Source organism: Micromonospora fulviviridis, from assembly GCF_014648395.1.
Classification (GTDB): Bacteria; Actinomycetota; Actinomycetes; order Mycobacteriales; family Micromonosporaceae; genus Micromonospora; species Micromonospora fulviviridis.
In genome coordinates, this window is record NZ_BMRA01000006.1 from 97,100 (window position 1) to 154,770 (window position 57,671).

45 protein-coding genes and 2 pseudogenes (1 of these 47 cut by a window edge) are annotated in these 57,671 nt (G+C 69.5%); 30 read left to right on the forward strand and 17 right to left on the reverse strand.

Annotated features, from left to right (window positions below):
• Positions 1-387: 387 nt before the first annotated feature.
• Together IEY96_RS17335 and IEY96_RS17340 are read right to left on the reverse strand one after the other, a co-directional pair.
• Positions 388-1,659 carry an MFS transporter gene (locus IEY96_RS17335; protein WP_189195844.1) on the reverse strand — a complete coding sequence of 424 codons (1,272 nt, stop codon included), beginning with the start codon at positions 1,657-1,659 and terminating at the stop codon, positions 388-390.
• A 35-nt stretch (positions 1,660-1,694) separates the two neighbouring features.
• Complete coding sequence (locus IEY96_RS17340) at positions 1,695-1,856, reverse strand: hypothetical protein (RefSeq protein WP_189195845.1); 162 nt, start codon at positions 1,854-1,856, stop codon at positions 1,695-1,697.
• A 317-nt stretch (positions 1,857-2,173) separates the two neighbouring features.
• On the opposite strand from IEY96_RS17340, the gene IEY96_RS17345 reads away from it, so the two are divergent.
• A complete protein-coding gene (locus IEY96_RS17345) occupies positions 2,174-3,325 on the forward strand; it encodes a low temperature requirement protein A (RefSeq protein ID WP_229791638.1) in 1,152 nt (383 codons plus the stop codon).
• A 54-nt stretch (positions 3,326-3,379) separates the two neighbouring features.
• Here IEY96_RS17345 and IEY96_RS33365 read toward each other — a convergent pair whose 3' ends face one another.
• The 4 genes from IEY96_RS33365 to IEY96_RS17365 all read right to left on the reverse strand — a co-directional run bounded on the left by IEY96_RS33365 (position 3,380) and on the right by IEY96_RS17365 (position 7,986).
• On the reverse strand, positions 3,380-3,889 hold the full coding sequence (locus IEY96_RS33365) for an IS3 family transposase (RefSeq protein WP_373293589.1): 510 nt from the start codon (positions 3,887-3,889) through the stop codon (positions 3,380-3,382).
• A 5-nt stretch (positions 3,890-3,894) separates the two neighbouring features.
• Entirely contained in the window at positions 3,895-4,242 is a 348-nt protein-coding gene (locus tag IEY96_RS33370; RefSeq protein ID WP_189195848.1) for a transposase, read from the reverse strand.
• Positions 4,243-4,508: 266 nt separating this feature from the next.
• Positions 4,509-6,737, reverse strand: a complete 2,229-nt coding sequence (locus IEY96_RS17360) for a hypothetical protein (RefSeq protein ID WP_189195849.1) — start codon at positions 6,735-6,737, stop codon at positions 4,509-4,511.
• Between the two features lie 544 nt (positions 6,738-7,281).
• Positions 7,282-7,986 (reverse strand): TetR/AcrR family transcriptional regulator, encoded by a 705-nt coding sequence (locus IEY96_RS17365; RefSeq protein ID WP_229791709.1) that lies wholly within the window; start codon positions 7,984-7,986, stop codon positions 7,282-7,284.
• Positions 7,987-8,096: 110 nt separating this feature from the next.
• On the opposite strand from IEY96_RS17365, the gene IEY96_RS17370 reads away from it, so the two are divergent.
• The 3 genes from IEY96_RS17370 (at position 8,097) to IEY96_RS17380 (ending at position 10,091) form a co-directional block, all read left to right on the forward strand.
• On the forward strand, positions 8,097-8,714 hold the full coding sequence (locus tag IEY96_RS17370; RefSeq protein ID WP_229791639.1) for an NADPH-dependent FMN reductase: 618 nt from the start codon (positions 8,097-8,099) through the stop codon (positions 8,712-8,714).
• 70 nt (positions 8,715-8,784) lie between these two features.
• Entirely contained in the window at positions 8,785-9,048 is a 264-nt protein-coding gene (locus tag IEY96_RS17375; RefSeq protein WP_189195851.1) for an MFS transporter, read from the forward strand.
• A 44-nt stretch (positions 9,049-9,092) separates the two neighbouring features.
• The gene (locus tag IEY96_RS17380; RefSeq protein ID WP_189195852.1) at positions 9,093-10,091 is read left to right on the forward strand and encodes an LLM class flavin-dependent oxidoreductase; all 999 of its coding nucleotides are present in this window, start codon (positions 9,093-9,095) and stop codon (positions 10,089-10,091) included.
• A gap of 170 nt (positions 10,092-10,261) precedes the next feature.
• On the opposite strand, the gene IEY96_RS17385 is transcribed toward IEY96_RS17380, so the two are convergent.
• On the reverse strand, positions 10,262-11,440 hold the full coding sequence (locus IEY96_RS17385) for a low temperature requirement protein A (RefSeq protein ID WP_229791640.1): 1,179 nt from the start codon (positions 11,438-11,440) through the stop codon (positions 10,262-10,264).
• A gap of 519 nt (positions 11,441-11,959) precedes the next feature.
• Positions 11,960-13,354: a carboxypeptidase regulatory-like domain-containing protein gene (locus IEY96_RS17390; protein WP_189195854.1), complete on the reverse strand. Its 1,395-nt coding sequence runs from the start codon at positions 13,352-13,354 to the stop codon at positions 11,960-11,962.
• A gap of 103 nt (positions 13,355-13,457) precedes the next feature.
• On the opposite strand from IEY96_RS17390, the gene IEY96_RS17395 reads away from it, so the two are divergent.
• On the forward strand, positions 13,458-14,198 hold the full coding sequence (locus IEY96_RS17395; RefSeq protein WP_189195855.1) for a TetR/AcrR family transcriptional regulator: 741 nt from the start codon (positions 13,458-13,460) through the stop codon (positions 14,196-14,198).
• A 158-nt stretch (positions 14,199-14,356) separates the two neighbouring features.
• Here the strand turns inward: IEY96_RS17395 and IEY96_RS17400 are convergent, their stop codons facing one another.
• Complete coding sequence (locus IEY96_RS17400; RefSeq protein WP_189195856.1) at positions 14,357-14,803, reverse strand: hypothetical protein; 447 nt, start codon at positions 14,801-14,803, stop codon at positions 14,357-14,359.
• A 500-nt stretch (positions 14,804-15,303) separates the two neighbouring features.
• Here IEY96_RS17400 and IEY96_RS17405 point away from each other — a divergent pair, with 500 nt between their 5' ends.
• Positions 15,304-15,912, forward strand: coding sequence for a hypothetical protein (locus tag IEY96_RS17405; RefSeq protein ID WP_189195857.1), 609 nt, complete (start codon positions 15,304-15,306; stop codon positions 15,910-15,912).
• A gap of 237 nt (positions 15,913-16,149) precedes the next feature.
• A complete protein-coding gene (locus IEY96_RS17410) occupies positions 16,150-16,872 on the forward strand; it encodes an alpha/beta fold hydrolase (protein WP_189195858.1) in 723 nt (240 codons plus the stop codon).
• Between the two features lie 12 nt (positions 16,873-16,884).
• On the opposite strand, the gene IEY96_RS32705 is transcribed toward IEY96_RS17410, so the two are convergent.
• On the reverse strand, positions 16,885-17,493 hold the full coding sequence (locus IEY96_RS32705) for a transposase (protein ID WP_373293590.1): 609 nt from the start codon (positions 17,491-17,493) through the stop codon (positions 16,885-16,887).
• 214 nt (positions 17,494-17,707) lie between these two features.
• Between IEY96_RS32705 and IEY96_RS17420 the strand changes: the two genes are divergently transcribed.
• From IEY96_RS17420 to IEY96_RS17455, 8 genes and pseudogenes are all read left to right on the forward strand, one after another.
• Positions 17,708-19,972, forward strand: coding sequence for an XRE family transcriptional regulator (locus tag IEY96_RS17420; RefSeq protein WP_189195859.1), 2,265 nt, complete (start codon positions 17,708-17,710; stop codon positions 19,970-19,972).
• A 120-nt stretch (positions 19,973-20,092) separates the two neighbouring features.
• Complete coding sequence (locus tag IEY96_RS17425; RefSeq protein WP_229791641.1) at positions 20,093-20,764, forward strand: alpha/beta fold hydrolase; 672 nt, start codon at positions 20,093-20,095, stop codon at positions 20,762-20,764.
• A gap of 28 nt (positions 20,765-20,792) precedes the next feature.
• Complete coding sequence (locus tag IEY96_RS17430) at positions 20,793-21,623, forward strand: alpha/beta fold hydrolase (protein WP_189195861.1); 831 nt, start codon at positions 20,793-20,795, stop codon at positions 21,621-21,623.
• 190 nt (positions 21,624-21,813) lie between these two features.
• Positions 21,814-22,822, forward strand: a pseudogene (locus IEY96_RS17435) (sensor histidine kinase); the annotation flags it as partial.
• A pseudogene (locus IEY96_RS17440) lies at positions 22,819-23,518 on the forward strand (response regulator). The pseudogenes IEY96_RS17435 and IEY96_RS17440, both read left to right, overlap by 4 nt.
• An 86-nt stretch (positions 23,519-23,604) precedes the next feature.
• On the forward strand, positions 23,605-24,399 hold the full coding sequence (locus tag IEY96_RS17445; RefSeq protein WP_229791642.1) for an ABC transporter ATP-binding protein: 795 nt from the start codon (positions 23,605-23,607) through the stop codon (positions 24,397-24,399).
• Positions 24,396-25,157 (forward strand): ABC transporter permease, encoded by a 762-nt coding sequence (locus tag IEY96_RS17450; RefSeq protein ID WP_189195863.1) that lies wholly within the window; start codon positions 24,396-24,398, stop codon positions 25,155-25,157. The genes IEY96_RS17445 and IEY96_RS17450 overlap by 4 nt, the downstream gene beginning before the upstream one ends.
• Positions 25,158-25,202: 45 nt before the next feature.
• Positions 25,203-25,982 carry a MerR family transcriptional regulator gene (locus tag IEY96_RS17455; RefSeq protein WP_189195864.1) on the forward strand — a complete coding sequence of 260 codons (780 nt, stop codon included), beginning with the start codon at positions 25,203-25,205 and terminating at the stop codon, positions 25,980-25,982.
• Between the two features lie 142 nt (positions 25,983-26,124).
• On the opposite strand, the gene IEY96_RS17460 is transcribed toward IEY96_RS17455, so the two are convergent.
• Complete coding sequence (locus tag IEY96_RS17460; protein ID WP_229791643.1) at positions 26,125-26,499, reverse strand: hypothetical protein; 375 nt, start codon at positions 26,497-26,499, stop codon at positions 26,125-26,127.
• A gap of 435 nt (positions 26,500-26,934) precedes the next feature.
• On the opposite strand from IEY96_RS17460, the gene IEY96_RS17465 reads away from it, so the two are divergent.
• From IEY96_RS17465 to IEY96_RS17480, 4 genes are all read left to right on the forward strand, one after another.
• Entirely contained in the window at positions 26,935-28,896 is a 1,962-nt protein-coding gene (locus IEY96_RS17465; protein ID WP_189195866.1) for an APC family permease, read from the forward strand.
• 92 nt (positions 28,897-28,988) lie between these two features.
• Entirely contained in the window at positions 28,989-29,429 is a 441-nt protein-coding gene (locus IEY96_RS17470; RefSeq protein WP_189195867.1) for a hypothetical protein, read from the forward strand.
• Between the two features lie 471 nt (positions 29,430-29,900).
• Positions 29,901-31,877 (forward strand): potassium transporter Kup, encoded by a 1,977-nt coding sequence (locus IEY96_RS17475; RefSeq protein WP_229791644.1) that lies wholly within the window; start codon positions 29,901-29,903, stop codon positions 31,875-31,877.
• A 337-nt stretch (positions 31,878-32,214) separates the two neighbouring features.
• Positions 32,215-32,526 carry an NIPSNAP family protein gene (locus IEY96_RS17480; protein ID WP_189195868.1) on the forward strand — a complete coding sequence of 104 codons (312 nt, stop codon included), beginning with the start codon at positions 32,215-32,217 and terminating at the stop codon, positions 32,524-32,526.
• Positions 32,527-32,570: 44 nt separating this feature from the next.
• Here IEY96_RS17480 and IEY96_RS17485 read toward each other — a convergent pair whose 3' ends face one another.
• Together IEY96_RS17485 and IEY96_RS17490 are read right to left on the reverse strand one after the other, a co-directional pair.
• On the reverse strand, positions 32,571-33,131 hold the full coding sequence (locus IEY96_RS17485) for a hypothetical protein (protein WP_229791645.1): 561 nt from the start codon (positions 33,129-33,131) through the stop codon (positions 32,571-32,573).
• A 464-nt stretch (positions 33,132-33,595) separates the two neighbouring features.
• A complete protein-coding gene (locus tag IEY96_RS17490; protein ID WP_189195869.1) occupies positions 33,596-34,270 on the reverse strand; it encodes a hypothetical protein in 675 nt (224 codons plus the stop codon).
• A gap of 113 nt (positions 34,271-34,383) precedes the next feature.
• Between IEY96_RS17490 and IEY96_RS17495 the strand changes: the two genes are divergently transcribed.
• The 5 genes from IEY96_RS17495 to IEY96_RS17515 all read left to right on the forward strand — a co-directional run bounded on the left by IEY96_RS17495 (position 34,384) and on the right by IEY96_RS17515 (position 41,223).
• Positions 34,384-35,169: an endonuclease/exonuclease/phosphatase family protein gene (locus IEY96_RS17495; protein ID WP_229791646.1), complete on the forward strand. Its 786-nt coding sequence runs from the start codon at positions 34,384-34,386 to the stop codon at positions 35,167-35,169.
• A gap of 92 nt (positions 35,170-35,261) precedes the next feature.
• Positions 35,262-36,122 carry an RNA polymerase sigma factor SigJ gene (gene sigJ, locus IEY96_RS17500; protein WP_229791647.1) on the forward strand — a complete coding sequence of 287 codons (861 nt, stop codon included), beginning with the start codon at positions 35,262-35,264 and terminating at the stop codon, positions 36,120-36,122.
• Between the two features lie 50 nt (positions 36,123-36,172).
• Positions 36,173-37,354, forward strand: coding sequence for an NAD(P)/FAD-dependent oxidoreductase (locus tag IEY96_RS17505; protein WP_189195871.1), 1,182 nt, complete (start codon positions 36,173-36,175; stop codon positions 37,352-37,354).
• A gap of 384 nt (positions 37,355-37,738) precedes the next feature.
• The gene (locus IEY96_RS17510; RefSeq protein ID WP_189195872.1) at positions 37,739-40,744 is read left to right on the forward strand and encodes a 3-keto-alpha-glucoside-1,2-lyase-like domain-containing protein; all 3,006 of its coding nucleotides are present in this window, start codon (positions 37,739-37,741) and stop codon (positions 40,742-40,744) included.
• Positions 40,745-41,010: 266 nt separating this feature from the next.
• Entirely contained in the window at positions 41,011-41,223 is a 213-nt protein-coding gene (locus IEY96_RS17515; protein WP_189195873.1) for a transposase, read from the forward strand.
• A gap of 249 nt (positions 41,224-41,472) precedes the next feature.
• Here the strand turns inward: IEY96_RS17515 and IEY96_RS32710 are convergent, their stop codons facing one another.
• Positions 41,473-41,850 (reverse strand): EamA family transporter, encoded by a 378-nt coding sequence (locus tag IEY96_RS32710; protein WP_229791648.1) that lies wholly within the window; start codon positions 41,848-41,850, stop codon positions 41,473-41,475.
• A gap of 222 nt (positions 41,851-42,072) precedes the next feature.
• Here IEY96_RS32710 and IEY96_RS32715 point away from each other — a divergent pair, with 222 nt between their 5' ends.
• From IEY96_RS32715 to IEY96_RS17530, 3 genes are all read left to right on the forward strand, one after another.
• Entirely contained in the window at positions 42,073-42,687 is a 615-nt protein-coding gene (locus IEY96_RS32715) for a hypothetical protein (RefSeq protein WP_229791649.1), read from the forward strand.
• 306 nt (positions 42,688-42,993) lie between these two features.
• The gene (locus IEY96_RS17525) at positions 42,994-44,532 is read left to right on the forward strand and encodes an FGGY-family carbohydrate kinase (RefSeq protein ID WP_189195875.1); all 1,539 of its coding nucleotides are present in this window, start codon (positions 42,994-42,996) and stop codon (positions 44,530-44,532) included.
• Positions 44,529-46,163 (forward strand): fucose isomerase, encoded by a 1,635-nt coding sequence (locus tag IEY96_RS17530; protein WP_189195876.1) that lies wholly within the window; start codon positions 44,529-44,531, stop codon positions 46,161-46,163. Before IEY96_RS17525 ends, IEY96_RS17530 begins: the two co-directional genes overlap by 4 nt.
• 146 nt (positions 46,164-46,309) lie before the next feature.
• Here the strand turns inward: IEY96_RS17530 and IEY96_RS17535 are convergent, their stop codons facing one another.
• The 3 genes from IEY96_RS17535 to IEY96_RS17545 form a co-directional block, all read right to left on the reverse strand.
• Positions 46,310-47,308 carry a LacI family DNA-binding transcriptional regulator gene (locus IEY96_RS17535; protein WP_189195877.1) on the reverse strand — a complete coding sequence of 333 codons (999 nt, stop codon included), beginning with the start codon at positions 47,306-47,308 and terminating at the stop codon, positions 46,310-46,312.
• A 166-nt stretch (positions 47,309-47,474) separates the two neighbouring features.
• A complete protein-coding gene (locus IEY96_RS17540; RefSeq protein WP_189195878.1) occupies positions 47,475-51,158 on the reverse strand; it encodes a GH116 family glycosyl hydrolase in 3,684 nt (1,227 codons plus the stop codon).
• Positions 51,159-51,173: 15 nt separating this feature from the next.
• Positions 51,174-52,256 carry a GTP-binding protein gene (locus IEY96_RS17545; protein WP_229791650.1) on the reverse strand — a complete coding sequence of 361 codons (1,083 nt, stop codon included), beginning with the start codon at positions 52,254-52,256 and terminating at the stop codon, positions 51,174-51,176.
• A gap of 258 nt (positions 52,257-52,514) precedes the next feature.
• On the opposite strand from IEY96_RS17545, the gene IEY96_RS17550 reads away from it, so the two are divergent.
• The 3 genes from IEY96_RS17550 to IEY96_RS17560 all read left to right on the forward strand — a co-directional run.
• Positions 52,515-55,766, forward strand: coding sequence for a DUF2961 domain-containing protein (locus IEY96_RS17550; RefSeq protein ID WP_229791651.1), 3,252 nt, complete (start codon positions 52,515-52,517; stop codon positions 55,764-55,766).
• 85 nt (positions 55,767-55,851) lie between these two features.
• Positions 55,852-57,390 carry a sugar ABC transporter ATP-binding protein gene (locus IEY96_RS17555; protein ID WP_189195879.1) on the forward strand — a complete coding sequence of 513 codons (1,539 nt, stop codon included), beginning with the start codon at positions 55,852-55,854 and terminating at the stop codon, positions 57,388-57,390.
• Positions 57,387-57,671, forward strand: partial view of an ABC transporter permease gene (locus tag IEY96_RS17560; protein ID WP_189195880.1) — the start only. The gene runs 780 nt beyond the window's last position; the window shows 285 of its 1,065 coding nt (coding positions 1-285); its start codon is at positions 57,387-57,389; its stop codon lies off the right edge, out of view. The genes IEY96_RS17555 and IEY96_RS17560 overlap by 4 nt, the downstream gene beginning before the upstream one ends.

Sequence of the window (57,671 nt, forward strand, 5' to 3'; positions counted from 1 at the left end):
ACCAGGCTGCCGGCCACCAGGCGTCACAACGCGCTGAAGCATTCAAAAGTAGGCACAAGGTCCAGGTGAAGACCGGTTCTTGTTTCGGAAGGACGGGGTGGCCGATCACGCCGCAGCAGTTGCGCCGACACCACCACGCGACCGCCGAATGAGGCGGCTGGGACCTGCTCCTGTCGACTCATCGGCGCAACGTACACGCTCGCCATCTACTTCGAAAGGCTCGCAACGGCAGGCGGGCTCGGTGCCTCCGTGAGCGCATGACCGGCGTCGGCGTGCATCCGCTCATGCCGCGTCGCGAGTCACGCAACGTAGCCAACTCACGGGTGCACGCATCCGGACGTGCCGAGATCAGTGCGTTCCAGGTTGGGGTGGAACCGGACTTCTGGCCTAGACGATCTTCGGAACTGACTTGCGTAGGGTCACGGCCGTGATAGCGGTGATAACGGCGGTGATGACCGCAAGTGAAGAGAACGCGTTGGCGATGTTCGTGTGATCTGCAAGTGTGGCGACCAGTACGGTGATCACAGCACTCAGGCCGAGGCCGGCCGCGTTGGTGGCGCCGAAGACCTGGCCGGCCCTACGCTCGGGCATGCTGGCCAGCAGCAGGCTACGGGTTGCTACCCGGGCCAGCCCGACCAGAGCGCCGGCGATGGGGATGCCCGCCAGGAGAACGGACAGATGCAGCGGCTCCACGGCCACGATGACCGCACAGCCGACGATGCCGATGACTGCGATGCGAAGATGGCCGAACCTGGCGGGAAGCCGGGGGTAGAGGGCGGCGGCGGTGACGAACCCGACCCCGGCCAGTGCGTCCACCAGTCCGTAGATACCCGCGCCCTGGTGGAAGCCTTGGTACACCAAGACGATCAAGACGGTGTTGCCGACCATGGTCAACACCGTGCAGGTGGCGTAGAGAAGGCCGAGGCGCAGCAGCGGTGCGGCGGTGCGGCCGGTCGGCGTGCCGTTGCCGATAACCGCCGGCTGGGCATGCTCGGCGCGGGCAGGGCCCCGGCCGATCAGATACATGGCCAGGGCCGAGGCGAGGAAGGTGGCGCCGTTGAAGAGGAACAGCGGCGTGGGCCCGAACAGGTGGATGGCGAATCCTCCTACCGCTGCGGAGAGCAGACTTCCGGCCTGCAAGGCGATCTCGTAGTGCGCGCTGAACCGGACGAGGCGACCCGGGGCGACCCGCTCCTTCATCAGGGCGTTGCTGGCTGGCATGAACATCGCGGCCAGCGCGGCGAGCGCGAAACTGACCAGGTAGGCCACAGGTGTGGTCGCCCCGCCCAGCAGCAGCCAGACCGGCAGCACTAATGCCGCTAGGGCGCTGGCCGCATCCGCGATCAGGCACAGCGTCCGCCGGTCGTAACGGTCGGCGATCCGCCCGAACACCAGCGACAGCAACGCCGGTGGCACGGACGCCGCGATGAACAGCCACCCCACCGACAGTGCGCTGCCCGCGGTCGTGAAGACCAGGATCGCGGAGGCGACGAGCTGGATGCCGTTGCCCAGGCTCGTGACAAAGGTAGCCGGCAGGAGCAGTCGCTCGGCTCGACCCCCCGTCGGTGGCGTAGCCAACGGTTCGACTGGCGGCACGCGAGAATCGATCGATGCGGTCCGGGCCCCAAGCATCTGCGTGGGCGGGCTGGTGGTGGTCATGTGCACAGCCTCCGGGACTTCCCTGGCAGGCGGCGTCAGTGAAGTTGGGTGGCCTCGAGCACACCAGGCGAGTTCGCCGCGACCACGCCTACCAGCCCCATCCCCACCAGGCTGACCAATCCCCGCTGCCGCCATCCCGATAGCGAGCCCACGTCGCAGAGGGCGTCCTCACCTGATGCGGTGAAGCGTTCGACCATGCCGCGTTCCGTGCGCACAATGCCGCGGTGCGCGCGTTCGGTCGCGGGTCAACTCATCAGGACCTGGGTGACACTCCGCCGCCTGTAGCACCTGCCGGGGCCTGGGCCAAGGTCGACGACCTGATCCGCGCGGGCGGCGACGGATGGAAGGAACTCACTGACCTCAATCGCCGCCCGGCGGGTAAACGGAGCCGCTCGAACCCGGGCCACCGCAACACATCCGCATCTGACGGCACTGCCGTGTGGTACGACTGGCGGAAAGCTAGACAGAAGCTGCGGAAACGGGCGAGCATATGACGAGTGGGGCAGCCGGGCTGGTGCGGCGACCCGAGGAACCACGAGCGACGTACCTGGAACTGTTCTTCGACCTGGTGTTCGTCTTCGCGCTCGCACGGCTCTCGCAGGGGCTGCTGGAGAATCTGAGCTGGAGCGACGCCTTCCAGACGCTGGTGTTGCTGCTCGCCCTGTGGACGGTTTGGGCCCAGACGGCGGGGCTCACGGACAGGTTGGACCCGCAGCAGCCGCTGATACAGCTGCTGGTGATCGCGACCATGTTCGGCACCCTGCTGATGGCCGCCGCAGCGCCGGAGGCGTTCGGCGAGCATGGTCTGGTCTTCGCAGGCTTGTACGTCGCCACCCAGATCGGTCGCAGCGCTGGCGCCGCGCTTCTGCTGCCGGGCCACGAGGCGCAGGGCGCCTTCGTCCGGCCACTCTTCTGGTCCTGCGTGTCCGCGGTACCGTGGATCGCGGGTGCTGTCGTGCACGGCACGGCGCGTGGGATGCTGTGGGCGCTGGCGGTGGCCATGGAGTACGGGGGAATTGCACTCGGCTTGCCCACACCGCGGCTGGGTCGCGCGCGTGCAGCCGAGTTCGCAATCTCCGCCCCACATCTGGCCGAGCGCTACCGGCAGCTCTTCATCATCGCGCTCGGCGAGCCCATCCTGGTCACCGGTTTCACCTTCAGCCGCGGCGGGTTCGAGCCCGACCGGATAGCCGCGGTCGTCATCGCGTTCACCACCACGGCGCTGCTGTGGCGGATCTACATCCACCGCGCCGGGTGGCTGCTGGCGGAGGCCATCGCAGCCGCCCCCGACCCATTCCGCGCGGTCATCCCGGCGAATTACGCACACCTGCTCATGGTCGCCGGCATCGTCGCCATCGCCGTCGGTGACGAACTTGTCATCGAGCACCCGCTCGGACACACACCACCTGCCTGGATCACCGTCATCCTCGGCGGACCCGCGCTGTTCCTCGCCGGACGGGGCATGTTCGAGTACACGGTGTTCGGCCGGGTCTCCCGCTCCCGGCCGATCGGGGTCCTCGTACTCGCCGCCATATCACCGGCGGCGTACTTCCTGCCGCCGCTGCTGGTCGCCATCGCACCTGCCCTCGTCCTGGCCGGAATCGCCATATCCGACGCAGCCCGTGCCCGAGGACGCCCACCCGAGCCACCCTCACCACCCGGCTAGCCGGAAAGCGTCACCCACATCCCGATGATGTTGACCCGGTTGCATGGACATTTGTTAGGCGGCAAGTGCCAACGGGGCGATCCTCTCGTAGTCGGCCGGGCTGCGGTAGTCCAGGGCGCTGTGGCGCCGTCGGCGGTTGTAGAAGGTTTCGATGTAGTCGAAGACGGCGGTGGCCAGCCGGCGGCGACTGGCCCAGTAGTGGCGGCCGAGCAGTTCGGTTTGCAGGGTGGCGAAGAAGCTTTCGGCCATGGCGTCGAACCAGTCGCCGACGGTGCCCATGGAGACGGCAATGCCGGCGGCGTTCAGGGCTCGAGCGAAGGCCAGGGAGGTGTACTGGGCAGCCGCGGTCCGAGTGCACCACCGTGCCAGCCGGGTCACGTAACCGGATCGCGTTGTGCAGCGCGGCGATGGCCAGGGAGGTTTCATGCGGCTTTCGATGCTGTACCCGACGATCGGCCGAAGTACACGTCCTTGATCGCGCACAGGTAGAGCTTGCCCTCGCCGGTCGGGGTGTTCGGTGATGTGGGTCAGCCACAGCCGGTTCGCCGCGTCGGCGGTGAACACCTTTTTCACGTGGTCGTCATGCACGGGCGGGCCGGTCCCGGCGGGCCGGGCCCCGTTCCTTGGCGAACACCGACCAGATGCGCTGCACCCTGCACCGCCTGGGCCACCCGGTTGGCGCCGGCGGCGATGCCCTGGGCGGCGAGTTCGTCGGCGATGAACCGGTAGCCGAACGCCGGATCGTCGTGGTGGATGTCCAGGGCGGCGTTGATCAGATGCGCACCGTCCCAGTCCCGCTGCGACACCGGATCTTTGCGCCAGGCGTGGAACGCCTGCGGGGTGAAGCCCAGGACCCGGCAAGTCACCGCGAGGGGGATCCCGTCCGCGATCAGGCCGAGGACCAGCGGGTAGGTCATTTTGGGGCGATCTCCCGAACGAAGAACGCCGTGTTCTTCCCTGTCTTGCGGCCGCTCGGGGCGGGAACAGCTGCTGTCAATCCCCTCGAAGTGTGGAGACTTCCGCTATGCGGCCGTGGAGCCCCTAGCCTCTGCCATGTATCGCTCGTAGTCGATGGGTAGGTCCCCCGCTTTCGCGGAGCATCCTGCCCCCGATCTTCCGGGACTCATCAAGCAGCCGTCACCGACGATTCCGCGAGACTCCGCAGCAACGGAGGCGAGCCGCGTCACCGGGCTGCGTCGTCCGTCCTGATCGGCAGCCGCGCGGCGAGGTCCCGGACGGCATGCCGGTATTCCTCCTGCGTGTGATAGGCCCAGTGCCCTTCCACGGGTGGGGGCACGGTGTCGTCGGGGTCCACGGTCAGGCTGCGGGGGTCACGCAGCCGTTCGTCCACGGTCTGCGCGTCCCCGTCCGCTCCCCGGCCGGCGCGACCGGGAAAGATCGGCCCGCTGATCGGGTCGGTGTACCGCCACAGGTTCCGCCACCGCCAGCCGATCCGCTCGCCCACCTCATGCAGCGTCGGCTCCCCGAGGTAGGCCGGAGACAACCGGGCGTAAAGCCGGTGCAGCGGCGAACCGTGGGTGAGCAGGGCAACCCTGCTCACCGTCGCGGGCGGCAGTTGCAGCAGCGTGACGACCGCCAGCACCGACCCCTGGCTGTGCCCGCAAAGGACCACGCCACCCTTGCGGGCCAGGGCGGACACCCGCTTGCCGAGTTCGGGTACGGTCCGCCGTCCGTAGGACGGCGGCGCGAAGGGGTGGATCGTCCGCGGCCAGAAGGTGCCCAGGTCCCACAACACGGCCAGCACGCGACGTGTGTCGGGTGAGCGGTAGGCCTGCACGCCCAGTATCGCCAGCCCGACGACGAGCAGGCTGATCACGTAGATCCCCACGTCGGTCAGGTGCGCGACGACCAGTTCCGGCTGGCCCGTCCCCCCGATCAGCTCCGCGGCGAGCCGAGTCGGGCCGATGCCGACCAAGTCGAACGCGGCCGCGCCGAGGCCCGACGCGGTGATCGCCAGGAATACCACCAGCACCGGGCCGAGCCGGTCGACCAGGTGCGACCGGGCGATGATCTCCCGGAGCTCCCGGAGCTCGCGGAGCCGGGGCTCGGCCTCTGGCTGCGCGTCCGGGTAGTCGTTCCTGATGTCGCGCTCGGCCATCGCGCGGCGGCGGGCACGGCTGAGCAGCATCGACCAGATCGCCACCGCTGCGGTGGTGAGCAGGGCGACGAATCCCGCGAGCGCTGCCCACCAGTAGGACACGGGTGGCTCCAGGGGCGGCACGCCCGGCGGGTCGAGCCGGGCCGGATCGGGGACGATTCCCCGGTCGAGCCAGTCGGCGACCCAGTACACCAGCGTTGCCGCGAACGCGGCGGCCACGCTGGCCGCAGCCGCCCCGACGAACGGGGTCCCCAACCCGAGCAGGGCCGGCCGGTCTGGCCCGCGGCGGGTCCGCAGGCGGCCTGCGGTGACCAGGGTGAGTGCCACGATCAATGCGGCCTGCGCACCGAACAGTCCAGCGGTTTCGCCCTCGAATCCAGGCATCTGCGCGGGCTTCGGATCGGCCGCGGGCAGGGTCAAGGCGTAGCCCAGGGTCAGGACGGTCAGGACGTTGGTGACTGCGCGCAGCAGCCGCCCGGAACGGGTCGGCGACAGTCCGCCCAGCGCCGTACGCCGGCACAGCAGCAGCCCGCACCACCCCAGCACCCCGATCGCGATGCCGAGCAGCGGCATTCCCACGGTGCCGCCCCCGAGTGGCACCAGGGCGGTGAGCAACACCGCATCCAGCGTCGCGGCACCGAGGCAGAAATGGATCCGGCGCAGCCACACCACCGAGGGACCGTCGTCCCAGAATCCGGCAGCGTCGAGCGAATCGACGGTGGGGCGGCCCTGAGTCCCCCCGAACGCGGCGAAGGTGCGGGCACGTCGGGCACTGATGCCCCAGACGATCTGAAGCGCCACCAGCGGGACGAGCGCGAGCACGGCCAGTCGCGGGCCGACCGGCATCGCCGACAGCCAGGACAGGTACGGACGACCGGCGACGCAGGGCTGGTAGGAGGCGCACTGCCAACCGATCAGGTCCACCGAGACGCCGGCGATCGCCAGGACAAAGCCAGCGGTCAATGTGCCACCCAGGAGTCGGCACAACGCGGCGAGCAGGCTGAATCGGTCCGGAGCCGCCGGCCGGAGCCACACCGTCAGGTTGCACAGCATGAACGGCAGCAGCACCAACAACAGCGCGCTCACCAGCTTCGCTCCGCCGGTCAGGCCACCCCACCGGTAGCCCTCGACCGTCATCTCGGCAGCCCCGTCCGCCGCCCCGGCTCCCGGCCGGGGACGGTAGAAGCCCGCGTGGCGGTCGCCCGCGACCTGGACCAGGTCCGGGTGGCCGACCACTTTCGTCGCCGATGCCCCGGCGACACCGTGCACCCGCAACTCCACGACGTCGTCCATCGCCCTCTACAACGGCAACCGGCCGCAAAGGATGCTCGACGCCTGGCCGCCGGCGCCGCCTGGCCGCCCCCCAAGAGCAGCCGGTTCAAGGTCTGCGACAACGGCCGGCTGCGACTGCCGCAAGGTCGGCGACCTCGCGGTCCGCTGGTCCCGCACACTGCCGTCGGACCCTTCGTCCGTGGCGATCATCCGGGACGGGCGCACGCCCGGGTGGCCGACACCCGGCGGGACTGGCAGCACAAGCTCTCGACGCAGATCATCCGCGAGAGCGGGCCACGGAGTGGCGGGTCCTGGACACCGTGTTGAGAGCTTCCCACGCCGCTGGGTCCTTGCCCGGGTCCGGGCAGTTCAGGGGATTGCGAGTGGCAGCTCGGACCAGCCCGCTGAACGGCCGGTCGCGTGCAAGTTCTGCGTCGTCGGGGGAGAGCCCGAACTCGGCGGCAAGTAGTACGTCGATCCCTTCGGCTGTTGTGCCGCGCAGCGCCGACTGCCGGGGGACGAGCCGCGACCGATTGCCGGGTTCCGGTTTGAGGGCGGCGCCAACTCAGCCTGCGGAGCCGTACGCCCGCAGGAACGCGCGTACTCCGGCGGAGGTCAGCCGGTCGGCCTCCTCCGGCGGGAGCGGCCTGACCCCCCAGTAGGACCGTTGCGTGATCTCGGTTGAGATCAACGCCATGAAATGGGCGGCGGCCTGGGCCGGGCTGCCGTGGACGTCGATCAGGCCACGATCGCCCAACGCGGCCATGGCAGATGCCACCTCGCGGCCCACCACGCGCGGTCCGGCCTCCTGCCAGGCATCCAAGACCTCTGCCGGGATGTGCCCGGCTTCCGCGTAGATGTGCCGCACCAGCGAGAAGTGGTAGCGGAAGTCCGTTATCAGGACGACCCAGGCGCGGGCCAGAGCGAGCAGGTCACGTTCAAGGTCGTCAGGATGCGGCGGACGCTCCGGGTCCAGGTACCTCCGCAGCTGCGCGAGCTGCTCGTCTCTGACCCGCTCTGCGCTCCACTGCACGATGGAGCGGAACAACTCCTCCTTCCCACCCGGGAAGTGGTTGTAGATGGTGCGAGTCGACGCCCTGGCCTCGGCGGCGATTGTGTCGATGCTGGCCCGGGAGTATCCGTCCCGTCCGAAGACCTCGCACGCGGCCTGCACGATCGCCGTCGCCTTGTCCACCCGGCCCCGCCGCGGCTGGGCCGTCCTTGTCTTGTCCTCTGAGCCCATGCCGGTCATCGCTTCATCTTCCCACATGTCGATCAAGGCGACTACAACGATCGTTGTATCTTCTGCAACGACCGTTGTAGGCTACCTGACGTGCAGCGAATCGTGGCAATGAAATGAGAGAACGAGGGGAGATCGCGATGTCTGACTTCGCACCTTCGAACGATCCCGCGCTACGGGTCGCCGTCATCATCGGAAGTGCTCGTGTCGGCGGCGCCGGACTGTCGGTCGCCGAGTGGTTCACCGGCCATGTGGGCCACCGCCCTGACATCGATCTGGACGTTGTCGATGTCGCCGGCCTGAATCTTCCCGTGTCCATGCCCGGGCGGGACGGCCTTCCCGCCCCCGCGCCGGGGACTCAGGCCGCTCTCGCCGACGTCAGCCCACGGCTGGCCGCCGCCGAGGCGTTCGTCGTCGTCACGCCCGAGTACAACCACAGCTTTCCGGCCTCGTTGAAGAACCTCATCGACTGGCACTACACCCAGTGGCAGGCCAAGCCGATCGGCTTCGTCTCCTACGGCGGGTTGAGCGGCGGGCTTCGCGCCGTCGAGCAGCTTCGTCAGGTTTTCGCCGAGCTGCACGCCATGACTGTGCGCGACTCCGTCAGCCTGCACGGGCCCTGGTCCGGGCTGGGAGAGGACGGCAGACCGCTCGATCCGGCGGTCTGCGAGAGTGCCGCCAAGAACATGGTCGACCAGCTGTTGTGGTGGGGCCGCGCGCTGCGCACCGCTCGCGCCGAACACCCGTACGGTCTGTGACGGGGGATGAGCGCCGTCACCGGACCGGCACGGACCGCCGGATCCGCCGCCACTCTCGCCCGTACCGCTGGTGGTCGTCGTCATCGGCTCGATCACGGCCGTGCGCGACGTGACCATCGTCGACGTCGCTCTCCATCCGTTGGCGACGGAGTTCGACGCGCCACTCGCCACCGTGCAGTGGGTCGCCACCGGCTACACGCTCGCTCTGTGCGGCGTGACCCCGCTGGCTGCCTGGGCCATGAGCCGCTTCGGTGCCAAACGCGCCTACCTCACCGCGTTGGCCCTGTTCACCGGCGGCTCCGCCGCTAGCCACCCGGGCCGGAGCCCGGTTTAAACCATCCCGCCACACGACAAACCCACCACCAAAGGAATGATCTCGTGATTGACGTACCTCTCTCTGTCCTCGATGTCGCTCCGGTCGCCGCCATCGGATCCTCCGCCGAGGCCCTCCGGCACACCACGGCGCTCGCGGTCCGCGCCGATGAGCTGGGTTACCGGCGGTTCTGGGTGGCGGAGCACCACAACACGCCGTGGGTCGCCAGCTCGTCCCCGGCTGTGCTGATCGCCCATTTGGCGGCGTCGACCTCGACGATCCGGGTCGGCTCGGGCGGCGTGCAGCTACCCAACCATGCCCCGCTGGCGGTGGCCGAGCAGTTCGGCACCCTGGAAGCGCTGCACTCGGGCCGGGTCGACCTGGGCATCGGCCGGACGTCCGGCACCGACCAGGTCACCGCGCTGGCCCTGCGCCGGACGACGAAGGGCCTGTCCGCCGAGGCGTTCCCGCAGGAGTTTGACGATCTCATCGGGTACTTCACCAGGCGCGAGAACCGGATGGGGATCACCGCGATCCCTGCGCTGGGCAACATGCCGAAGATCTGGCTGCTCGGATCGGGCGGGTTCAGCGCGCAGATGGCCGGCATGCTGGGCCTGCCGTTCAGCTTCGCGCACCACTTCAGCTCTGCCAACACGTTGCCGGCACTGGCCCTGTACCGGCAGCACTTCCGCCCGTCGGAGTACCTCGACAAGCCGTACGCGATGGTCTCGGTCAACACGATCTGCGCGGATACCGACGAGCGCGCGGAGTACCTGGCCGGCCCGGCGATGCTGTCCTTCCTGCGCATGCATACCGGCCAGGCGCAGCTGCTAACCAGCCCCGAGGAAGCGGCCCGGTACCCATACACGCCGCAGGAGCTGGAGCTGGCGCGGTCGCGGTTCGAGGGGCAGGCGCTCGGCTCCCCGGAGACCGTGGCCCGCCAGCTCGCCGATCTGCGCGAGCGCACGGGTGCGGACGAGCTGATGCTGACCACCCAGGTCTACGACATCGAGGACCGGATCCGCTCGTTTGAGCTGATCGCCAAGCAGGCGGCGACCCTTTGACCAACGGCCGGCCGCGGGCGAGGCCGGGGGAGTCTGCCACCCGGCCTCTTCGAGTGACTTCTCGTCCGCACCGAATTCCAGGGCGTCGCGCATGACGCCCTCGACGTCTTCCGCGGTGGCGTCGTCGAGGCCGGTCGGGCAAGGACCATCCGCACATGAGGGCGCCGGTCTCAGCCCGAGGGCGTCACCGCCTCGGACCCCTGGGCCAGCCGCTCGTAGCAGACCAGTGCGATGAGGAAGGCGGTGAGCAGGCCGAGCGCGGCCAGGGAGGGCATGCCTCGGGCCGCCGGCAGGAGGAGGAGGGCCACGCCTGCGGCGACGAGTTGCGCTGGCGGGGCGGATCGGACGGCAAGCCGCAGGAAAAGCAGTCGGCCGGCGAGGTAGAGGACCACCCCGCCGTACAGCGCGGTAGTCGAGGTCCAGTCCAACGGCTCCCCGAAGGGGTGCTGAGGCCGGTTGCGGGCCAGGTCGGCGAGGACCTGCTCGGTGCCCAGCGCAAGGTAGATAACCCCGGCGATCAGCGGTAGGAGACCCAGGCTGTACGCGTCGCTGGCTATCTTGTCGCGCCGAATCCCCGACGCCTGCACCAAGGCTTGTTCGGCGGTCGCCGCGGCGTTGGCGAAGTAGAGCCACCACAGGCACACCGTCATGCTGAGGCCGAGCAGCGCCGCTACCAGGACCGGCCAGCGGGCCACCGCCGTCCCGGCCCCGCTTCCCACCGAGATGAGGGACTCGCCAAGGGCGATGATGAGCACGAGGCCGTGCCGTTCGGCGAAATGCCTCGGGCTGCGTAGCGGCCACCCCCCGCGGAAGACATAGGCGACGCGTCCGCCGCCAATGTCGATGACGAACGCCGCCGCCCACAGAAGGGTCTGCGCGGTGCCGCCCAGCACCGCGCCGAGGATGAGCACTATCCAGCCCAGTGCCGTCGGGACCGCGAAGATAAGCAGTTTGCCGCGCAATTGCCGGTCTTCCGCCGCCGCGTAGAAGTAGAGGGCAAGTTGCACCGCCCGTATCACGATGTAGGCCACGGCCAGGGTCAGCGGTGCGTTCACGTCGCGACCGTGCCGCCAGGCATCGGGTATCACCAGGGCGGCTACGAAGGTGGCAGCCATCGCGATCACCGTGCCGGCGGGGACCAAACCCTTGTCGGCGCGGGCCTGGTTGCCCAGCCAGGTGTAGGCCCCCCAGGAGATCATGAGGAGTAGCAGCAGGAGCATTCCCTGCGCCATGGACAGGAGCGTTGGTGGTTCCCCCATGAACGCAATGAGCCGGGTGAGGGCGAAGACGAACACGATGTCGAAGAAGATCTCGAACGTGGTAGCCCGGTGCGTCTCCTCGGTCAACACCGGTCGGAACCGGGAGATATGCCTCATAGGCCCCTCTTCTTCGCCCACCACTCACCGGTAGCCGATCGGCCGTCCGTAATGGTCGGTGTATCGCGAGCCATTCGGGGTGACGGCGTCGACGTACAGACTCGCGTGCCCAGTTAGGTACGCGGATTGGTTGGCATCACGCAGCTGTTTGAGGAACGTCCGGTCATGCCGCGTTCCGCGCGCCGACTGTGTCGCAGACCAGTTGGCGGACGAGCGACATCAGTCGACGGAGGACACGGCGCAGACCGGGCTGGGCGGGTTCAACTGGTGTGGCGCAAGGAGCTCGGCGAGCCGCTCCGATGGTTTCATGTATCCGAGCGTCTTCGTGGGCGATTGTTGAGGCTTCGTGCGTAGCGGGCGAGGTCCTCCGCGGGACTGGAGCGCAAGAACGGGTGGACGCTGTCGACCAGCATGCACCGGCAGTGTCCCGCAGACTTGGGTTGATGACCGGGACCGGTGCCAGGCCGGTTAGCCAGCAGGCCTCACCCGTCCTCAAGGTCCCGAACCGTCTGGTTCGCGGGTTTCAGGAAGCGGGGCGCCCAGGACGATGTCTTGGTTTACGGGTGCCGCTGGATCGAGGAGAAGCTGCGTGACCGCGGCTGGGCGGCCCGGCATGATGGCAATAACCACGGCGACAACCTCGCTGAAGCCAGTAGCCGCGTATTCTCCGTTCCGGTCGGTGCGGGTGCGGACAAGCTGGCGGCCGTGCGGGTCGATCACGGTGACCGTGGTGCCTGGCAGCGGCTGACCGGACGGATCGGTGACCCGCCCGGTCAGCATCGGCTCTTCGTCGCCGAAATGGTGCTGGTGTGGGGCAAGGGCGACAGGCTCGGGCAGCATCACCGTGGGATCTTCCGCAGGGGGCCTGGGGACATACTCGGTCATGGTCTGGTCTGCTGCCTCCTGCGCCAGGCGCCGTTGCTGCCTGAGGTAGCCGAGCAGGATGAGCGTGACGCCGGCAGCGGTCCAGGCGCAGAGCACGACTGTCGGCCGCAACAACTGGCGATTGCCGAAGTAGCCGACGCTGCGCAGGGCATCGGTGGCGTTCCCCATGGGCAGGATCGGGTGCAGGAACCTGAAGAAGCCTGGCAGGAGTTGGACGGGGACAGCGCCGCCGCTGCTGGGCACGCCGAGCAGGACGAACAACGTGATCGCGATCCCGGGGAAGAACCCGCGGAAGAAGGGCACCAGGCCATAGGCGGTTAACGACACGGCCTGGGTCACCAGGAACAGGTACAGCAGGTACAGCGGATTCGGCGGGATCGCCTGCACCAGATAGGCAGCCGTGAGGTAAGCGACAGCGGCGGTAACCGCCCCCCAGCCGATGCTGGTGGCTACGTGTGCCCGCCGGTCGAAGCCCACCGCGCGCTGCATGGTGATCACCATGAAGTAGGCGGCGACAACGCAGGACAGGACGACGTACAGCAGGCTGGTGCCGGGGGCATCGCCCGGCACGGTGGGGACCAGTTCGCGGAAGGCGAGCGTGCCGCCGGCCCGTTCCGCAACGGCGGCGAAAGTCTGGCGGATAACCGGCTCCAGGGCAGCGCCGTTCGCCTTGGCCCCGTACAGCAGCGGATGGGGCCCGCCTGGCACGTATGCCGCGAGAGCGCTGAGGTGGAGGACGGCGGCACGGGCCTCGGCGGCATCGGCCGTCGGCCGGAGGGTGAAGCCACCCGGCACCGCCACGTCGAGCTCGTGCTGCAGCTGCGCCGTGGCGGCCGGCGACGCGGCCACTGCGATGCTGACGTGATGCGGCGCCGGGTGATGGAAGGCCGGCAGGTAGGAGAAGAGCAGCCCGGCCAGGAAGAGCGCCGGGAGCCACAGGCCCGTCGCGAGCGTGCGCACGGCTTCGCCGACGCGTTTTCTGTCTGTCTGACCCTGTGTCACACCGCCACGCTACGCGAAAGCTGCAGCAATGCAAAATTTCATCAGTGCAGTATGATGTTCGGATACGCTGACACGCGCACGTCGCGGAAAGGACTTGGTCTCCATGCAGGCAGCAGCTCCAGGGCTCCGGGAGCGCAAGAAGGCCGAGACCCGCGCGGCCCTCCGCGCAGCGGCCGTGCGCCTGTTCCTCGAGCGTGGCCCCGCCGCCGTCAAGGTGAGCGACATCTGCGAGGCCGCCGGGGTCTCCGCACGGACCTTCTTCAACTACTTCGATGCAAAGGAGGAAGCCCTCCTGCCCTGGGACAAGCACCTCATCGAAGAAGTCATCACGGGACTGGCCGCACGCCCGGCCGCCGAGCCGCCGCTAACCGCGGTGCGCCAGGCGATCGAGCAGACCCTTCCCAGCCTCACCGCCAGCACCGGCTGGCAGGCCTGTGACAGGGTGCTCACGGCGTACCCCGAACTGCGCACAACGATCTTCCACGGGATGATCCGCAACGAGACCAAGCTCGCCGATGCCCTCGCCGAACGCGCCGAGCAGACAGGCGGCAGTCTCTACCCGCAGCTCCTCGCGGGCGTCGCGGCGTCAGCGTTCCGCGCGGCCTTTAGCGTCTGGGCGCCGGAGACCGGGGCCGCAGGCCTGCAAGCGCTCGTCGGCGAAGCCTTTGACCGGCTCGCCGCCGGCCTTCCCCCGAGTCGACCTGACCCGGCGAGCACCGCCGGCCGCCCGCTTGCTGGGGAGGCTGGCGACGGCCAGTTCAGCCAATCGGGCGGCGCTCAGGTTAACCACCACCTCCGCCAAACCGTGCCTTGGCTGCTCCGTCGCCCTGGTGACAGTCAGTGACACTGGGCGGCCGTGGCGCAGGCAACGCGACGAGCACCCTCGATCAGCCTGACCGGCATGTGAATCCCGTGCACCGAAATGCCGCAGACCGTGCGCCCGCTCGGGCCGACGCACGGTACAGGGCGAGCGCTGTCCGTTCCCGGAGAGGGCTGGCAGGCTCAGTCGAGCAACCAGCCGTGTAGCTGCGTGCCGTACGGAGTCAGGGCGAGCACCGCCAGCGCGCACCACACCCCCGTGCCGATGACAAGCCAGCCGAATCCCTTCCGATCGCCGATCCGCCAGGTGCGGACAAGGGATGCCACCCCGAGAACCAAGGCCACGAACGCGACCGGGTAGACGAACATCGCCACCACCCGACTGATCTCGAACACCCACACTAGCGGGTTCCACAACGAGTCCGGGCCGGCTGGCGGAAGCGAGTCCTTCGGGTCGCCCAACCGTTCCAGCCGCGGGTCTAGCACAGCCGGGAGATCGCCGGTGTGCAGCGCGGCCACGAGCAGCACACCGAAGCTGCCGACTAGGCACACCGCCAGCAACAGCAACTGCGCCGATACCACGACGCGGCCGCCGAATGAGGCGGCCGAGACCTGATCCTCGCGACTCATCGGCGCAACGTACACGCTCGCCGTCGACTTCGAAAGCCCGCGTCGACAGGCGGGCTCAGTGCCTCCATGAGCACACGACCGGCATCTGCCATCATCCGCTCACTGGGGCAAACTCTTCCTGTCGGCGGTCTCGCCGGGCAACGTGTCTGGTGTCTGTGATCTGGATCGTCGGCGCATCTGGTCTCCACCGGGCCACCGCCTTGTCCGCTCGACTGTCCTTGGGCCGCGCTGGTCACCCGTTGTCAACGACCGTTTGAGAGCCCGGGACGTCGCGCCGTTCCGATTTCCGGGTTGTCGCGCGAGGCCAGCTCCTCGTCTTCAAAGATGTGAGGGGGCGGCCCATATCCACGAATCCTGGGCCGCCCCGCACGTCATCGAGACCAGGTCTTGTCGTCTGTCATGTGGCCGGCCAGGCAGAGGCTCCGTCAGCGTGGCTGACCCCGCGAAGGACCTTGTGTTCCCAGTGTGAGGGGCGGTCAGCACCGGAAGGGGGTGGCGGCATGGACCAGGACGCGCGCGAACAGGGCCTCCTCACCGCCCTGACCACCGAGCATTTCGTTCTACAGACCTCGCGCAATGCCACGATCGCCGAGTCCGTCGGGCGGGCGACCGTGTTCCTGTCACTGCTGTCCGCAGTCCTGATCGGGCTGGGCTTCGTCTCCAGCAGCGGACAGTTGGTCAAGCCGTACCTCGGCGCGGTGCTGCCGACCCTGGTGATCACCGGGCTACTCACCTTCGCCCGGCTAGTGCAGAACATGGTAGAAAACTCGCTGAATCTCAAGCGCATCCAGCACATCCGCGCCTACTACCACCGCCAGTTCGCCGGCCAGCACGGCTTCTTCGCCGACGCGATGACCGGCGAAGGCGACACGCGAACGATCGCGGCGGCGGTCGGCAGCAGCCCCTCTCGCTGGCAACTGCTACTGACCACGGCGGCCATGGTGGGCGCCGTCAATGCACTGCTGTTCGGCTCCGGCGTGGCCTTGCTGACGGGAGTGGCCAACGGGTCCGCCACGTTGGCGATCGCGCTTGGTGTGGCGGTTGCACTGGTCGCCTTCGCCGCACAGCTCACGTACATCAGGCGGGCCTCGATCTGGCTGAGCGACTGATCTGCTGGGCCGAGCATGGCGCTGCCTGGGTCTGAAGGCTGGCATCCAGGTGCGCCGGCTCGGTACTTCGGTCCTCGGCTGGCCGGACCGAGCACGTTTACCCCTCGGCCGATTTGGTACTCGAACCCCGACTGCAAGGTCAGGGCGCCCGGCCCAGCCTAGGTGCGGATAGCCGGCATCGCCTGCAGGCCAGCATGGCAGAAACGAACACTCCAGCCAGTAGGAAAGGAAAGCCACATGAATGGCCGACCGAACATCGTTCTCGTCCACGGCGCGTGGGCCGACGGGTCCTGTTGGAGCGGCGTTATCGAGCGCCTACAGGCCGCAGGCTACCAGGTGACGGCTCCGCAGTTCCCCCTGACCTCGATGGCCAATGATGTCGCCCGGCTACGCCAAGTCCTGACGTTGCAGGACGGCCCGACGATCGTGGCGGGGCATTCCTACGGCGGCCACATCATGACAGCCCTCGGCACCGACGCGCCGAACGTGGCTGCGCTGGTGTACATCGCGGCCTTTGGCCTGGACCAAGGGGAGTCGCTCGCCGCCTTGCTGTCGCAGGGACCCACACCGCCGGCGCTGGAGCACTTGTTCACCGACCAGCAAGGCTTCATGTGGCAGCCGCAGGACGACTACGTGCAGCACTTCGCCGCCGACGTCGACCCGGGCCGAGCCAAGGCGATGCATGCCGCACAGCAGCCCATTGCCGGCCCCATCTTCGCCGAAGCAATGGGCGTCCCGGCCTGGAAGTCCCTACCGTCGTGGTACCTGATCGCCACGCAGGACCAGGCGATCCCGCCGGACGCGCAGCGCATGTTCGCCAGCCGCATGGGCGCGACCACCACCGAAGTGCCAGCCAGCCACGTTCCGATGGTCTCCCACCCCGACGAAGCGGCACAGCTCATCAAGACGGCAGCCGACGCACGGACCGCAGTGCCGGCTGGCCGAGCAGCCAGACGATAGAGCCGCTGTGTGTCAGGTCGGCATGGCCGCACGGCGCTTCTGATCTTTCCCGATGTGGCGATAGATGACGTTCGCCAGGCATCGCTTCAGGGCGCGGGCGGGCTTCGGCTGGTGTCTTGCCCTCGCTGATTTTGCGCAGGTAGTAGACCCTTCCCGGGCCCGGGTCGAGGGCTGGCAGACGGCAATGGTGTGTAGCGCGGAGTTGAGTTGGCGGTTGCCGCCGGTGTTGAGCCGGTGCCGGTTGCGGTTGCCGCTGGATGCGTCCAGCGGTGACGTGGCGGTGTAGCTGGCGAAGTGGTTGGAGGTCGGGAAACGGGTGACGTCACCGACGTGGCCGAGGATCTTCGCGGACGGGACGATCGCGATGCCGTGGACCTCGGACAGGGTGCTGCCGGTCGCGGCGACCGCGTCGCGCTGGGCTACTTCGTTGGCTTTGAACTGGCGGTCGACGCAGCGGAGGTCAGCTAGGAGATCGCGGGCCAGGTCCCGGCGGCACGCGTCTGCGGCCGGGTTGTCCGGAGCAGGGCGCAACCTGTCCGCGGACAACCTGACGGGAGCGCCACCGGGGGATGAGGTCGCGCAGCAGCCCATGGAGGCGGTTGAGGATGCGGGTGCGTTCATGGGCCAGGTCGTCGCGTCGCTCGGCCAACAACCGCAGGATGCTGCTCTGGTCCTCCGCCGTGACCTGACGGAGTGTATGAGGTGACCAGGATATCGCCTGTTTCGAGATCGGCCTCGGCCATGTCCAGGATGACGCGAGTTTGGATCTTCATCCAGCGGATTGGGGTCGGTTGGCCGTGCCTATCGCGTGCGTGGCTGCGGTGATGATGGTGGGATGGGCGGTGAGGTCTTATTCGGGGTGGAGCTACGGGTGGCGCGTCATGCGGCCGGGCTGACGCTGGAAGAGCTCGCTGAGGCGTCCGGGGTGAGCGTGCGTGCGCTTAGCGACATGGAGCGAGGGCGGGCTTTGGGCCCGCAGCGCCGCACCGTGGTGTTGATCGCTGACGCGCTGAAGCTTGATGGCGAACGCCGGACCGCGTTTCTGGCCAAGGCCAGGGCCGGGCGGACGCGACCGGCATCCTTGGCGGCCGCGCCGAGCTTGTGTGAGCTGCCTGTATCGATCAGCGATTTCACCGGACGGGTGGCGGAACTGGCATGGCTGTTGCAACTGGTGGAGTCTGATGAGGCCATGGGGCGCTCTGGCACGGCCGTGATCTCCGGTGGTGCTGGGATGGGTAAGACGACCCTCGTCATCCGGGCTGCGCACCAGATGCGGGACCAGTTCCCTGGCGGCGTGCATTTTGTTGATGCGCTGGGAATGAGCGAACGCCCGGTGGCAAGTGGGGAGATCTTGACCCGTGTGCTGCGGGCGATAGGTGTTCGCGATGCCGAGATTCCGCGAGACACGGCCGAGCAGGCCGGGCTTTACCGTCAATTGCTGCGGGAGAAGCGCGTCCTTATGATGGTCGACAACGCAGGATCGGAAGCGCAGGTACGCCCGCTGATGCCCGGCGGTGGACGCAGTCGACTCCTGATTACCAGTCGCCGTCTGCTGGCTGGGCTGGAGGACGTACAGCGGCTGCATTTGGATCCGATGCCAGACAGTGACGCGTCCGATCTGCTGCGGCGCATCCTGGCCGAGCGGGCGGACGTGCCCGACGACCATGATCTGAAGGATTTGGTGGACCTGTTGGGTGGGTTGCCGCTGGCAGTGCGCATCGTCGGCAACCGGCTCGTATCCCGGCCGATCTGGACCGCAGCCGATCTGATCACCCGGCTGTCGGTGGCCGAGCGTCGGCTCGACCAGCTCGCCGCGGGCGATCTGAAGGTCGCGGCGGCGTTCGGGATGTCCTATGAGCAGCTTCCCCCGGTCACCCGGCAAGTGTTCAGGCGTGCTGCATTGGCCAGGGGCCCGGACTTCAGTGCCTGGCTCGCGGCCGTGGCCGGAGAGGTGACGATTCCCGAGGCCGAGGACCACCTCGACGACCTGGTGGACCTCGGGTTGATGCAGGCGGCGCACAGCGGCCGGTACCGGTTGCATGATCTGGTGCGTCTATACGCTCAGCAGCGTCTGGAAGTTGACGAACCGACTGCCGCTGTCACCGCCGCCCACCGCAGAGTGAATACCTGGCTCCTTGCGAACCTGACCGACGCCGGCTCCTGGTTTTCACCCCAGCCGCCCAGTACCGACGGTTCATCCTTCTGCACCGCCGCGGACGCGGAGGCATGGATACGGGCCGAGGCCGAACTGTGGCTTGCGGCGCTCGACGACGCTGCGACAGCCGGCGACCATCAAGCCGTGGTCGACGCTGTGCAGGCCGCGAACTGGTTCGCGGGCCGCTGGCGACACTGGCCGCATTGGAGCAGGGTCTTCACGCTCGCCTACGACTGCGCGGTGCAGCTCGACGATCTCGGCAGGCAAGCGGGGTTCCTCAACCGATTGGCGCGCACCTACACAGTGCTGGGCCAAAACGCAAGCATGGCGGTCGGGTACGCCGAGCGGGCCTTGGCGCTCGCCCGATCGGCCGCAGACGGCTGGGAGGAAGCCGCAGCGTTACAGAACCTCGCCCGCGCCCGCGTCATGCTCGGCGACTTGCCTGGTGGCCTCGACGCCGTCCGTGCAGCAGAAGAACGCTTCCGGCACCTCGACGATGTCAACGAGGTCTGCCAGACACTCTTGGGCCGCGGCGACATCGCCCGCAGCCTCGGCAACATCGACGAAGCCCTGGACTGCTTCCAGCGCGTCCTGGACATGGTGGAAGACCCGGCGTCAGGAATGACACCATCGATCGCGGCGATGACGCTGCCGTATGTGCTGTCCATGTCAGCGCGGGCCTTGGGGCTGATCGGGCGCAATGCTGAGGCTGTGCCCCGGGCGCTGCGCGCTGCGGACCTGTTCGGCAGTATGCAGATGCTCGACGCTCAGGCCCGGGTCCTGCGGATTCTGGGCGAAGACCTTTACCGAGCCGACCAGGCCGCCCAAGCGCGCGACTGCCTGCTGCGGGCGGCGGAGATCTACGGGTTGATCGGCAGTCACGATGAGGCGTCCCGTTGCCGGGACAAAGCGGTGGCCGTCACCGGCGATGCAAGCCGCTCCTAGTTCTGCATGCTGTTCTGCCTGTTGCCGCACCTGTGCCGGGTCTTGCATGGAAGGCGAACCGGCGGGCGCCCGAGCCCGCCGCTCTGAAGATCTCAGGAGCATTCCATGAGCACACCCACCGTGCGCAACGTCGTGCTGGTGCACGGCGGCTTCGTCGACGGGTCAGGATGGCAGGCCGTGCACCGGCTGCTGACCAGCGACGGCTTCACCGTCAAGGTCGTGCAGAACCCAACCCTCTCGCTGGAGGGCGACGTCGCCGCGACCCGGTACGTCCTCGACGGTCTCGACGGGCCGGCCGTCCTGGTCGGTCACTCCTACGGTGGCGCGGTCATCAGCGAGGCCGGCACCCACCCCGGTGTTGCCGCGCTCGTCTACATCGCCGCATTCGCGCCAGACAAGGGCGAGTCAGTCAACACGCTGATCGCCGACCCGCCGCCCGGTGCACCTGTCCCGCCGATCCTGCCCCCACGCGAAGGATTCCTGTTTCTCGACCGGGACAGGTTCCACCACTCTTTCGCCGGTGACCTGCCTGCCGACGATGCGGCCTTCCTCGCGGACTCCCAGGTGCCGTGGGGTGTGGGCGCACTGGCCGGATCGGTGACCGAACCCGCGTGGCGGCACAAGCCCAGCTTCTACCTGGTCGCCACCGAAGACCGCATGATCCCGCCACCGGCCCAGCGGACCATGGCCCAACGCGCCGGATCAACCATCGTCGAGGCCATCGGCAGCCACGCCATCTACGCCTCGCAGCCCGGAGCTGTCGCCGACCTGATCCGCCAGGCTGGCCGCTAGCCTCCGCCAGCACAAGGAGCAGACAAAGATGTCGACCCACTTCTCCCGCCGTACCCTCGTCGCCACAGCCGGTGCCGCTCTGGCCACCACGACCGTCGGCCTCGCGGCCGGCTCGGCCGCTGAGGCCGGCCGTCCCCGTCCATCGAAGCCCACCGTCCTGCTGGTGCATGGTGGCTTCGCCGACGCCTCCGCCAGCTGGGACGGTGTCATCGCCCGCCTGCAGGACCGCGGCTATCCGGTCATCGCCCCGGCCAACCCGCTGCGCAACCTCCCGTACGACTCCGCCTACGTCGCCAGTGTGCTGGCCAGCATCAACGGGCCGGTCGTCCTTGCCGGGCACTCCTATGGCGGCGCGGTCATCACCAATGCCGCCGCCAGCGCCCCCAACGTCAAAGCGCTCGTCTACATCGCCGCGTTCGTTCCCGACGTCGGCGAAGCCCTCGGCGAGCTCATCGCCAAATACCCGGGCAGCGAAATCCAGGCCGCCCTCAACCCGGTCCCGTACCCCAACCCCGACGGCAGCACCGGCACCGACCTCTACCTGCAAGCCGACCAGCTCCGCCGGGTCTTCGCCGCCGACCTGCCCACCTCCACCACCACGCTGCTGGCGGCGACGCAGCGGCCGTTCAGCGCACAATGCTTCGCCGACCTGACCCACGCCGCCGCCTGGCGGACCATCCCCTCCTGGGGCCTGGTCGCCACCCAAGACCTGGCCATCCCGCCAGCGTTGCAGCGTTTCGAGTACCAGCGGGCCAACGCCCGCGGCACGGTCTCGGTGGCCGCATCACACTGCGCGATGGTCAGCCATCCCAAGCTCACCGCCGACCTCATCGAACACGCCGCCAACAGCATCAACTAGCCACCTACCTGCCGGGCTGGCCCCAACACCGGGCCAGCCCGCTCACCTGCCCGCAAGCAGCTGAGCCCAACTACGGGCGCGGACGTCAAACCAGCCATCAACGATGCCAGCCCGACACACCGTGTGAGCAGGCGTCCGTGCCGTTCCCGCGGGTGCCGGGGCGGCGGCTCTAAGTTCCGCTTCGACGTCTGAACCCTTCGGGCTGCGCGCGGTCAGCGTCCTGGAACTGGCCGCCGACGCCGAGGGGCGGCCCGGCCGGGCCCGTGAGGAGGGCGCCTGGCGGGTCGTGGCCAGCGTGGGAGAGGCACCGGCGTGCAGTCCCAGCGCGGGAGAGACGGCCGTACCGGTCGACGACCGGCTCACCGTGGTGCTGTCCGGCCGCCGTCTCGAAGCCGCCGACCGGCGGGTCGTCGAGGCCTTCGCAGCCCAGGCCGCCGTCGCGCTGCGCCAGGAGCGCCTGGCCGAGGAGGCCGCCACCGCCCGCCCACTCGCCGTCGCCGACCGGATGCGCACCGCACTGCTCGCGGCGGTCAGTCACGACCTGCGTACGCCGCTGGCGTCGGCCAAGGCCGCGGTGTCCAGCCTGCGCAGCCACGACGTCGAGTTCGACGCCGATGACCGCGAGGAGTTGCTGGCCACCGCCGACGAGTCGCTGGACCGGCTGGGCCGGCTGGTGGCGAACCTGCTCGACATGAGCCGGTTGCAGGCCGGCGCGCTCGGTGTCTCCGCCACCGCGATCGGGCTGGAGGGCGCCGTGCCGCGAGCGTTGGACGAGCTGGGCCCGATGGCGGCCGATGTCACCACCGACATTCCGGCCGACCTGCCGGCCGCCGAGGCCGACCCGGGGCTGCTGGAGCGGGTGCTGGTCAACATCGTCGCCAACGCGCTGCGGCACAGCCCGTCCGGGCAGCCACCCACCGTCACCGCGAGCGCCCACGCCGGACAGGTCGAGCTGCGGATCATCGACACCGGCCCGGGCATCCCCGAGGACCAGTGGGAACACGTCTTCCTGCCGTTCCAAACGCCTCGGCGACCGGGACAACCAGACCGGCGTCGGACTTGGCCTCGCCCTGTCCCGCGGCCTCGCCGAGGCGATGGGTGGCAGCATCACTCCCGAGACCACCCCAGGCGGCGGACTGACCATGGTGCTGCGGCTGCCCGTCACCGCGCAGACGATCTCGGAAGGGCCGCCGGAATGACCCGAATCCTTGTCGTGGACGACGAGCCGCAGATCCTGCGCGCCCTGCGGATCAATCTGCGTGCCCGCGGCTACGACGTCGAGGTCGCCGACAGCGGCGCCGCGGCCCTCAAGGCCGCGGCCAGCCACCCGCCGGAGCTGGTGGTGCTCGACCTGGGCCTGCCCGACCTGGACGGCGTCGACGTCATCCGAGGGCTGCGCGGGTGGACCACCGTGCCGATCATCGTGCTCTCCGACCGAGCCGGCAGCGAGGACAAGGTCTCCGCCCTCGACGTCGGCGCCGACGACTACGTCACCAAACCCTTCGGCGTCGACGAACTCCTCGCCCGCATCCGCGCGGTCACCCGCCGCCTCACCGCGACACCGGCCGACGCTCCGGCGCCCGCCGCGACGGCCGCCCCCCCGGGTGGGCCGGCACACCGTCAACCTCGTCGACCGGACCGTCACCCGCGACGACGGCGTCGAGGTGCGGCTCACCCCCACCCAGTGGGCCATGCTCGACAAGCTGCTGCGCCACCCCGGCAAGCTGATCAGCCAGCGGTAGCTGCTGCACGACGTGTGGGGCCCGGAATACCAGCACGAAACCAACTACCTGCGCCAGTACATGGCCCAGCTGCGTCGCAAGCTCGAAGACGATCCCGCCCGCCCCCGGCACCTGATCACCGAGCCGGGCATGGGTTACCGATACCGGCCCTGACCAGTCGCGGTGACGCGTGGAGGCCGAATCGAATCTGCGGCGCGGGCTTGACCCTGACGCTGCGTCAACCCTCCATGCTGGCTGCCATGAGCATTCCGGCAACACATCCGGCCCACGAGCCGGCCATCCACGTGCGGGGCCTGGAGAAGTCGTTCAAGGATCTGAAGGTGCTGCGCGGCGTGAATTTCGACGTGGCGCGGGGGAGTATCTTCGCTCTGCTCGGCTCGAACGGGGCCGGGAAGACCACGGTGGTGCGGATCCTGTCCACGCTGCTCAAGGCCGACGCGGGCACTGCCCGGGTCAACGCCTTCGACGTCGCGACACGGGCCGCCGACGTACGCGAGTCCATCAGTCTGACCGGGCAGTTCGCGGCGGTCGACGAGATCCTCACCGGGCGGGAGAACCTCATCCTGGTCGCCAGGCTGAGGCACCTCAAGGACCCGGGCGTAATCGCGGACGACCTGTTGAGGCGCTTCTCGCTGACCGAGGCGGGCGCCCGGAGGGTGGCGACGTACTCCGGTGGGATGCGCCGCCGCCTGGACATCGCGATGAGCCTGATCGGAAACCCGCCGGTCATCTTCCTCGACGAGCCGACGACCGGTCTCGACCCGCAGGCGCGCATCGAGGTGTGGCAGGCCGTGCGGGAACTCGCCCAGAGCGGCACCACCGTGCTGCTCACCACCCAGTACCTCGACGAGGCGGAACAGCTCGCCGACCGGATCGCCGTCCTCCACGAGGGCCGGATCATCGTCGACGGCACCCTCGCCGAGCTCAAGCAACTCCTGCCACCCGCCCAGGTCGAGTACGTCGAGAAGCAGCCGACCCTCGAGGACGTCTTCCTCACCGTCGTCGGCGCCCGAACCGAGAAGGAACAGCGATGAACAAGCACTTCCTCGGCGACACCGCCGTCCTCCTGGGCCGTTCGCTGCGCCACATCGCCCGCAGCCCGGACACCATCATCACGACCGCGATCATGCCGATCGCCTTCATGCTGCTGTTCGTCTACGTCTTCGGCGGCGCGATCGAGACCGGGTCCGACTCGTACGTGAACTATCTGCTACCCGGCATCCTGCTCATCACCATCGCCTCGGGCATCTCCTACACCGCCTACCGGCTCTTCCTGGACCTGCAGCGCGGCATCTTCGAACGGTTCCAGTCCATGCCGATCGCCCGGCCCTCCGTGTTGTGGGCGCACGTCCTGACCTCGCTGGTCGCCAACCTCATCTCGCTCGTGGTCGTCGTCGGCGTCGCCCTTCTCATGGGCTTCCGCACGGGAGCCGGCGTCCCGGGATGGCTCGCGGTCGCCGGCATCCTGATCCTGTTCACCCTGGCGCTGACCTGGCTCGCCGTGATCCCCGGCCTCACCGCGAAGTCGGTGGACGGCGCGAGCGCGTTCTCCTACCCGCTCATCTTCCTGCCGTTCATCAGCTCGGCCTTCGTACCCACCGACACCATGCCCGGGCCGGTGCGGGCCTTCGCCGAGCACCAGCCGGTGACCGCCATCGTCAACGGGATTCGAGCCCTGTTCGACCAGCAACCGGTCGGCACCGACATCTGGACCGCCCTGGCCTGGTGCGTCGGCATCCTCGTCGTCGCCTACCTCTTCGCCACCATCACCTACCGTCGGAAGATCTCCTGAGCCGGGGTCGACCGGACCGGGTGAGATGAGGGCAGGATCCACCGCATGCTGACCATCGGCCAACTGGCGGCGTACGCCGGCGTCACCGTGCGAGCGGTGCGGCACTACCACCAGATCGGACTACTGCCCGAGCCGGAACGGGATGCCTCGGGCTACCGGCGCTACGGCGCGACGGCAGTCGTGTCCCTCATCAAGATCCGCACCCTCGCCAACGCCGGTGTGCCGCTGTCCGAGATCGGTCGGCTGCTCGGCGCCGACGACTCGACCTTCGCCGAGGCAATCGAAAGGATCGACGGTCACCTGCGCGACGAGATCGGACGGCTCGAGACCAGCCGCAAGCAGATCGCGCAACTCACCGCCGGGGACAGTCTGGTGCTCCCGGTGGAGGTGACCTGCTATCTCGACCGGCTTCGCCAGATCGGGGCGTCGCCGCGGATGGTGGAGGGAGAACGGGACGGGTGGATCCTGATCGCGGCGCGCTGGCCGGATCGCATCCGCGAGTGGATGCCCGCGAAACTCGCCGAACTTGACAACCCACAGGTCGTCCGGCTCTACCGCCTCATCTCGGAGATCCTCGACAGCGACGCCGCGGACGACCCACGCCTGGAGGAGGTCGCCGACATCATGGCCGCCCTGGCCGAGCAGGCATTCGCCGCCGGCGACCCCGACCCCGGCGACGAGACGCACGACGACCTACCGTTCGACCTGCTGGACGCGCTCGCCGTCGAGTACGACCCGCGGGCGCGGCGGCTGCGGGACCTGATGCGCCAGCGCGGCTGGGCCCGCTGGACCCGGCTGGAGCGGCTGACCGACCCCCCCGACTGACGTGCGGACGTCGACCACTCACGCCTGCGGCAGGCTCGGATGGCCACGTTCGCCGGGCAGCAGAAGTCGCGCCTCAGCCCCGACCTGCGCCCCTGACGCCGGCCCGACAGAACAAGGGGTCAGCCAGGCATCCGTCGGGCCGTCACGCGTCCGCCACCGCGCCGACCTGTGGCCATGCCGGGGCATCCCCCGTCAAACCGGATCCCGGCACCGCGGCACTGGCCGACAGGTCGAAGGCTCGAAGGATGACGTGCACGGCCACCACCTCCGCCCCACCACGCCGCCGGAGGTCGGCCACCGCCCGGTGGAGCACCGTCCGGCTCGTCGAGGCCATCCTCACGATCGCGTCAACGTCCGCCGCGATCCACCAGGCACCCACCGCGCACGGCTCCGATCGCAGGAAGTCCAGCAGGTGGCTGCCCGGCGTGGCAGAGGTCAGCCGCACGCAGACGAGGGCCTCATGCATCCGCTCCGGCACCTCGAACGGGAGATGCCCGGCCGGTCCGGTGTTGACCACCCGACCCGCGTCAGGCACCGACGGTCCCTCGCCGCCCACCCCCACCAGCCACCGATCCCGCTGGCTCATCCGCCACGATGTCATGCCACCCATGCTCGCGTGCTGGGCACTCGACGGCGGGCGTCGCTACAGCGAATTCACGCCGCCCCGGCGAATCTTCACACGACCTTGACGGGCGCGACCGTACGCGTCTCGGCCTCGCGGCGGGTCAAGGGCGTCGGCGTCAGAAAGGCGTGAAAAAGTCGGCCCTCCGCGTTAAATCCGCGTAGCGGCGGCCGCCGTTCCGCCCTGCCGGCCCGATCATGGGCGACGGAACGTCGTGGTCGACCGGGCGATGGTCCGGTAACCGTGCGGCAACACCTGGGTCTCTCCCGGCCAGCAGGCACGTGCTGGGCCTGCCCACTCTCCCGGTGACCCGAGAGCTGGGGAGGCACGATGAGCGTCAGCGCCCGCGACCGGATACGGGGCCGAGAGAAACGCCAACTGCGGGACTGGTTGCTGGCCGACACAGCCGCCCGCCCGGCCCAGGCGCAGGGCCCGTACGCCCGTCCACCGAAGCAGCGCCACCACGCCTGGTGGAAGGTCATGTGCCTCACCGGCGTGGACTACTTCTCCACCCTCGGCTACCAGCCCGGCATCGCGGCGCTGGCCGCCGGCGTGCTGTCCCCCATCGCGACCCTGGTGCTGGTCCTGGTTACCCTGCTCGGGGCGCTGCCGGTCTACCGGCGGGTGGCGCACGACAGCCCGCACGGCGAAGGCTCCATCGCGATGCTGGTGCGCCTGCTGACCTACTGGCAGGGCAAGCTGTTCGTGCTGGTCCTGCTCGGCTTCGCCGCCACCGACTTCATCATCACCATCACCCTGTCCGCGGCCGACGCCACCGCGCATATCGACGAGAACCCGTTCTGGCCCGACAGCCTGCGCGGCCATCCGGTGATCATCACGCTGCTGCTGGTGGCGCTGCTCGGCGCGGTGTTCCTCAAGGGGTTCACCGAGGCGATCGGCATCGCCGTCGGGCTGGTAGGGGTCTACCTGACGCTCAACGCCGTGGTGGTGGCCGACGCGCTCTGGCGGGTACTCACCCATCCCGCCATGGTCGGCGACTGGACCACCGCACTGACCGCGCAGCACGGCGACCCGCTGCTGATGATCGGCATCGCGCTGCTCGTCTTCCCCAAGCTCGCGCTCGGCCTATCTGGCTTCGAGACCGGCGTCGCGGTCATGCCGCACGTCAAGGGCGACCCGGGCGACACCGAGGAGAAGCCGACCGGGCGGATCCGGGGCGCACGGCGGCTGCTCACCACCGCCGCCGTGATCATGAGCATCTTCCTGATCACCAGCAGCCTCGTCACCACCGTGCTCATCCCGCCCGACGCCTTCACGCCGGGCGGGCCGGCGAACGGCCGGGCCCTTGCCTACCTGGCGCACCAGCACCTCGGCGAGGTGTTCGGCACCGTCTACGACCTGTCCACCATCGCGATCCTCTGGTTCGCCGGCGCCTCGGCGATGGCCGGCCTGCTCAACCTGGTCCCGCGCTATCTGCCCCGCTACGGCATGGCGCCCACGTGGGCCCGCGCGGTGCGACCACTGGTGCTGGTGTTCACCGCCGTGGCGTTCCTGATCACGGTGCTGTTCGAGGCAAGCGTCGATGCGCAGGGCGGCGCGTACGCCACCGGCGTGCTCGTGCTGATCACGTCGGCGGCGACCGCGGTGACGCTCTCCGCCCGGCACCGACGCCAGCACGGTCGTACCGTCGCGTTCGGGACCATCACGGTGATCTTCGTTTACACCACGATCGCGAATGTGGTGGAGCGGCCCGACGGTGTGAAGATCGCCGCCGCGTTCATCGCCGGCATCATCGCGGTGTCGCTGCTCTCCCGGCTGTTCCGGGCCTTCGAGCTCCGGGTCGAGACGGTCGAACTGGACACCACGGCCCGGCAGTTCGTCACCGACTGCGCCCGGCGGCGGATCCGGCTCATCGCCCACGAGTCGAGCACGGGGAACCCGGCTGAGTACCGCGACAAACTCGCGCAGATCGTCAAGGACAACGATTTTCCCGCCGACAGCGACGTCATCTTCGTTGAGGTGACCGTCACCGACCCGTCGGACTTCGAGACCGAGCTGCACGTCAGCGGAGCGATCGTGCATGGCAGGTACCGGGTGCTGCGGCTGGCCAGTTCGTCAGTGCCGAACGCGCTCGCCGCGCTGTTGCTGCACATCCGCGACCTCACCCACCGCCGCCCGCACATCTACTTCGAGTGGACCGAAGGCAACCCGGCGGGGAACTTCCTGCGCTACCTGATCTTCGGGCAGGGCGAGATCGCCCCCGTCACCCGGGAGATCCTGCGCCGGCAGGAACCCGACCCGACTCGGCGGCCCCACGTGCACACCGGCTGAACCGGCGCGTACGCGCCCGACGGGCCGGACGGCCCTGTGCGCGGGCCCCACCTCAGGCCACCATCAGAGGTGCACCGACCAGGAGGTAGCTCATGGCAGACAGCGACGCCTGGCCCGCCCGACGGCACAGGCACACCCACCGGCCGCCGGCAGTGGTCAACCGGCTGATCCTGGCGGCCCTGCGTTCCCGGCGCCTGCACGGCCTGCTCGACGGGCAACTGTGCGAGGTGCGCTACCGCGCCGCCGACGGCCGGCTGGTCAGCCTGCCGGTGCTCTACGCCACGACGAATGGACGGTACGTCGTCCTCGTCGGCGACGCCTCGGACAAGCGCTGGTGGCGGCACTTCCGCCGGCCCGCCGAGGTGCAGGTGTGCCGGGGCGGCCGGTGCCGCACCGGCGCCGGCCAGGTGGTCCCGCCGGGCGACCCCGCCTTCGGCCCGGCGGCCGAGGCGTACGCCCGACGGCACGGCGTGCCGGTCGGCCCGGACGACCGGCTGCTGGTGGTGGACCTGCCGGCGACGGCATCGAACTGACCGCTCCCCGTTGAGGGAGGCCATCACGGAGGGTAGCGGTCCGGCTCGGTGGACAGTTGCCGGCCGGATCATCCTCGAGCTTGCGGCACAGCTGGGCCATGTACGGGCGTAGCTGGCCGGTCTTGTTGTGGCAATCCAGGCCCCACACCTCGTGTCGGACCGGGCGCTGGCTGACCAGCCTGCCCACGCGCCGGCGTGGCGACTCCCGCCCGGCCAGGTGCCGGAGCTCTTCCGACCTGGCGGGGCTCGCACTGGCCATCGAGCTGGCCGCGGCCCGGTTGCACGCCATGAGCGGTCGAGTCGGTCCCACCAGCTGGAGGACCCGTTCGCGCTGCGCGGCGGCGGGCCCGCACCAGGCCGCAGCGGCACCACACCCTTGCACACCGGCTTCGCGCACTGTCCGGTAGAGCTGCGTGACCGAAGTTCGGCGGTCCGGGCTACGAGCGGCGTACGGGTTGGTATGCCTGTGGGGTGGCGGAGCACGCGAACAACGAGCAGTCTCCACTCGTAGGCGGCAACGAGCGGGAGGAAAACGGTGGGACCGCGTCTCAGACCTCGCTGACGGGTCGGGGGTCGGCGGGGCTGGGGTTGCTGCTGGGCGCGTTGGGTGTGGTGTACGGCGACATCGGCACGAGCCCGCTGTACGCGCTGAAGACGGTCTTCACCCTCGACCGCAACCTGGTGCCGGACGAGCCCGACGTGTTCGGCGTGATCTCGTTGGTCTTCTGGTCGATCACCCTGATCGTGTCGATCAAATACGTCATTTACGTCCTGCGCGCCGACAACGAGGGCGAGGGTGGGGTGATGGCCCTGGCAGCCCTCGCCCGAAGGGCGCTGCTGATGGACAGCGGAAGGCGTGCCGGTGCCGTGTTGGCGCTGGGGGCGCTCGGTGCCGCTCTGTTCTACGGCGACAGTGTGATCACTCCGGCGATTTCCGTCCTGTCGGCGGTGGAAGGGCTCGAAGTCATCTCCCCGGGTTGGGCGGTGGTGGTCCTGCCGGTGTCGGCGGTAATCCTCGTTGTGCTGTTTGTCGTTCAGCGATGGGGCACCGGAAGGGTCGGGGCCGTGTTCGGGCCGACCATGGTGCTCTGGTTTGTCTGTATCGGCGTTGTCGGCGCGGCCGAGGTGTGGCGTCACCCAGGCGTTCTGGTCGGGTTGTCGCCGACGTACGCGGTATTGTTCGTCGTGGCTCACCCGGTCATCGCGTTCATCGCGATGGGCGCCGTGGTGCTGGCGATCACCGGCGCCGAAGCCCTCTACGCCGACATGGGGCATTTCGGCCGTGCCCCGATCCGCCGGGCCTGGTTCGCGATCGTGTTTCCCGCGTTGACGCTCAACTACCTCGGGCAGGGCGCGTTGATCCTGCGGGCACCGGACAGTCGGGCTGATCCGTTCTTCCTGCTGCTGCCGGGCTGGGCGCGGCTGCCGATGGTCGTCCTGGCCACCGTGGCCACCGTGATCGCGTCTCAAGCGGTGATCTCGGGGGCCTTCTCGGTGTCCCGGGAGGCCATGCGGCTGGGCTTCCTGCCGCACCTGCGCATCCGACAGACCTCCCGTCGCGAGTACGGGCAGATCTACCTGCCCGGAGTGAACTGGAGCCTGTTCGCGGCAGTCTTGCTGGTGGTGTTCACCTTCGGCTCATCCACAAACCTCGCCGCCGCTTACGGAGTGGCGGTCACCGGTACCTTCCTGATCACCACGACCCTGTTCCTGGTCGTCGCGCGGGCGCTATGGCACTGGCCCACCTGGCAGGTCACGCTGTTCGGGATCGCCTTCGGCAGCATCGAGCTGGTCTTCTTCACCGCGAACCTGGCCAAGGTCAGCCACGGCGGTTGGCTCACGCTGCTCATCGCGATCATCGTGTTCACGGTGCTGCTGACGTGGCGGCGCGGATCGGAGCTGGTCACCCCCCGACGGACCGAACTTGAAGGCCCACTGCGGGACTTCATCGACACCCTGCACACCTCGAACATCCCGTGGGTGCCGGGCACCGCAGTTTTTCCCCATCCGAACAAGGAGACGACGCCCCTGGCGTTACGAGCGAATGTGGCGCACAACCACGTTCGGCACGAGCGGATCGTGATCATGACCGGTCGTACCGCGAACGTCCCGCACATTCCCTGGGATCGGCGACTGACCATCGACGATCTCGGCGATCCGAACGACGGCATCATCCACATCAGCGCGGTCTTCGGCTTCCAGGACCCCACCGACTTTCCCGAGGTCCTGCGCCGCGCCGCCACCCACCCCCTCGCCGAAGGGTTCGCCCTCGACGAGGTCTCCTACTTCGTCTCGAGGATCACACTGCGCCGCACTCGTCGCCCCGGTATGGCCGCCTGGCGCAAACGTCTGTTCATCGGCCTCGCCCACAACGCCGCCAGTCAAGCCGAGTTCCTGCACCTGCCCGAGGAGTGCACCATCGTCCTCAGCGCCGAAATCCCCGTCTGAGGTGTCCGCTGTGATAGCGCGGTGTCCGTCTGATAGGGGCCACTTCATATTCGCGAGGAGCGTGCACCGACTGCCACCGCTGCAACAGCCGAAAGTGCTACAGCGAACCAATGACGAACGGCCAGTTTCACGGCCGGAAGTATGGCAGGTGGCTCTGGTCAGCGGCTGTCCCAGCCGAGCCATGTCGGGTCTCAGGACCTCCGCGATAGATCAGCGAACCGATGCCCCGTAACCGCGTCCACACGGAGTGCTCGGCGGTTTTGCGCAGTCTCACGCTCATGCCGCTGACGGCGCGGTCGTGCCGAGATGTGCGAGCACCGGCCCGTATGGTGGCGTCATGATCACCTGCGTCGTGCACTACACCATCGACCCCGCGCAGATCGAGGCGTTTGAACGCTTCGCCCGCGCGTGGATGCGGCTAGTGGCCAAGCACGGTGGTGTGCACCACGGCTACTTCCTACCCGCCGAGGGAGCCAGCGATCAGGCCGAGGCGCTGTTCAGCTTCGAGAGCCTGGCAGCCTACGAGCGTTACCGCGCACGGTTCGGAAATGACCCGGAGTTCGTCGCGGCTGACAGCATCCGCGACGACTCGGGTTGTGTCGTGCGGTACGAGCGAACGTTCATGCGCCCGCTCCTGCCGACTGATTGAAGGCGCACTCTTCTGTCGCGAAGTTGTCCTGCCGTGGACCTACGTCAGAGGCGAGTTGCCGTCGCCCGAATGTCGGCTGGCCGTCGCACCTGGTCGACGAGGCCGCCGCGGACACCGAGGCTGCCTCGCGCGGCCCGGTAGAAGCCGTCACGAGTCTCGTCGGCCCGCCGAACCAGGTCCGTCAGATCGTCGGGCGGGTCCGGCAAGGAACGCGCCGCCTGCTCCAGCGCTCGTACGGCGTGACGCCAAGCGGAGGCCGCACCTACGGTGAACTCGTCACCGAGCAGTAGAACCGACTCCCAGGTCAGGGTGTGCCGCACATCCGCCTCAGCCAACCGCGCTAACCCCTCCTCGCGGTCAAGTGCCGGGGTGCGGGCACCGGGCCGGTGGGCGCTGAGCATTCCCAGCGCCAGCAGGTGGATCTCCTTCACGGCGCGCGTGAAATCGGCGTAGGCGTCCAGCCGTCGCTCGTCCCAGCGCACCATTTGACCGCGCCGCCAACGGGCCCGTTCGGCCACTGTCGTGGCAATGATCGTGCCGACAGTGCCGACCACCACGCCGGTCAGCGCCGGCACCTGCGTCATCATGGTCTCCAGCAGTCTCACCGACGTCCCCTCGCCGTGGTTGGATTCGGCCCGTCCACCATGACTTGCACTACCGTCAGTTGCCATAGCCGCGCCGCCGGACCCGCACCCACGCTGGCCACATGACGAACCCGGTGACAGTAGCCTTCTGATCGTTGTCGTCGTGATTGTCTCTGTTCGAGGGACCGCCGTGGTGGACCGACTCCACCGGCGCGCCGCTTTCGTCCGCGCGCTCATGCCGCCGAGCGGGGAGTCCGATGCGAGCGGCGTGTGTCATGAGGTCGAGGTCGGATCACAACCGCAGAGTATCGGGCGGGCAACCCCTGCCGGTCGACGCGCGCCGACCAAGGTCAGGTGCAGGATCTGCCGCCGATGGTGCGTCACGTTGAATGATGGGCCGGGCGACCCGCGGCGCGCGGAGATGAGCGCGCCTGGTGGCGCCGGCGCGACGGAACGCTGCCGATGGTCACGGGCGCTTCACCAGTTTAGGTGGGCTGCGCATCCCACCAGCGTTGAAGCTCGACATCCGGCGCTTCCGGGCTGGTGAAGTGGAACGGCACACCGACATGCTGGGCGACAGCCTGCCCCTGCTCGGTCGCCTGCCGCGCCTCCGGCCAGGGCGGCACATGGCCGTTGAACAGGCGGATGTCACCGCCTTGCCGCAGCACCGTCAACGGCACCTCGTCGAAGCGGTCATGGTGCCGGCCCGGCCGCCGCACGATCGCGACCAGGTCGACGCACCAGCCCTGCGTGTCACCGTCCCACAGTGCTTCGACGGCGACGACCGGTGCAGTGATGGCGGCCGCCTTCTCGATCAGCTGCGCGGTCGTCGCGGGCGTTGGCTCCGGCTCGACGAGACCCCGCCCGTCCAGTTCGGCGCGACGCTCGATCAGCAGATCCTGGGCCTGGTAAAGACCGGGCGTAGGCTGCAGTCCGCCTTCCCGACGCAGGAGGACGACAGCCGCGATCAGCCGACGTGCGCACAGCAGCCCGTCGATCCGGTCCCGCAGCTGCGGGCTCAGCGCGTTCCACCAGGCGTCGCGCGCATACATGCTGCCATTCTCGCCGTTCATGCCGGCGGCGATCCGCGCCGACGGACGCAGCCCTGACGTACCGTCCGGATCTGCCGCGGATCGCTTGTTACGTAGCGTTTCAGCCATCCCGGTCCTGTGGCTGCTGACTCGGTCGTCTGGTACGTAAGGTCACCGTGCGGCGGTGAGGATCGTCGGAGCGAGCCTGGTGGGACGATCGGTGGAGTGTGATCGTGCGAGTTGTGAGCGTCAATGCCTGGGGTGGCGCGCTGGCCGACGAGTTACTCGCGTGGCTGCCAAGCAGCGAAGCGGACGTCGTTTGCCTACAGGAGGTAACGCGAACTCCCGGCCTGGCCGGCTGGACCCGGTTCTCCGACGGAGAGCGAAGCCTGCCACAGCGGGCCACTCTCCTGGATGACGTACGCGGTGTCCTGCCACAGCATCAGGCATTCTTCGTGACGAGCGACTCCGGCCCGGTGTACGACGAAGCTGGCCGCAGCCACCGGCAGGACTTCGGCGTGGCGACCTTGATCGGTGAAGATCTGCCGGTCGTCGGCGTCGACTCCGCCTTTGTTCACGGTCACTTCGCCGACCACGTCGAGTGGGCGGTGTCCGACCGTCCACGTGTTGCCCTCGCGGTGCAAACCGTCGATCGTGTCGCTGACCGGCCGGTATGGGTCGTGCAGGTGCACGGGCTGCGTGACCCGCTCGGCAAAGCCGACACCCCTGCCCGGCGCCGCCAGGCCGAACGGCTCGCCGATCTCGTGCGCCGGATCCGCGGCTCGAAGGATCTGGTAGTCGTTTGCGGCGACTTCAATGTGCTGCCCGACAGTGAAACGTTCAGCGTGCTGGCCGACCTCGGTCTCACCGACCTGGTCGGCGTCGCCGACACCCGCACATCTCGCTACCGCAAATCGGTCAGGCACGCCAGCTACCTGCTCGTCTCCGACCTTGCCGCCGTCGAGCGGTTCGAGATTCTGGCAGAACCTGAGGTGTCGGACCATCGGGCGCTGATCCTCGACATTTGAATCGGAGAACCACGCCGGCTCGCCAGTACGCGACGTCATGGGCACTTACTGTGAGCATGTGGGTGTGGCCGAGGGCAGGCTAGGCTCGGCTGGTGCCGCACGACACGATCTTCAACGAGCACCGCGCTCTTCTCAACGCCGTCGCATATCGGGTGCTCGGCCGCTGGAGCGACGCTGAGGACGTGGTCCAGGACGCGTGGCTGCGGTGGAGTGCTGTCGACGTCGAGCAGGTGGAGAACGCGGAGGGTTATCTGGTCCGGGTGACCACCCGTCTGGCGATCGATCGCCTGCGCAGTGCCGCGTCCCGGCGCGAGACCTATGTCGGCCCATGGCTGCCCGAGCCCATTCTGACCGCGCCGGATGTCGCCGACGACGTCGCCCGCTCGGAGTCGGTGTCGTTGGCGATGCTGTTGGTTCTCGAGTCGTTGTCCGCCTTGGAGCGGGCTGTCTTCGTGTTGCACGAGGCGTTCGGCTACTCCCACAGCGAGATCGCCACTATGGTCGAGCGCAGCCCGGAATCGGTACGTCAGACGGCGTTGCGCGCGCGAGAGCACGTCAGCCGCAGGCGGCGCCGCTATGACACCGATCAGGCGACCCGGCGCAAGGTGACGGAGTCGTTCATGTCGGCGAGCACCGGTGGTGATCTTGTTTCGCTGATGGAGGTGCTGGCGCCGGACGTGAGGTTGGTGTGCGACGGTGGCGGCCTGGCGCCGGCGCCGCGCAAGGCGATCGAGGGAATCGATCTGGTGGCGCGGGCACTGGTCACGTTCGGCGGTCGCATGCCACAGGAGCCGCGCGTGGTGATGGCCGAGGTCAACGGCGGGCCCGGCGTCGTCATCTACTCCGCTGAAACCCCGGTGGCGGTCATCGTGCTGCATCTTGTCGATGGGCGTGCGCGGGAGATTCACCTGATCAGCAACCCGGAGAAGCTCACCGCCGTCGCCGGCTTGTGACGGCGGTCATAGCGCCTCACGGTTTCAGGCGGCTGCGTCGTCCGTGGGGCATGACTGACATCAAGCAGGTAGTTGTTATCGGCGCCGGCTACACCGGCATGCTGGCGGCCCTCGGTACGGCGAAACGAGCCAAGGGCCGGGTCCAGGTGACCCTCGTCAACCCGTGGGAGAGGTTCACCGAGCGGCTGCGGATGCACCAGATCGCCACCGGCCAACAGCTCGCCGAACATCGCATCCCGGACCTGGTGGCCGGTACCGGCATCGACTTCGTGCAGGGCTGGGCGACCGGGATCGACACCAGTGCGCACACCATCACGGTGTCCACGGTGGATGACGGTCAGGTCTTCCTCGGCTACGACACACTGGTCTATGCGGTCGGCAGCACCACCGACACCGGCGGTGTCCCCGGGGTCACCGAGCACGCCTTCACCCTCAACAGCCCGCAGAGCGCACAGGACATGGCCGCGCACCTCGCGCGCCGGGGTAACAGCGAGTTCCTTGTCTGCGGAGCCGGCTTGACCGGGATCGAGGCCGCGACCGAGATCGTCGAGTCCCACCCGAACGTCCGGGTCACCCTGCTGAGCCGGGGCGAGCCGGCCGCGATGATGGGTGCCAAGGCTCGCGCATACCTGACGGCGGCCTTGGATCGGCTGGGCGTGACCGTCCGGCAGGGCGTCAGCGTGACCAAGGTGCTTCCGAGCGGGGTCGAGCTGGAAGGCGGCGAGTTCGTCGCCGGCGACGGCTGCCTGTGGACCACCGGCGTGCGCGTGGCCACGCTGGCCACCGAGGCCGACATTCTCACCGACGAGCACGGGCGCATCCTTACCGATGCCATGCTGCGGTCGGTGTCGCACCCGGAGATCTACGCGATCGGTGACGCGGCCGCCATCCGCCAGGCTTACGGCGTCATCCACGGCACCTGCCAGAGCGGCATTCCGTCGGCGGCGCACGCCGCCGAGAACATCGCTCGGCAGTTGCGGGGCAAGCAGCTCAAGCCGTTCCGCTTCGGCTACCTCCACCAGCCGGTGAGCCTCGGACGCAAGGACGCGGTAATCCAGTTCACCCACGGCGACGACAGCCCCCGGCGCTGGTACATCACCGGCCGGGCAGCCATCTTCTACAAGGAGACGGTCAGCAGCAGCCCGATCAAGACCTACGGGCTGGCGAAGCGGCTGACTATCTCGTCGCGGATGCTTGCCACCACCGGCGGCAAGCGCAACAAGCCGGTCTAGCGGGGACGTTCCGGTCCCGCGTCGTTCGCCGGCTGACCCAGCGGGACAGTGGCCGCCTGATGGGGTCAGGCGCCGCCGCCGGCCGCCGTTGTCCTGCCGTGCCAGTCACGGGTGCTGGGCCGTTTACCCCAGCGGCGGGTATTGCTCATGAACGGTCCTGCCGCCATGTCACGAGCGGCCGGGCTGGTTCTTCTCAGGTGTCGGCACCCACCCCGGAGGGGCCCTGCTTTCATTCGAAAATTCAAAAGTTGAATCGTATCGATCTAAAGATTAGCGTGTGGCTCATCGATCTTTTGTGCTGCGAGGTCGAAGACGCCGGTCCCAGGGAGGCGAGCCCCACCGATCCTCCCGGCCGGGCCCCCACCACTCGCACCAGGAGGAACCATGACCGCACCGAACGGCCGGCGCCGACGCCGGAGAGCCGCGCTCGCGGCCGCAGGTGCCGCTTTGGCGACCCTGCTCGCTGCCGTCCCCGTCACCCCGTCCGCGGCGGCGCCCGTCAACGCCGACGTCCCGCCCCAGGAACCCGGCGTCACCCTGCGCTCATACGACATGGGCGTACCACTGTCGGCGCTGTGCACCCTCAAACCCGCACAGACTCCGAACGTCGACAAGCTGATGCCGCAGATCAACTGGACCAGCACCGACGAGTTCGGCCTGGCCGACCGGTTCATCAGCCACGCCATCGCCAACCTCACCGTGCCCACCGACGGGGAGTACACGTTCCGCCTCACCAGCGACGACGGGTCGCGGCTGACGATCGACGACAAGCTCGTCGTCGACCACGACGGCCTGCACGGCGAAACCTCCAAGGAAGGGTCGCTCACCCTGACCGCCGGCCTGCACCCGTTGCTCGTCGAGTTCTTCGAGAACGGCGGCGGCCAGGTGCTGCGGCTGGAGTGGCGTCCCCCGGGCGCGAGCGGATTCGAACTCGTGCCGACCTCCGCGTTGAGCACCGAGGCCGACGTCGTACGCGTCACCGCCCCGGGATGGAAGTACTGCGAGGGTGCGACCGACTCGGCGGGGGACGGCCTTCCCCTGGATCGGGTGCACCCCGGCTACACGCTCACCGACCTCCGCCCCGAAGGCTTCAAGCCGCAGGTCACCGGCATGGCCTTCCTGCCCGACGGCGACCTGGTGATCTCGACCTGGGGCGGCACCGACAACGCGACCGGCGAGGTCTACCTGGTCGAGGGCGTCACCGGCAAGACCGGCCCCGAACAGGTCACCTACCGCAAGTTCGCGCAAGGGCTGCGCGAACCGCAGGGAGTGGCGGTGGTCGACGGCACCGTCTACGTCAGCCAGAAGCACGAGCTGACCGCCCTGCGCGACACCGACGGCGACGGCGTCGCCGATGACTACCGGACGGTGGCAACCTGGCCGTGGGGCGGCAACTTCCACGAGTTCGCGTTCGGCCTGCTCTACCGGGACGGGTACTTCTATCTCAACCTGTCAGTCGCCATCAACCTCGGTGGCGCCACCACCGTGCCCCAGCCGGCGCGCAACCGCGGAACGTCGATCAAGGTGAACGCCGCGACCGGCGAGATCACGTACGTCGCCGGCGGCCTGCGCACCCCCAACGGCATCGGCTGGGGACCGCGCGGCGAGGTCCTCGTCACCGACAACCAGGGGGGCTGGCTGCCCGCGAACAAGCTGGTCCAGATCAAGCAAGGGGCGTTCTACAACCACTACACCACCCCCGCGGGCCCGTACGACGACAAGGCGGTGACCCGTCCCATCGTCTGGCTGCCACAGAACGAGATCGCCAACTCGCCGTCCACGCCGGTGCTGCTGAAGCAGGGGCCGTACGCGGGGCAGCTGGTCGTCGGTGACGTGACCTACGGCGGCCTGCAGCGGGTCTTCCTGGAAGAGATCGAGGGTCAGTACCAGGGCGCCGTGTTCCGGCACACGCAGGGCCTGGAGTCCGGCATCAACGAGGTGGCCCTCGGCCCCGACGGCGCGCTCTACGTCGGCGGCCTGGGCGCCGGCGGCAACTGGGGCCAGGAGGGCAAGCTCACCTACGGCCTGCAGAAGCTGACGCCCAACGGCACCTCGGTCTTCGAGGTCAAACAGATGCGCGCGTCGCATGTCGGATTCGAGCTGGAGTACACCGAGCCGCTGTCCGCCGAGACCGCGCAGCAGCTCGCCGACGCGTACCAGGTGGAGCAGTGGCGCTACGGCGCCACGAGCCAGTACGGCGGCCCGAAGCTCGAGCTGGAGACGCTCAAGGTGGCCAAGGCCGAGCTGTCGGCCGACGGCCGCACGGTCAAGCTGCAAATCCCGGGCCTGAAGGAGAACCGCGTGGTGCACGTGCGCTCCCCGCGTCCGTTCTCCTCCGCCGGCGGCGAGGAGCTGTGGAACACTGAGGCCTGGTACACGCTCAACGAGATACCGGGCCGCGTGGTGCAACCGCAGACATTCTTCGAGGCCGAAGAGGGCCGAACGGTCGCGGTCGGTATGGCCACCGACCACGCCGCCTACTCCGGCGCGGGCTTCGCCGCCGGGTTCACCGAGAACGGCTCGTCGACCCGGATCTCCGTCGACGTCGGCGAGAGCGGCAGCTACGACCTGGCGATGCGCTACAGCAACGGCCCGAACCCCTACTCCGGGCAGAAACAGCTGAGCTTGTACGTCAACGGCGAACGCGTCGAGCAGACGGTCTTCCCCTCGACCGTGACCTGGGAGGAATGGGGGACGGTCACCACCACCGTGCCGCTGAACAAGGGGCGCAACGTGGTCGAGTACCGCAAGGAGGCCGCGGACTCCGGACACGTGAATCTCGACGTGCTCGCGGTGCGGCCGCACGGCGAGCGCATCACGCTGTTCAACGGACGCGAGCTCACCGAATGGCAACACACCGACGGACGCGAACCGACGTGGGCCGTCGCCGACGGCACCATGACGGTGCGCAACGGGGACCTGCGCACGTTGCAGGCATTCGGGGACTTCCGCCTGCACCTCGAGTTCAACCTGCCGCTGTACCCGCCGGACGTGACCGGCCAGGCGCGCGCCAACAGCGGCGTGTTCCTGCAGGACCGCTACGAGATCCAGATACTGGACTCGTTCGGCATCGACCCGCCCCAGAAGAACGACGCCGCGGCCATTTACAACCAGAAGGCCCCCGACGTGAACGCGGCGCTGCCGCCCGAGACCTGGCAGACGTACGACATCGTCTACCGGCAGGCCCGCTACGACGCGGCCGGCAAGAAGGTCGAGAACCCGCGCGTCACGGTGGTCTGGAACGGCGTGAAGGTGCAGGACGACGTCGAGATCCTCGGCCCGACCGGCAGCAGCCGGCCCGAAGGCCCGGCCACGGGTGCCATCCGGCTGCAGGATCACGGCAACCCGGTCCAGTACCGCAACACCTGGATCGAGCCCCTGGACCTGTAGGTTCGCCAGCGATCAGAACGCGGGCGGTCGGGTACCGGTTCGCCGGCCCGGCCGCCCGCGGTCTGGATGGCCCGACAGCTTGTGCCCTGGCCCAACGGAGGTGGTCGTGGCAACAACGGTTGATGCAGGGCGTCCCGGTGACATCTGGAGACTTCACGCCGACGACCGGCCGGTGCGGATAAAGAAGCGACGCCCGCACATGGTGGTGTTCCGGTCGGACGCCGAACCGGCACGATCGGGCCACGGGATTGAGCCACCCCGCTTTCATGGAGCTTCTTGATCATGGCCTGATGGCCGCGGGGCGGAAGTCGTCCGTGGCAGCACCGAAGAAGTACCCCGATGAGCTTCGCCAGCGCGCTGTGCGCTTGTATCGCGAGTCGGATCCGAAGCCGGTCATCCGGCGCCTGGCCGAGCAGTTGGGCGTGCATCACGAGGCGTTGCGGAACTGGATCCGTCAAGCCGAGGCCGACGCGGGTTAACGTCACGACCGGCCTACCGGCTAGCTCGACGAGCGGTCCACCGCCGCGGGGCGCGAGGATGCTGTCCACGCGACCACCCGCGCATGGCCGGCAGCACCGGCAGGAGGCAATCGCCGTGCACGTGGCCCGGGTGGAGCGTGCGTTCACGTGGCCGGCCTGCGCCGGAGGGCCGCCTTCCTGATCGACGCGCGGATGTCGCGAGATCGGGGCCCGGGCAGGCCCTGGCGGTCCTGGCCGGGCCCCGGTTTGTCAGTGGTGGGTGCTGCGGGTGTTGAGCACGATGGCGGTGGTGATCAGCCCGGCACCGATGAGCCCGGTCGAGCCGAGGCGATCGCCGAGGAACAGCGTTGCCAGGAGCGTGGCGACGAGCGGTTCCAGTAGTGCGATCAGCGCTGCCGTACTGGCCGCGGTGGTACGCGGGCCCCGGAAGTAGAGGGCGTACGCCAGCGCGGTGGGTACGGCGCCCAGTAGGAGCAGCAACCCGACGGACGCTGGGGTCGGGACGAAGTCCATGCCGGATGTCACTGTGGCCGCAGGGGCGAGCACGGCCGCGCCGATCGTGAAGCTCACGCCGGTGGCGGTGAGGTCGTGCAGACCGGCGACGGGCCGGGTGCCTATGAAGGTCATAGTGGCGAAGCTGGCTGCCGACGTCAGCGCGAGTCCGGCTCCGCAAGCACGCTTGCGGCGGCGAGGCCGCCGGAGGGCGTGCCGACGAGCAGGGCCAGACCGCCGATGGCCAGCGCCACCGTGCCGAGCATCCGCGCGCTCACCCGCCGATCCACTCGGTGACCAGGACCAAGACAGGTGAGGCGCCGATCGTGAGGAGGGTCCGAGCTCGCAGCCGGTCCGTTGACGCTCACGTGGTCGGCGCAGGCCAAGAGCCCGTATGCCTACACGCTCGGCTTCTTCTCCGACGGCCAGCTCGTCGCGGCACAGAAGCACAACGTGGCCGACGCCTCCCTCGGTCGGATCCAGGCGACGTACTCCAGCATGGGTGCCACGACCGACTTCGGTGACATGACTGCGGCCCAGCGCCCGACCACGGTCGCGTTCTGCGTCGGCGGCATCGACGCTTTCGCGGTGCCGAACACCCGCACGGAGTACCTGACCGCCGACGGGACGCAGTGGTACAAGTGCATCATCTCGAGCTTCCCCTTCGGCGAGGTCATGAACGACCACTTCCGGACCTTGGCCCCCGGTCAGGTCGTCACCGACTCGTGGTACGGCGGGTCAGTCACCCCCCGGCGTCCGGAACGACAACGACGGCACGCCGCAGATGATCGCCGAGCGTCAAGGGCCGGGCTGTCGGCCAGCACACCCGGCCGGATCTTCTCCTTCTTGCCGGTGAAGGCCTTGCATCTTCCCGCCGCAGATTCCGCAGTAGACTGTGGTGTCCACGCTGTTCTCCTCCATCTGTCTCCGGGCGGAAGCACTCGTCCCAGGCGACCTGCCAGCTCATGGTGACGCGCCATCGCGGCATGTCACCGAGCCCGTCGACGGCGAGCAGGTCTGGCCGTACGGCGGCCGTCGGCGTAGGGGTGCGCGCACATCAGATTCCGGGCCGGCTTCGCGAGGGATCGGCGAGTCCACCATGTCCGGAGCCGAAGTGAGTTAACGATTTCTCGTCGGTGCCGGCTCCCTCGGGCCGTGCCGACACCCGCACTCATCAGGCAATACAACAGCATGCCAGCGCGCGTGCTCGGACCCGGTAGGGAAAGACGCCGGCGGATCGGTCTTGCTTCGGAAATCGATTGCTGGAACAGTGGCGCCATGAAGGTTGCGGCCGTCCTCGGCGTCGACATCGGCACATCGAGCAGCAAGGGTGTCCTCGTCGACGCCGACGGCCGGGTCCTCCGCTCGGCGACCCGCGCGCACGAGGTGAGCCGCCCCCGACCGGGCTGGGTGGAGATGGACGCGGACGTCTGGTGGCAGGAGTTCGTCGCGCTCAGCCGTGAGCTCCTCGCACCCGGCGATGCCGACGTCGTCGCCGTCGGGGTGAGCGGAATGGGTCCATGTGTACTGCTCACGGACGCCGCGAACGCCCCGCTGCGCCCGGCCATCCTCTACGGCGTCGACACCCGCTCGACCCAGCAGATCGCGCGCCTCACCGAGCGGTTCGGCGCAGCGGAGATCCTCCGGCGGTGCGGCTCGGCACTGTCCAGCCAGGCGGCGGGCGCCAAGGTGGCCTGGGTGGCCGATAACGAACCGGAGCTCTTCGCCCGGGCCCGGCGGCTCTTCATGCCCAGTTCGTGGCTCGCGTGGAAGCTCACCGACCACTACGTGCTCGATCAGCACTCCGCGAGTCAGTGCACACCCCTCTACGACACCGAGGGCCAGGACTGGTACGCGCCGTGGACCACGGAGATCGCACCCGATCTGGTCCTGCCGCCGCTGCGCTGGCCCGACGAGGTGGCCGGGACGGTGACCTCGCGCGCGGCGGCAGAGGCCGGCCTGCCGGCGGGCGTACCGGTCGTCACGGGCACCATCGACGCCTGGTCGGAGGCGATCAGCGTGGGCGCCCACGGCGTCGGCGACCTGATGCTGATGTACGGCACCACGATGTTCCTCGTCCACACGGTGACCGCCCGCCTCACGAACCCGTCGCTGTGGGGCACTGTCGGCGCCCTGCCCGGGACGCGGAACCTCGCCGGCGGTCTGGCCACCTCGGGCGCGATCACGGCGTGGCTGCGCGAGCTGTTCGGCTCACCGGACTATCCCGAGCTGCTCCGGCTGGCCGAGGCCTCCGGTCCGGGCGCGAAGGGGCTACTCGTGCTCCCGTACTTCGCGGGCGAGCGCACTCCCATCCTGGATCCGCACGCCCGTGGGATCGTCGCCGGCCTCACCGTGTCGCACACCCGCGGTGACCTGTACCGCGCCGCGCTCGAGGCGACCGCTCTCGGCGTGCGGCACAACATCGAGACGATCGAGGCGAGCGGTGGTGACATCCGGCGGGTCGTGGCGGTCGGCGGCGGCACCCAGGGCGGGCTGTGGACCCAGATCGTCTCGGACGTCACCGGGCGTGCCCAGGTCATCCCGTCGCAGACCATCGGTGCGAGCTACGGAGCGGCGTTCCTCGCCGCGCGGGCCGGGTGGCCCGTCTCGATCGAGGCGTGGAACCCCGTCAAGGAGATCCGGCAGCCCCGGGCCGAACTGGCCGCCGACTACGACGAGCTCTACGGGCTGTACCGCGAGATGTACACGAGTTCCAAGCGGGTCGCGCACGCGCTCGCTGCACGTCAGGACCGTCTTTTGGCCGCCGGCCCGCCGGCTGCCAGCGACACCCCACGCACCGAAGGAGTCGCCCCATGACCAGTTACCCGCTGCCCGTGCTGGCCGAGCCGCCCGCCGCGGCGCCCGGCACCGTCTACACGGTGGCCAGTGGCGATCTCCGGCCCAGCGCGAACGTCACGTGCTGGCCCACCCAGCAGCAGCTGGAGGCCGACCTCGCGGCCGCGGTCAACGCGCTCGGCTGGAAGGTCGAGCGTGGCCACGCCTTCGACCCGGACAAGGGCCACGGTTTCATCGACAGCCAGCGGGCCGGGATCGAGGTCTTCAAGCGCATCCCGGCCGACGCGCCGCTCATCGTGGTCGAGGCGGTCTGGCAGTACAGCCACCACGTCCTGGCCGGGCTGCGCAGCCACCGGGGACCGATCCTGATCGTCGCCAACTGGAGCGGCGAGTTCCCGGGCCTGGTCGGCCTGCTCAATCTCACCGCGAGCCTCACCAAGGCGGACGTGCGGCACTCCGCGCTGTGGAGCCGGGACTTCACCGACGACTGGGCGGTCGACGGGCTGCGCACCTGGCTGGAAACCGGCGAGCTGCGCCACGACACCAGTCACGTCCGCGATCTGCCCGCCCTGCCCGACGGCGCGGAGGTCGCGCTCGGTCGCGCCCTGGCCACGCAACTGGCCCGGGAGAAGGCCATCATCGGCGTCTTCGACGAGGGTTGCATGGGGATGTACAACGCGATCTTCGACGACGAGCTGATCAACCCGCTGGGCATCTACAAGGAACGGTTGTCGCAGAGCGCGCTGGTCGCCGAGATGGCACGGGTCCCCGACGAGGAGGCCCACGCGGTCCGCCGCTGGCTGGACGAGGCCGGGATGACCTTCCACACCGGCACCGACGAGGCCACCGAACTCACCGACGCCCAGCTGACCAGCCAGTTCAAGATGTACATCGCCGCCCTGCGCATCGCGGACGACTTCGGCCTGGACGCGGTCGGCATCCAGTACCAGCAGGGGTTGAAGGACACCGTCCCGGCCAGCGACCTGGCCGAGGGGCTGCTCAACAACGTCCAGCGGCCACCGGTGCGCAGCCGCGACGGCAGCCGCGAACTCTACGCGGGCGCGCCGCTGCCGCACTTCAACGAGGTCGACGAGGGGGTGGCCGTCGACTCGTTGGTCACCAACCGCATCTGGACCGCCATGGGCCTCGACCCGGCCACCACTCTGCATGACATCCGGTGGGGGGAGACCTACGGCGACGACTTCGTCTGGGCGTTCGAGATCTCCGGCTCGGTGCCGGCGTCCCACAACGGCGGGTACGACAAGTCGTACAGCATGCGGCAGCCGCCGATGTTCTTCCCGCTCGGCGGCGGCACGCTGAGTGGGGTCTCCAAGCCGGGCGAGATCGTCTGGTCCCGGGTGTTCATCATGGACGGCGGGCTGCACGTCGACCTCGGGCGCGCGACGGTCGTCGAGCTTCCCGAGGAGGAGACCCGGCGCCGGCTGGAGGCCACGAACCCGCAGTGGCCGATCATGCATGCCGTGCTGCACGGGGTCGGCCGCGACCAGTTGATGGCTCGCCACAAGGCCAACCATGTGAACGTCGCCTACGCGCCGGACGCGGAGGCCGCCGACCGGGCATTGCGGGTGAAGGCCGCGCTGTTCGCCGAACTCGGCGTCCAGGTGCACCTCTGCGGCGACGTCGACCTCTGAGTACTCGCCCGGAGACCCGGCCGCTCGTGGGCCGGCCGGGTCTCCGGGGCGGAGCGCGGCCATCCTCCAGCCGAGGCGCCGAGGGTGGTGACGAGGGGGCCGGGGAGCCTGAGGCAGCCTCCCCGGGCCTTCGTGCCGGCGAACGGTCAGCTCGGGCGGGTCGAGCTGTCGCGCACTTGGAGCCCGGTGCTGAGCATGACGGTCGACGGCAGCCGCGACGGGTTGGCGATCCGCTCGGTGAGCAGCCCGGCGGCGGCGCGTCCGAGGTCGTACGTCGGCTGGGAGACGGTGCTCAGCGACGGCCGGACCAGGTGTGCCCACGGAATGTCGTCGAATCCGACGACCCCGACCTCGTCCGGCACCCGGATGCCGCGGTCGACGAGGCATTCGACGGCGCCCACGGTCATCAGGTTGTTCGTGGCGAAGACGCTGTCGGGCGGGTTGTCGCTGTCGAGCAGCGAGGCCATGGCCCGGTAGCCGCCCTCCTCGCGGAAGTCCGCGTACCGCACCAGGGCGTCGGTCGCCTCCCGCCCGCGCGCCCGCAGCGCGCGCTGGTAGCCCCGGAGCCGCTGGGCGGCCGTGGAGATCCGCCGGGGGCCGGTGATACAGGCGACTCGCTGGTAGCCGTTGTCGAGCAGGTGCGTGGTCGCCAGCCCCGCCCCGTGCTCGTTGTCGACGAGCACCGTGTCGATGGTGACGCCGCGCAGCTGACGGTCGATCGCCACGACCGGGATGCGGGCCTCGAGGAGCCGGTTGATCACCGCCGAGCGGCCAGACGTGGAGATGATGACGCCGGCCATCCGTTCGGCGAGGACCGCCGCGATGTACCGGGACTCCTTCTCCGGGTCCTCGTCGGTGTTGCACAGGACCACGGAGTAGCCGGCGCTCTGCGCGACGTCCTCGACCCCACGCACCATCGAGGTGAAGAAGGGGTTGCCGATGTCGGAGATGATGACCGCCCAGAGGCTGGTCTGGCTCAGGCGCAGGTTGCGGGCGACCGCGTTGGGACGGTAGTCGAGGTCCTGCATCGCCTGGTGCACGCGCGCGGCCATGACCGGATCGACGGTGGTGCGGCCGTTCAGCACCCGCGAAACCGTCGCGGGCGAGACCTGAGCCTGCCGTGCCACGTCGTAGATCGTCGCCATTCGCCTCCATCCGGTGGATTCCTACGATGACAAGCCCGACAACGAGTGCCCGCATTCCGTACCCTCGCCGGTGCGGGGACTGCGCATCTTACGGGCTGAGAGTGACGGAATAGTCACGGACCTCCCGGCCGGCGCTCGACACGAGCCGTGACGAGCGCCGACACGTTCAGCCGTCGAGCATCACCTGGAGGGCGTCCCCCCGACCGACCACGACCGCGGCGTCCAAGGTAACGAGCAGGCGCCCGTCCCGGCACGACCAGTCACGCACCGGCAGTGTGCGATTGCGCAGACGTACCGTCACCCGTGCCGGGGACCGCGTCACCGCCAGGGCGACGCTGGACACCCGGAGGCGGCCGTGCCGGACCTCGAGCGTACCGGTGACGTGCCGTCCGTGGCGCTCCTGCCGGAAGAGGCCCCACCCCTCCGCCGCGGTGAACGCGGCGGCGAATCTGTCGGGGCTGATCCGGGGCGCGAACCCGATGTGGCCGCGGGGGCCGTGGTACTCGAATCCGCAGGCCGCGAGGTAGACACCGTGGCTGGCCATGGCCCGGGCGTAGTGGTCGCCGCACTCGATCTCGTTGTACGGGTTGCGCTTGCCTGCGGCGTACCGGTCGTGCACCGCCCGGGTGAGGGTGAGCGCCTCCTCGACCAGGCCCTCCTGGAGCATGTGCGCCGCGACCTGGTACTCCTGGCCCGTCCACACCTCGTTGAAGTACATGGCGGCCCAGCTCGCCGGTTTCCCAGCTGCGGTGTCGGCGCCACCGTGCGGCCAGCTGGTCATCAGCATGCCGTACTCGTGGTCCATCGCGAACCAGCGGCCGCCGGGGATGACGCTGCCCTCCCGGTAGGCGGCGTGGTCGGGCGTGAAGTTGTACCGGTAGAGGCTCCCCAGGGCGCTGACGGCCTGCTCCGCCGGCACGACACGGGGGAGCCCGAGCTGACCGGCGAGGCTCTGCCCGAAGAGCTGGTCGATGTGGCACCCCCGATTACTGTTGATCACATCGGCGTGGGCCGGGTCGACCTGCTGGATGAAGTACTCGCCGTTGAAGAGTTCCGTGGACAGGTGGCGGCTGCCGGAATCGGCGAGGGCCCGACACCGGTCGGCGAACTGGGGCTGGCCCACCTCGGCGGCCATCGCCGCGCCCGCTCGCAGCGCCGCCACGTACATTCCGGTGATCCAGGCGATCTGGCCGTACCAGGTGGTGTCGAGCGTGTTCGGCTGCGCGCCGTCGAGCGTGCCGTCCGGGCCCGCGTCGTGTTCCATGATCCATTCCAGCGCGCGCCGGAGCCGGGACCAGTTCACCCGCAGGTAGGTGTCGTCGGGTGCGGTCAGGTGTTCCCGGTAGCAGCGCAGGATCGTGCCGCACTGCCCGTCGGTGGCCCAGCCCATGTCGGCCTCGGCGCGGTTGCCGATCTGGCCGGTGTCCGGGTGGAATCCGATGCCGAGGTCCACCCTGCTGCGGGTGTCGCGTTCCAGCTGCGGGAAGAGCCGGGCGATCGACTGGGCGTAGTTCCATACGTGCTCACAGGTGCCGGCGCAGCAGTACACACCCTCCCAGCCGTAGAACCGTCCGTCGTCGAACAGGTAACAGGTGTTGGTGGCGAGCGTCGACGCGGGAGCCAGGGTGCGCTCCAGGAACCAATGCGGCAGGGTGGCGTCGGCGTACCAGGTTTTCACCCAGGTGCGGGTGTCGGCCTCCAGCCGGTCGAGGTCGTGGGCGACGTGTTCCACCACGGCGCGGGCGTCGGCGAACCGGGTCGCGTAGTGCCGGCGCAGGCTGTCCGAGCCGCGCAGGAAGCCGAGCGACACGCGGTCCGGCACGGGGAAGTGCCAGCCGAGCACGAATCGCACGGTGCGGCTCTGGCCGGGCGCGAGGCGGACCGCGACGCTCACCGATCCGGCCTGCGCGGCCAGCGAGCCGTCGACCTCCGTGGGGCCGGCCTCCGCCGCGAACACCTCGTCGAGGCTGTCCCACCCGGCGAGCGACGGACGCGCCACCGCCCGGCCGTCGAGCGCGGCGAGGACGAGCGTGCCGTTGTCGGGCACCTGGTCCAGCGGCCGGGTGTCCGTCGGCACGTCACTGAACACGATGCGGTCGACGTTGACGTGCCCCCATCCGCCGGTGTCCGCGTCCACGATCTCGATGACCGCCGTGCGGCCCTGGTACGCGGACGCGTTCATCGTCGCCACGCTGACCGGCTCCGCGTCGCGGCCGGCCACGCTGGCCACCACGGCACCGTCCACCAGGAGGTTCACGCACGTGCTGCTGCGGTGGCTCCCACCGCCCACGGCCACATTGACGTAGCGGCGCTCGACGGTGAACGGCCGGCTGGTCAGCTTGCCGGTGGCGGCGTCGGCCCGTCCCGAGTCACCGCCGGAGCCGCGGAAGTCGTGCGACGTCACGAACCGCTGCCCCGATGCGCCGAGATCGCCGAAGCGCTTCATGTAGTCCGGCACCTCGGAGGCCAGCACCGGGCCGGCGCCGAACGCGGTTCCCTCGACGGTCCAGCCGTCGTAGGTGTCCCGCTCCCAGTCCTCGAACACGATCTCCGGGCGGGGTGCGACGTCGGTGAACACGATGCGGTCGCAGTTGACGTGGCCCCAGGCCCCGGTGTGGGCGTCGACGATCTCGATGACCGCGGACTTCCCCTCGTATGCGGAGACGTCCAGGTAGACGCTGTGCATCGCCTCGGCGTTGCGGCCGGTCGCCGTGGCGACCACCGCGTCGTCGACGAGCAGGTTGACGCAGGTCTGGCCGGGGTGGTTGCCGCCGCCGATGGACAGCCGGATCGACTTGCGCGGGACCGTGAACGGGGCGCTGGTGAGCTTGCCGGTCGGCGCGTCGGCCCGGCCGATGTCGCCGTTGGCCCCGCGGAAGTCGTGCGAGGTGACGAGTCGCTGTCCGGTCGCGTTGAGCGGCCCGCCGCCCTTCATGTATCCCGGTATGTCGGAGACCAGAACGGGGCCGGCGCCGAACGCGGTGCCCTCGACGGTCCAGCCGTCGTAGCTGTCCCGTTCCCAGTCCTCGAAGACGATGTCGGGACGGTCACCGGCCTCCGCCTGCTCGGCGGCCGAGAACCGGACGCCGCGCAGCGACCGGTCGCCGAACGACGCCGACCGCAGGGTGATCCGGCGCTGGGTCCGGGTGTCCAGGCAGGCCGGGTTCTCCACGTACCCGAGCAGCATGGCATCCACCGCGCTGTCCGAGGTGTTGTGCAGCGTGTAGACCAGGATCGTGGCAGGCAGCGTCGAGTCCACCACCGACAGCGGAACGAACGGAGAGAACGCCTCCAGGGTCACCTCGACCGGCGCGTCCCCGCTGCGGTAACGGACCTGGCCGATCGGGTACTGCCCGGTGAAACGCACCTGATCGAAGCCGCTGGCGTCGAGCGCGCGGGTCTGGACCCGCCCGTCGGACCGGGTCCGCAGCGCGAAACCGTGCCGGACGGGCGAGGCGGGCTGGCGAGGGCTCGCGTACCCGAGGTCGGTGGTGCCGGCCGCCGGTCGGTTGAAGATGTCCCAGTTCCACAGGCGCCCGTCACCGCCGAGGTACAGCTGGCCGGTGGCGCCACCGCCGACCGGCATGCCGAGCCAGCGGAGGTCGGTGCCCTCGTAGCTGGTCGGCTCGCCCCGGCGGTACAGCGCCGTGGACCAGTCGGGTGGCAGCGCCTTGTCGACCGGTACGCCGATCAGCCGATCCTCGGGTACGCCGAGGGCGGCGGCGGCTTCGGCCCGGGAACCGGCGAGCACGGTGCCGGCGGTGACCCCGAGAGAGAGGGTGAGGAACTGCCGGCGGTTCGGGCTGCAGGCGTTGCCGCCGCAGCACTGGTCGTACGACTGGTGTGCCATGGGTGCTCCTGACGGTCAGGCCGGTGCGGCCGGGAGACGGTGCACGGGGCGGGGGTACGACGGCGCGAACGCGTCCGCCGGGCCGGGTCGGGCGGCAGCGCCGGCCGCGAGGTCGGCGTCGTAGGCGGCGGCCCGTACCAGTGATTCGAGGTCCTCCGGTGGACAGGTGGCGCGGACGTTGAGCAGCACGGTGGCGTGGGCCACGGGCGGTCCGTCGGGCCCGGTGGGCTCATGCCGCGGCGGATCACCGGCGGCCACGACGCTCATGCGGATCAGCCCGGCGGGGGACCGGACGGCGACTTTGGCATGACCGATGACGTCTCCCCGCCGGGCGCAGGCGGCGGAGAGCGATTCGAGGGCGACGTGCGCCCAGCGTCGCGCGGAGAACCCGCCGTCGGCCGAGACCTGCCATACCTGGTTGAGCCAGCTCAGCCGCGCCTCCGCCGCGGCGTACCGGTCGTAGTCGACGTCCAGGTCCACGTCGCGGCCGCGCGGTGGCTCGCCGGTCCACCGCGCGACGAGCTCGTCGACGTGCTCGCCCAGGCTCGCGCTGTAGCCGAGGACGTCCGCGCCGGGGTGGCCGCGCCGGATCTGATCGAGGAGCGCGCCGAACTCGGCGCTGGGCAGGGCGTCGGACTTGTTGACCGCGATGAGGTTCGCCTCGGCGAGCTGGCGGTCGAACAGGTAGCCGAGGTCGCCGTCGAGCACGTCGACGCGCGCCGGATCGACGATCGTGGTGAGGGGCGCCAGCGTGAGGCGGTCGCCGTAGCGGGCCCGCAGGGGGCGGATGACGGTCGCCTGCAGGTCGGTGCAGCTGCCGACGGCCTCGGCCAGGATGGCGTCCGCACGCCCGGTGTCGAGCAGGTCCGTCACCAGGTCGGCGAGGTCCTCGAAGCGACAGCAGAAGCAGCCGTCGGTCACCTCGCCGACGTCGGGCACCGCGTCCCGGGCCAGTTGGGTGTCGACCAGGTCGCTGCCCTGGTCGTTGGTGATGACCGCGACCCGGCCGCCGCGTGCGGTGAGCAGCCGTCCGGCGGCCAGCATGGTGGTGGTCTTGCCCGCGCCGAGGAATCCGGTGAGGACGACGAGTCGGGGCACGGCTGCCCCCTCCCCAGCGCGCCGCGCGAGCGCGGTGCGCTCTCGTGAACGAGAAATCGTTTGCTCGGTTCTGTTCGAGGACCATAGGAGTGGCGGATGGAGCTGTCAACGTCGAAGGGCCGCCGACCTCGTCGTGAACATTCAAGGATTGACCACCGTGCGACGGCTGCCTAACCTGATCGCAACTGCAGCGAGAAATCGATTCCTTGTCGCCGTACCTCACGATCCGCCCCACCCACCGATGTGGAAAGGCGATTCATGACACCCACCACCCGTGTACGACGTACCTCGCCCCGGCGGCTGCTCGGTGCCGCCGCCGCGGCAACGCTCATCGCCGGCTCGGTCGTCGTCGGTCTCACCGCACCGGCCTCGGCCTCCACCGGATCGACCACCAACGGCCCCGTCGGCTGGGACGTCTACCGCCGGCTGGACCGGCTCCCGGAACTCACCGACGGATCCCGGGCCTACCAGTTCTCCAGCTTCGACCGCAGCGGCGGCAACGACGACGGCTTCTCCGGCCGCTACTCGTGCCTGCGCACCAGCGCCGAGGGCTGCGTCATCGCCGAGGCGACCGGCGCCGGCGAGATCGACTCCATCTGGTTCACCCGCGACGAGGGCAACGTCTCCGCCACGGGCACCATCAAGGTCGTCCTCGACGGCAAGACCGTGCTCGACGCCAAGCTCCAGGACGTCGTGGACGGCAAGCTCGGTGCTCCCTTCGTCTATCCGGTGGTCGCCAACGCGGCCCAGAGCTCCGGGGGCGTCTACATCAAGGCGCCCATGACGTACCGCAGCTCGATGCGGGTCACCACCGAGAAGAACCCGATCTTCTACCACGTCTCCTACCGCAAGTTCACCACCCCGGACGGCGTCTCCACGTTCGACCCCACCGACCGGGCCGAGGACGTCATCGCGCAGCTCAAGGCCGCCGGCACCCGCGACCCCAAGCCCGCCCAGCCGGGCGCCGCGACGGCCACGCGCGCCTTCGCCGTTCCCGCGGGCGGTCGGACGACCCTCGCCAGTGGCGTGGGCCCCGGCGCGATAACCGCGCTCCATTTGAAGATCCCGCAGCTCGTCGGCGCGCCCGAGCCGATCGCCGACGACGGCCGCGCCTTCGGCGCCGGTGGCGGCAGCGAGTTCACCGTCGCCGTCGACCCCGGCAACACCGGCGTCCGGCTCACCCGCCGGCTCGACCCGCACATCGGGCACCAGCGGGCGCGGATCCTGGTCGACGGAGCACCGGTCGCCGAGTGGCCGGCCAACGACCCGGTGCCGTTCGGCACCTGGCTCGACCAGACCGTCGAGCTGCCCGCGAGCGCCACCTCCGGCAAGACGAAGCTGACCATACGCAACGAGTTCGTCTCGTCCGACCTGGACATCAACGAGTTCACGTACTGGGTCGACAGCCTCGCCTCCGGCACCGCGAAACGCACCGACACGGTCGACCTCGGCCCGGCGCACACCGACGCCGAGGCAGCGCACGGCTACCGGATCACCGCGCAGACCTGGCAGGGCAGCAACACCTTCTCCTACCCGGCCGACGACGAGCGCAAGGCCGCCGTCGCCGCGTCCGACGCGGTGCTGCGGGACACCCGGCTGCGCATCTCGTTCGACGGGAAGACCACGGTGGATGCCCCGCTCGGCGAGTTCTTCGGCACCGGCCTCGGGCTGCACCCCGTCCGGTCCCTGATGTTCGGCGTCGACACGGCGAACACCACGCTGTCGGCCTGGTGGCCGATGCCCTACCAGTCGCGCTGGTCAATCGAGCTGCGCAACGGATCCGACGTCGCGATCAAGCCGTCGGTGGCCACGGTGACCACGGCGGGATCCGCCCGCTGGGCGGCGGCCCTGCGGCCGACCGGCGACACCGGCTACTTCCGGGCGACCGCGACCAGCGCCGACACCACACCGGGCGCGGACCACCTCTTCCTCGACGTCGCGGGACGGGGGAAGTTCGTGGGGGAGACCCACACCATGGAGGGGCACATCCCCGCCGGCAACCAGCGCAACTACCTGGAGGGTGACGAGCGCGTCTACGTGGACGGCGCGCAGAGCCCGAGCATCCACGGCACCGGCACCGAGGACTTCTACGAGAGCGGCTGGTACTTCAACCACGGCACGTTCTCCGCGCCGATGAACGGCAACCCGGCCCACGAGGTCGCCGACTACGGTTGCCAGTACGACTGCACCGGGGCGTACCGGCTCACGCTCGCGGAGTCGGTGGCGTTCTCGACCGGACTGCGGTTCGGCATCGAGCACGGCCCGGGCGACCAGGACCCGGCCCGGTACGGCTCCACCGCGTACTGGTACGGCCAGGACACCCTCGGGCAGCGCTGGACGGACACGGTCGATGTGGGCGACACCGCCAGCGAGGCGGCCCACCAGTACGCCTCCGGCGGTGACCGGACGGTGCTCACGGCGACCTTCGAGGGCGACGACGGCGCACCCCGACCGGTGACCGACGACGTCCGCGCCTCCACCGGCCCGATCCGGTTCCGGGTGGCCCTCGACGAGGACAACGCGGGCGCGGTCCTGCGCCGGGTCGGCGACCAGTCGGCCGGGTACCAGTCCGTGGCCGTCCAGGTCGACGGGCGCGACGCCGGCACCTGGTCGCAGCCGCTGGCCAACGCGTCGCACCGGTGGCTGGAGGACGAGTACCGCCTCCCGGCCGCGCTCACCGGGGGCAGGGACGCGGTGACCGTCACCCTGACGCCGACCGCCGGCGCTCCGGCCTGGTCCGCGGCCCGGTACGCGGTGCTCAGCCTGGTCACCCCGTTCACCGACGACACGCGGCCGGGCGCGGTCAGCGGGCTCACCGCCACCAGCGGCACGACCAACGCCGTGACGCTGGCATGGCAGCAGGCCCAGGACGACGTCTACGCCCCCCGCTACGAGGTGTTCGCCTCCCGCCAGGCGGACTTCACGCCAGGTCCGGGCAACCGGGTCGGCACCACGACCCGCCCGAGCTTCGAGCACACCGGTCTGGGGCTGCGCGAGACCTGGTACTACCGGGTGCGCGCGGTGGACGCGGCCGGCAACGCCGGGCCGTACTCGCCGACCGCCTCGGCCAGCACCGGCGACACACTGCGGATCGAGGGCGAATCGCTCCTGCCCGCGGTCAGCGCCGACGCTCCGGCTGATCCGCAGGGCGACTGCTGCGGCATCCACTGGTCGCAGAGCGCGCAGCTGTGGTTCCACGCCAACGGGCCGAACCAGAGCGTCACCGTCAACTTCACCGTGCCCACCACCGGGACCTACGACCTGCGCCTCGTGCAGACGCTGGCCCGGGACTACGGCACCAACACGGTGGCGATCGACGGTGCCCGGATCGGGCCGGCCTTCGACGCGTACCACTCGCCGGAGGTGGTCGTGAGCGACCCGCTCGACTACGGCCAGCGAGAGCTGACGGCGGGCCGGCACACGCTCACCCTCACCGTGACCGGCAAGGCCGCCGCGTCGGTCGGCTACCTGGCCGGGCTCGACTACGTCGAGGCACGGCTCGTCTCGTGACCGATCGGAGCCGCCGGGTCCGGACCGGGCCCGGCGGCTCCGGCCCGACCCGCAGCAGACCCGCAGACGACTGACGAGGTGCCGCATGACAGAACGCCCGCTGGTCCGGATGACCGGCATCGGCAAGCGGTTCGGCGGTGTGCACGCCTGCCGCGACATCGACCTCACCGTCCGGGCGGGCGAGGTGCACGCGCTGCTCGGCGAGAACGGGGCCGGCAAGTCGACACTGATCAACGTCCTCTCCGGCGTGATCACCGAGTACGACGGCGCCATCGAACTCGAGGGGCGCCCGGTGAGCTTCGCCGGCCCGTCCGACGCCCAGCGCGCTGGTATCGCCACTATCCACCAGGAGCTGGACCTGGTGGCCGGGCTCTCCATCGCGGAGAACATGTTCCTCGGGCGCGAGCCACGCACCCGGCTGGGCACCGTCGACATCCGGCGGATGCGCCGGCAGGCCACGGACCACCTGCGTGCGCTCGGCGCCGACCTCGACCCGCGGCGGCTCGTCGGGTCATTGCGCGTAGGCGAGCAGCAACTGGTCGAGATCGGCCGGGCGCTGTCGCTGGACGCCCGGGTGCTGATCATGGACGAGCCGACCGCCGCGCTGGCGGACGCCGAGGTCGAACGCCTCTTCGCGACGATCGCGGAACTGCGCCGGGCCGGCGTCGGCATCGTCTACATCTCGCACCGGATGGCGGAGATCGAGGTCGTCGCGGACCGGGTCACCGTGCTGCGCAACGGCAGCGTCGCGGGCAGCGTCGACCCGAAGACGGCCTCCCGCGACGACATCATCCAGCTGATGGTCGGCCGGTCGGTCGACGCGCTCTTCGGAGAGGGGCGCAACGAGCCCGGGGACGTGCTGCTCGATGTCCACGGACTCGCCGTGACGCCACGCCGGCCCACACCCGGGCGGACCGAGCCGGCCGGTGTCGACCTCTCGGTGCGTGCCGGCGAAATTGTCGGACTCGCCGGGCTGATGGGCGCCGGCCGCACCGAACTGCTCGAAACCCTCTTCGGCGCCGGGGGCTCCGGCCGCCGCGCCGGCCAGGTGACGATCGACGGCCGCCCGTACCGCCCGCACGGCCCACGATCCGCCCTGGCGCGCGGGGTGGCATTCGTCCCCGAGGATCGGCGTGGCGCCGGACTGATGCTCGAGCACTCGGTGACCGACAACGTCGTGCTCTCCGCGCTGTCGACACTGACGACGCTCGGCCTCGTACGCCGGCAGGCGGTGAAGCGGACGGTGGCCGGGCAGCTCAGCGCCCTGGCGGTGAAGGCCGCCTCGCCCGCGGTCGCCACCGCCACGCTCTCCGGCGGCAACCAGCAGAAGGTCGTGTTCGCCAAGCAACTGCTGACGCGACCGCGGCTGCTGCTGCTCGACGAGCCGACCAGAGGCGTCGACATCGGGGCCAAGGCCGAGATCTACCGGCTGCTGCACCAACTCGCCGACACCGGCATGGCGATCCTGCTCGCCTCGTCCGAACTACCGGAGCTGCTCAGCCTCTGTGACCGTGTGGTCGTCCTGCACCGCGGTCGCACCGTGGCCGCGCTGCCCCGCGCGTCCGCCACCCAACAAGCGATCCTCGCCGCGGCCAACGGGGACGACGCCAAGGAGACCCGATGAACTCGCCCAACCCCACCGCCGTCGCCGAAGCGCCACCCGAGACACCGCCCCGCCGCCGGCCGATCCGGCTGCCGCAGGACCGGCACGCGATCGTCGACAGCTTCTTCCGGTTCCAGAGCCTGTTCGGCCTGGTCGCCGTCTTCGTCATCGCCATCGCCGTGTCGCCCGTCCGCAACGGCGAGAGCGTCTTCCTCAGCTCCGGGAACCTGGCCAACATCGTCCGGGCGGTCTCGGAGATCGGCATCATCGCGGTCGGGATGACGTTCGTGATCCTGATCGGC

What these genes read in the sequence shown, in the direction of transcription:
- IEY96_RS17335 (WP_189195844.1), bottom strand. Translation starts at nt 1,659, where the DNA reads ATGACCACCACCAGCCCGCCCACGCAGATGCTTGGGGCCCGGACCGCA.
- IEY96_RS17340 (WP_189195845.1), bottom strand. Translation starts at nt 1,856, where the DNA reads ATGGTCGAACGCTTCACCGCATCAGGTGAGGACGCCCTCTGCGACGTG.
- IEY96_RS33370 (WP_189195848.1), bottom strand. Translation starts at nt 4,242, where the DNA reads ATGACCTACCCGCTGGTCCTCGGCCTGATCGCGGACGGGATCCCCCTC.
- IEY96_RS17360 (WP_189195849.1), bottom strand. Translation starts at nt 6,737, where the DNA reads ATGGACGACGTCGTGGAGTTGCGGGTGCACGGTGTCGCCGGGGCATCG.
- IEY96_RS17365 (WP_229791709.1), bottom strand. Translation starts at nt 7,986, where the DNA reads ATGTGGGAAGATGAAGCGATGACCGGCATGGGCTCAGAGGACAAGACA.
- IEY96_RS17370 (WP_229791639.1), top strand. Translation starts at nt 8,097, where the DNA reads ATGTCTGACTTCGCACCTTCGAACGATCCCGCGCTACGGGTCGCCGTC.
- IEY96_RS17395 (WP_189195855.1), top strand. Translation starts at nt 13,458, where the DNA reads ATGCAGGCAGCAGCTCCAGGGCTCCGGGAGCGCAAGAAGGCCGAGACC.
- IEY96_RS17400 (WP_189195856.1), bottom strand. Translation starts at nt 14,803, where the DNA reads ATGAGTCGCGAGGATCAGGTCTCGGCCGCCTCATTCGGCGGCCGCGTC.
- IEY96_RS17405 (WP_189195857.1), top strand. Translation starts at nt 15,304, where the DNA reads ATGGACCAGGACGCGCGCGAACAGGGCCTCCTCACCGCCCTGACCACC.
- IEY96_RS17410 (WP_189195858.1), top strand. Translation starts at nt 16,150, where the DNA reads ATGAATGGCCGACCGAACATCGTTCTCGTCCACGGCGCGTGGGCCGAC.
- IEY96_RS32705 (WP_373293590.1), bottom strand. Translation starts at nt 17,493, where the DNA reads ATGAACGCACCCGCATCCTCAACCGCCTCCATGGGCTGCTGCGCGACC.
- IEY96_RS17420 (WP_189195859.1), top strand. Translation starts at nt 17,708, where the DNA reads ATGGGCGGTGAGGTCTTATTCGGGGTGGAGCTACGGGTGGCGCGTCAT.
- IEY96_RS17430 (WP_189195861.1), top strand. Translation starts at nt 20,793, where the DNA reads ATGTCGACCCACTTCTCCCGCCGTACCCTCGTCGCCACAGCCGGTGCC.
- IEY96_RS17445 (WP_229791642.1), top strand. Translation starts at nt 23,605, where the DNA reads ATGAGCATTCCGGCAACACATCCGGCCCACGAGCCGGCCATCCACGTG.
- IEY96_RS17450 (WP_189195863.1), top strand. Translation starts at nt 24,396, where the DNA reads ATGAACAAGCACTTCCTCGGCGACACCGCCGTCCTCCTGGGCCGTTCG.
- IEY96_RS17455 (WP_189195864.1), top strand. Translation starts at nt 25,203, where the DNA reads ATGCTGACCATCGGCCAACTGGCGGCGTACGCCGGCGTCACCGTGCGA.
- IEY96_RS17465 (WP_189195866.1), top strand. Translation starts at nt 26,935, where the DNA reads ATGAGCGTCAGCGCCCGCGACCGGATACGGGGCCGAGAGAAACGCCAA.
- IEY96_RS17470 (WP_189195867.1), top strand. Translation starts at nt 28,989, where the DNA reads ATGGCAGACAGCGACGCCTGGCCCGCCCGACGGCACAGGCACACCCAC.
- IEY96_RS17480 (WP_189195868.1), top strand. Translation starts at nt 32,215, where the DNA reads ATGATCACCTGCGTCGTGCACTACACCATCGACCCCGCGCAGATCGAG.
- IEY96_RS17490 (WP_189195869.1), bottom strand. Translation starts at nt 34,270, where the DNA reads ATGGCTGAAACGCTACGTAACAAGCGATCCGCGGCAGATCCGGACGGT.
- IEY96_RS17505 (WP_189195871.1), top strand. Translation starts at nt 36,173, where the DNA reads ATGACTGACATCAAGCAGGTAGTTGTTATCGGCGCCGGCTACACCGGC.
- IEY96_RS17510 (WP_189195872.1), top strand. Translation starts at nt 37,739, where the DNA reads ATGACCGCACCGAACGGCCGGCGCCGACGCCGGAGAGCCGCGCTCGCG.
- IEY96_RS17515 (WP_189195873.1), top strand. Translation starts at nt 41,011, where the DNA reads ATGGAGCTTCTTGATCATGGCCTGATGGCCGCGGGGCGGAAGTCGTCC.
- IEY96_RS32710 (WP_229791648.1), bottom strand. Translation starts at nt 41,850, where the DNA reads ATGACCTTCATAGGCACCCGGCCCGTCGCCGGTCTGCACGACCTCACC.
- IEY96_RS17525 (WP_189195875.1), top strand. Translation starts at nt 42,994, where the DNA reads ATGAAGGTTGCGGCCGTCCTCGGCGTCGACATCGGCACATCGAGCAGC.
- IEY96_RS17530 (WP_189195876.1), top strand. Translation starts at nt 44,529, where the DNA reads ATGACCAGTTACCCGCTGCCCGTGCTGGCCGAGCCGCCCGCCGCGGCG.
- IEY96_RS17535 (WP_189195877.1), bottom strand. Translation starts at nt 47,308, where the DNA reads ATGGCGACGATCTACGACGTGGCACGGCAGGCTCAGGTCTCGCCCGCG.
- IEY96_RS17540 (WP_189195878.1), bottom strand. Translation starts at nt 51,158, where the DNA reads ATGGCACACCAGTCGTACGACCAGTGCTGCGGCGGCAACGCCTGCAGC.
- IEY96_RS17550 (WP_229791651.1), top strand. Translation starts at nt 52,515, where the DNA reads ATGACACCCACCACCCGTGTACGACGTACCTCGCCCCGGCGGCTGCTC.
- IEY96_RS17555 (WP_189195879.1), top strand. Translation starts at nt 55,852, where the DNA reads ATGACAGAACGCCCGCTGGTCCGGATGACCGGCATCGGCAAGCGGTTC.